The 57,671-nt window shown below is 64.8% G+C and carries 48 protein-coding genes (1 of these 48 running past the window's edge); 23 read left to right on the top strand and 25 right to left on the bottom strand.

The window, feature by feature from the left end:
• From KPL81_RS20105 to KPL81_RS20115, 3 genes are all read left to right on the top strand, one after another.
• On the top strand, positions 1-984 hold a 984-nt coding region (locus KPL81_RS20105), incomplete at its 5' end, for a hypothetical protein (RefSeq protein ID WP_219793642.1).
• Between the two features lie 127 nt (positions 985-1,111).
• Positions 1,112-1,492, top strand: a complete 381-nt coding sequence (locus KPL81_RS20110; protein ID WP_479688652.1) for a GFA family protein — start codon at positions 1,112-1,114, stop codon at positions 1,490-1,492.
• A 101-nt stretch (positions 1,493-1,593) separates the two neighbouring features.
• Positions 1,594-1,980: a tautomerase family protein gene (locus KPL81_RS20115; RefSeq protein ID WP_219793643.1), complete on the top strand. Its 387-nt coding sequence runs from the start codon at positions 1,594-1,596 to the stop codon at positions 1,978-1,980.
• Between the two features lie 470 nt (positions 1,981-2,450).
• Here KPL81_RS20115 and KPL81_RS20120 read toward each other — a convergent pair whose 3' ends face one another.
• On the bottom strand, positions 2,451-2,642 hold the full coding sequence (locus KPL81_RS20120) for a hypothetical protein (protein ID WP_219793644.1): 192 nt from the start codon (positions 2,640-2,642) through the stop codon (positions 2,451-2,453).
• Between KPL81_RS20120 and KPL81_RS20900 the strand changes: the two genes are divergently transcribed.
• Positions 2,607-3,026 carry a PIN domain-containing protein gene (locus tag KPL81_RS20900; RefSeq protein WP_479688653.1) on the top strand — a complete coding sequence of 140 codons (420 nt, stop codon included), beginning with the start codon at positions 2,607-2,609 and terminating at the stop codon, positions 3,024-3,026. The genes KPL81_RS20120 and KPL81_RS20900 overlap by 36 nt on opposite strands.
• A 145-nt stretch (positions 3,027-3,171) precedes the next feature.
• On the top strand, positions 3,172-3,657 hold the full coding sequence (locus KPL81_RS20130; protein WP_219793645.1) for a VOC family protein: 486 nt from the start codon (positions 3,172-3,174) through the stop codon (positions 3,655-3,657).
• A 53-nt stretch (positions 3,658-3,710) separates the two neighbouring features.
• Here the strand turns inward: KPL81_RS20130 and KPL81_RS20135 are convergent, their stop codons facing one another.
• The 6 genes from KPL81_RS20135 to KPL81_RS20160 form a co-directional block, all read right to left on the bottom strand.
• Positions 3,711-5,603 carry a monovalent cation:proton antiporter-2 (CPA2) family protein gene (locus KPL81_RS20135; RefSeq protein ID WP_338035648.1) on the bottom strand — a complete coding sequence of 631 codons (1,893 nt, stop codon included), beginning with the start codon at positions 5,601-5,603 and terminating at the stop codon, positions 3,711-3,713.
• Positions 5,604-5,713: 110 nt separating this feature from the next.
• Positions 5,714-6,112: a nitrite reductase small subunit NirD gene (nirD, locus tag KPL81_RS20140; RefSeq protein ID WP_219793646.1), complete on the bottom strand. Its 399-nt coding sequence runs from the start codon at positions 6,110-6,112 to the stop codon at positions 5,714-5,716.
• A gap of 75 nt (positions 6,113-6,187) precedes the next feature.
• Positions 6,188-8,701 carry a nitrite reductase large subunit NirB gene (gene nirB, locus KPL81_RS20145; protein ID WP_219793647.1) on the bottom strand — a complete coding sequence of 838 codons (2,514 nt, stop codon included), beginning with the start codon at positions 8,699-8,701 and terminating at the stop codon, positions 6,188-6,190.
• A complete protein-coding gene (locus tag KPL81_RS20150) occupies positions 8,698-10,008 on the bottom strand; it encodes an NAD(P)/FAD-dependent oxidoreductase (RefSeq protein ID WP_209477032.1) in 1,311 nt (436 codons plus the stop codon). The genes nirB and KPL81_RS20150 overlap by 4 nt, the downstream gene beginning before the upstream one ends.
• 286 nt (positions 10,009-10,294) lie before the next feature.
• Positions 10,295-11,335 carry a CmpA/NrtA family ABC transporter substrate-binding protein gene (locus KPL81_RS20155; RefSeq protein ID WP_219793648.1) on the bottom strand — a complete coding sequence of 347 codons (1,041 nt, stop codon included), beginning with the start codon at positions 11,333-11,335 and terminating at the stop codon, positions 10,295-10,297.
• Positions 11,332-11,970, bottom strand: coding sequence for an ANTAR domain-containing response regulator (locus KPL81_RS20160; RefSeq protein ID WP_219793649.1), 639 nt, complete (start codon positions 11,968-11,970; stop codon positions 11,332-11,334). The genes KPL81_RS20155 and KPL81_RS20160 overlap by 4 nt, the downstream gene beginning before the upstream one ends.
• A gap of 402 nt (positions 11,971-12,372) precedes the next feature.
• Between KPL81_RS20160 and KPL81_RS20165 the strand changes: the two genes are divergently transcribed.
• The 5 genes from KPL81_RS20165 to KPL81_RS20185 all read left to right on the top strand — a co-directional run bounded on the left by KPL81_RS20165 (position 12,373) and on the right by KPL81_RS20185 (position 20,102).
• On the top strand, positions 12,373-15,132 hold the full coding sequence (locus KPL81_RS20165; RefSeq protein WP_219793650.1) for a nitrate reductase: 2,760 nt from the start codon (positions 12,373-12,375) through the stop codon (positions 15,130-15,132).
• Complete coding sequence (gene cobA / locus KPL81_RS20170) at positions 15,092-16,045, top strand: uroporphyrinogen-III C-methyltransferase (RefSeq protein ID WP_219793651.1); 954 nt, start codon at positions 15,092-15,094, stop codon at positions 16,043-16,045. The genes KPL81_RS20165 and cobA overlap by 41 nt, the downstream gene beginning before the upstream one ends.
• Before the next feature lie 371 nt (positions 16,046-16,416).
• On the top strand, positions 16,417-17,226 hold the full coding sequence (locus tag KPL81_RS20175; protein WP_209477042.1) for a formate/nitrite transporter family protein: 810 nt from the start codon (positions 16,417-16,419) through the stop codon (positions 17,224-17,226).
• 1 nt (position 17,227) lies between these two features.
• A complete protein-coding gene (locus KPL81_RS20180; RefSeq protein ID WP_219793652.1) occupies positions 17,228-18,961 on the top strand; it encodes a bifunctional protein-serine/threonine kinase/phosphatase in 1,734 nt (577 codons plus the stop codon).
• Between the two features lie 73 nt (positions 18,962-19,034).
• Complete coding sequence (locus tag KPL81_RS20185) at positions 19,035-20,102, top strand: AI-2E family transporter (protein WP_219793653.1); 1,068 nt, start codon at positions 19,035-19,037, stop codon at positions 20,100-20,102.
• Positions 20,103-20,194: 92 nt separating this feature from the next.
• Here KPL81_RS20185 and KPL81_RS20190 read toward each other — a convergent pair whose 3' ends face one another.
• The 6 genes from KPL81_RS20190 to KPL81_RS20215 form a co-directional block, all read right to left on the bottom strand.
• A complete protein-coding gene (locus KPL81_RS20190) occupies positions 20,195-22,627 on the bottom strand; it encodes an EAL domain-containing protein (RefSeq protein WP_219793654.1) in 2,433 nt (810 codons plus the stop codon).
• Positions 22,620-23,951 (bottom strand): response regulator c-di-GMP phosphodiesterase, NosR family, encoded by a 1,332-nt coding sequence (nosR, locus tag KPL81_RS20195; RefSeq protein WP_219793655.1) that lies wholly within the window; start codon positions 23,949-23,951, stop codon positions 22,620-22,622. The genes KPL81_RS20190 and nosR overlap by 8 nt, the downstream gene beginning before the upstream one ends.
• A 96-nt stretch (positions 23,952-24,047) precedes the next feature.
• Entirely contained in the window at positions 24,048-24,533 is a 486-nt protein-coding gene (locus KPL81_RS20200) for a peroxiredoxin (RefSeq protein WP_219793656.1), read from the bottom strand.
• Positions 24,534-24,612: 79 nt separating this feature from the next.
• A complete protein-coding gene (locus KPL81_RS20205; RefSeq protein ID WP_219793657.1) occupies positions 24,613-25,035 on the bottom strand; it encodes a GFA family protein in 423 nt (140 codons plus the stop codon).
• A gap of 103 nt (positions 25,036-25,138) precedes the next feature.
• The gene (locus tag KPL81_RS20210; RefSeq protein WP_338035649.1) at positions 25,139-26,254 is read right to left on the bottom strand and encodes a histone deacetylase family protein; all 1,116 of its coding nucleotides are present in this window, start codon (positions 26,252-26,254) and stop codon (positions 25,139-25,141) included.
• 54 nt (positions 26,255-26,308) lie between these two features.
• The gene (locus KPL81_RS20215; RefSeq protein WP_219793658.1) at positions 26,309-27,208 is read right to left on the bottom strand and encodes a LysR family transcriptional regulator; all 900 of its coding nucleotides are present in this window, start codon (positions 27,206-27,208) and stop codon (positions 26,309-26,311) included.
• A 135-nt stretch (positions 27,209-27,343) separates the two neighbouring features.
• Here KPL81_RS20215 and KPL81_RS20220 point away from each other — a divergent pair, with 135 nt between their 5' ends.
• From KPL81_RS20220 to KPL81_RS20235, 4 genes are read left to right on the top strand one after another with little or no spacing between them, the layout of a single operon-like run.
• Positions 27,344-28,327: a TAXI family TRAP transporter solute-binding subunit gene (locus KPL81_RS20220; protein ID WP_240549415.1), complete on the top strand. Its 984-nt coding sequence runs from the start codon at positions 27,344-27,346 to the stop codon at positions 28,325-28,327.
• Between the two features lie 18 nt (positions 28,328-28,345).
• Entirely contained in the window at positions 28,346-30,268 is a 1,923-nt protein-coding gene (locus KPL81_RS20225) for a TRAP transporter permease (protein WP_219793659.1), read from the top strand.
• Positions 30,265-31,680, top strand: a complete 1,416-nt coding sequence (locus KPL81_RS20230) for an acyclic terpene utilization AtuA family protein (protein ID WP_219793660.1) — start codon at positions 30,265-30,267, stop codon at positions 31,678-31,680. The genes KPL81_RS20225 and KPL81_RS20230 overlap by 4 nt, the downstream gene beginning before the upstream one ends.
• Complete coding sequence (locus KPL81_RS20235; protein ID WP_240549416.1) at positions 31,670-32,029, top strand: AtuA-related protein; 360 nt, start codon at positions 31,670-31,672, stop codon at positions 32,027-32,029. Before KPL81_RS20230 ends, KPL81_RS20235 begins: the two co-directional genes overlap by 11 nt.
• Before the next feature lie 128 nt (positions 32,030-32,157).
• Here the strand turns inward: KPL81_RS20235 and KPL81_RS20240 are convergent, their stop codons facing one another.
• A complete protein-coding gene (locus tag KPL81_RS20240) occupies positions 32,158-33,510 on the bottom strand; it encodes an MFS transporter (protein WP_219793661.1) in 1,353 nt (450 codons plus the stop codon).
• 296 nt (positions 33,511-33,806) lie between these two features.
• Positions 33,807-34,529 (bottom strand): murein L,D-transpeptidase catalytic domain family protein, encoded by a 723-nt coding sequence (locus tag KPL81_RS20245; protein ID WP_219793662.1) that lies wholly within the window; start codon positions 34,527-34,529, stop codon positions 33,807-33,809.
• A gap of 171 nt (positions 34,530-34,700) precedes the next feature.
• Between KPL81_RS20245 and KPL81_RS20250 the strand changes: the two genes are divergently transcribed.
• Entirely contained in the window at positions 34,701-36,332 is a 1,632-nt protein-coding gene (locus tag KPL81_RS20250) for a L,D-transpeptidase family protein (protein WP_240549417.1), read from the top strand.
• A 49-nt stretch (positions 36,333-36,381) separates the two neighbouring features.
• Here KPL81_RS20250 and KPL81_RS20255 read toward each other — a convergent pair whose 3' ends face one another.
• The 4 genes from KPL81_RS20255 to KPL81_RS20270 all read right to left on the bottom strand — a co-directional run bounded on the left by KPL81_RS20255 (position 36,382) and on the right by KPL81_RS20270 (position 41,789).
• On the bottom strand, positions 36,382-36,648 hold the full coding sequence (locus tag KPL81_RS20255) for a hypothetical protein (protein WP_219793663.1): 267 nt from the start codon (positions 36,646-36,648) through the stop codon (positions 36,382-36,384).
• A 372-nt stretch (positions 36,649-37,020) separates the two neighbouring features.
• Positions 37,021-38,880 (bottom strand): ABC transporter ATP-binding protein, encoded by a 1,860-nt coding sequence (locus tag KPL81_RS20260; protein ID WP_219793710.1) that lies wholly within the window; start codon positions 38,878-38,880, stop codon positions 37,021-37,023.
• 93 nt (positions 38,881-38,973) lie between these two features.
• Positions 38,974-40,716: a peptidoglycan DD-metalloendopeptidase family protein gene (locus tag KPL81_RS20265; protein ID WP_219793664.1), complete on the bottom strand. Its 1,743-nt coding sequence runs from the start codon at positions 40,714-40,716 to the stop codon at positions 38,974-38,976.
• Between the two features lie 224 nt (positions 40,717-40,940).
• On the bottom strand, positions 40,941-41,789 hold the full coding sequence (locus tag KPL81_RS20270) for a pirin family protein (protein WP_219793665.1): 849 nt from the start codon (positions 41,787-41,789) through the stop codon (positions 40,941-40,943).
• Between the two features lie 112 nt (positions 41,790-41,901).
• On the opposite strand from KPL81_RS20270, the gene KPL81_RS20275 reads away from it, so the two are divergent.
• Both KPL81_RS20275 and KPL81_RS20280 read left to right on the top strand, forming a co-directional pair.
• On the top strand, positions 41,902-42,801 hold the full coding sequence (locus tag KPL81_RS20275) for a LysR family transcriptional regulator (protein ID WP_219793666.1): 900 nt from the start codon (positions 41,902-41,904) through the stop codon (positions 42,799-42,801).
• Positions 42,802-43,063: 262 nt separating this feature from the next.
• Positions 43,064-44,068 carry a glutathione S-transferase family protein gene (locus KPL81_RS20280; RefSeq protein WP_219793667.1) on the top strand — a complete coding sequence of 335 codons (1,005 nt, stop codon included), beginning with the start codon at positions 43,064-43,066 and terminating at the stop codon, positions 44,066-44,068.
• Positions 44,069-44,119: 51 nt separating this feature from the next.
• Here the strand turns inward: KPL81_RS20280 and KPL81_RS20285 are convergent, their stop codons facing one another.
• From KPL81_RS20285 to KPL81_RS20305, 5 genes are all read right to left on the bottom strand, one after another.
• Positions 44,120-45,088 carry a substrate-binding domain-containing protein gene (locus KPL81_RS20285; protein ID WP_219793668.1) on the bottom strand — a complete coding sequence of 323 codons (969 nt, stop codon included), beginning with the start codon at positions 45,086-45,088 and terminating at the stop codon, positions 44,120-44,122.
• Positions 45,089-45,182: 94 nt separating this feature from the next.
• A complete protein-coding gene (locus KPL81_RS20290; protein WP_219793669.1) occupies positions 45,183-46,178 on the bottom strand; it encodes an ABC transporter permease in 996 nt (331 codons plus the stop codon).
• 1 nt (position 46,179) lies between these two features.
• Complete coding sequence (locus KPL81_RS20295) at positions 46,180-47,694, bottom strand: sugar ABC transporter ATP-binding protein (RefSeq protein ID WP_219793670.1); 1,515 nt, start codon at positions 47,692-47,694, stop codon at positions 46,180-46,182.
• Complete coding sequence (locus KPL81_RS20300; protein ID WP_240549418.1) at positions 47,691-48,851, bottom strand: Gfo/Idh/MocA family protein; 1,161 nt, start codon at positions 48,849-48,851, stop codon at positions 47,691-47,693. The genes KPL81_RS20295 and KPL81_RS20300 overlap by 4 nt, the downstream gene beginning before the upstream one ends.
• Positions 48,852-48,868: 17 nt before the next feature.
• Positions 48,869-49,924 carry a sugar phosphate isomerase/epimerase family protein gene (locus KPL81_RS20305; RefSeq protein ID WP_219793671.1) on the bottom strand — a complete coding sequence of 352 codons (1,056 nt, stop codon included), beginning with the start codon at positions 49,922-49,924 and terminating at the stop codon, positions 48,869-48,871.
• Between the two features lie 368 nt (positions 49,925-50,292).
• Here KPL81_RS20305 and KPL81_RS20310 point away from each other — a divergent pair, with 368 nt between their 5' ends.
• Positions 50,293-51,294 carry a LacI family DNA-binding transcriptional regulator gene (locus tag KPL81_RS20310; protein WP_219793672.1) on the top strand — a complete coding sequence of 334 codons (1,002 nt, stop codon included), beginning with the start codon at positions 50,293-50,295 and terminating at the stop codon, positions 51,292-51,294.
• 9 nt (positions 51,295-51,303) lie between these two features.
• Here KPL81_RS20310 and KPL81_RS20315 read toward each other — a convergent pair whose 3' ends face one another.
• Positions 51,304-51,759: a YaiI/YqxD family protein gene (locus KPL81_RS20315; protein WP_219793673.1), complete on the bottom strand. Its 456-nt coding sequence runs from the start codon at positions 51,757-51,759 to the stop codon at positions 51,304-51,306.
• Positions 51,760-52,200: 441 nt separating this feature from the next.
• On the opposite strand from KPL81_RS20315, the gene KPL81_RS20320 reads away from it, so the two are divergent.
• The 5 genes from KPL81_RS20320 to KPL81_RS20340 form a co-directional block, all read left to right on the top strand.
• Positions 52,201-53,916 (top strand): DEAD/DEAH box helicase, encoded by a 1,716-nt coding sequence (locus KPL81_RS20320; protein ID WP_219793674.1) that lies wholly within the window; start codon positions 52,201-52,203, stop codon positions 53,914-53,916.
• Positions 53,917-54,088: 172 nt separating this feature from the next.
• Positions 54,089-54,820, top strand: coding sequence for a GntR family transcriptional regulator (locus KPL81_RS20325; RefSeq protein ID WP_209477087.1), 732 nt, complete (start codon positions 54,089-54,091; stop codon positions 54,818-54,820).
• 63 nt (positions 54,821-54,883) lie between these two features.
• Positions 54,884-55,843 (top strand): C4-dicarboxylate TRAP transporter substrate-binding protein, encoded by a 960-nt coding sequence (locus tag KPL81_RS20330; RefSeq protein ID WP_209477089.1) that lies wholly within the window; start codon positions 54,884-54,886, stop codon positions 55,841-55,843.
• A gap of 45 nt (positions 55,844-55,888) precedes the next feature.
• Positions 55,889-56,431: a TRAP transporter small permease gene (locus tag KPL81_RS20335; RefSeq protein WP_240549419.1), complete on the top strand. Its 543-nt coding sequence runs from the start codon at positions 55,889-55,891 to the stop codon at positions 56,429-56,431.
• On the top strand, positions 56,428-57,671 hold the 5' portion of the coding sequence (locus KPL81_RS20340; RefSeq protein WP_219793675.1) for a TRAP transporter large permease. It continues 46 nt past the right edge of the window; the window shows 1,244 of its 1,290 coding nt (coding positions 1-1,244); it begins with the start codon at positions 56,428-56,430; the stop codon falls past the right edge of the window. Before KPL81_RS20335 ends, KPL81_RS20340 begins: the two co-directional genes overlap by 4 nt.

Consider the following 57,671-nt stretch of genomic DNA (forward strand, 5'->3'; position numbering starts at 1 on the left):
CTCCAGGCCGCACTCCGGCCGATACAATACCCTATAGAAGCGGCATCGCAGCCTGAAGGACGGCTTAGTCCAACAGGCATTTATTCGCCATGCTGCGCACAGCGAATAAATGCTGAACAGTTAATTAGACGGCACAATATGCTCTGCTTCGATCTGCCAAACTCAATAGCCGCCCTGTGGGGGAGCATCGCTAGCTTCCTCAATTCTTCCTTCATAAGCGCATTTCTGTCCGCGCTCGCCGGCGCTGGATTTGGCGTTTGGGGAGCGCAGAAGGTTGCGGAGCGGTCTTCTCGGGCCATAGAGCTTTTGGAGGGGCTACGTCAAGCAAATGCGATCGTCGTTCTGGCAACAACTATTGCCAATCAAGCCCTTTCCGTAAAGAAACAGCATGTAAAGCCACTCTCGGATCAGTACTTCAAAGACCGTGATGCAGCCAAGGAGCTTCAGTACAAGCTGTCAAACGGCACTCCGGCTCAACCGACGACCTTTCAGTTCCAGCTTACTAAGATCACCCCCCTCACCCTTCCAATAGAAGCCCTTAAGAGTTTGACGTTCTCTGCGCAACTCATGCCAGGACGAGCACTTGCTCTGGTTTCGATGACAGAGCAATCCATTGCGGAGCTTTCCAACGCGATCAATACCAGGTCCGAGATAATTGATGCGCTCCAACGGTCCAATTTGCCATCGCACATACTTTGCTTCGACTACTATGGGCTTCAGCGACCGGACGGAAATACACATGCCATGTACCATGACGTAATGGTTGCCGTTTCCCAGTACACTGATGATGTCGCATTCTTCAGCACAGAACTTGCCGAAGAGCTTCAATCGCATGCCGCCCGCATGCGCGAAAGACTTCTCAAGATCCGTCGCGATGCACCAAAGGCCAACTCAGTAGACTTTTCAGGCCCTCGAGAGTCTGGACTTATGCCACCTCGAGAGAATTACAGTTCCTGGCTGTCTGGCTTTAGATCGCAGGAGTAAGGGGTGCGGTCTAACAATTCATTCAAGCCGACGCTGGACTTCCCCCACTCCACTGGACGCCCCTGTCGGGCTGCAGCTTATTTCAGCGTTAACTGTACCAAGGAGGTATCCGTGAAAGGGAGTTTTTTTGTGTGGATCCATTGAGTATGAGATTGCCTCACTGGACATGCCGATTATTTTTTGTCACTGCAAAAATTGCCGCAAGACACATGCTGCTCCTTTCGCACCCACAGTTGGTGTTCTGAGAGAAAGTTTCCGTTGGATTCGTGGTGAAGAAAAACTTTCTAGCTTTGAATCTAGTCAAGGAAAGTTGAGACATTTCTGTTCAGTATGCGGGACGCATTTGGTAGCTCAAAGACCTAGTCAACCTCATGTAATATTGCGTGTAGCCACTTTGAACGAAGGTCCGGGAGTTAAGCCAGATGCGCATATTTGGTCATCACATGACGTTAGTTGGTTGGAGTATGAGGGTGTTCCTATCTATCAAGAGTGGCAGCCAAATAGATGACAAGTACAGTTAACAATTCGCAGCAGTTCGCGCCTTCGCCGCCGGACACTCACTTCGTTCGTGCCGCTGAGCCCAAGCGTTGCACGTATTAAGGAAATAGCATGATTGTAGTTTATGGTATCAATGACCAGCTAAATCCAATAAAGGCCAAGATGTCGGATGTCATTCATAGCTGTATGCAGTCAGTTCTAGGTATGCCGGAAGATAAGCGTGCGCATAGATTTGTGCCCTTGGAGCGAGAGGATTTCTATTACCCAGGCGGCAGAAGCGATGCCTATACAGTCATTGAAATCAACATGATGTCTGGCCGGAAGCCGGAAACTCAAAAAGCTCTTATCAAGTCGCTGTTCCAAGAGCTCGAATCGCAGCTCTCCTTGGCGCCAGTTGACGTTGAAATTACGATCAATGAGCAGCAGCCGCATCAGTGGGGATTCCGCGGGATGACAGGGGATGAGGCAAATGACCTCAAGTATAAAGTCAACGTGTAACAAAGCCATTAAATTCGCTCCCTGCGGTCGCCGGACGCTCGTTCCTCGCGCCGTGTATGGCGGGCGTTAATTGTCGAAAACCGAGGTTCTTATGTCTGTTGTTTGGAGAAAAGAGTACATCGTAATTTCAAGGTGTTTGTCTCAGAGACCGATGATGGGGCGATTTACAGTAGTTGCTTATGGTATGAAGGTGACCGAGCACTGAAAGCTCCCAGCGAAAAAAGTGAGGGATTGAGGTTTGATTTGAAGACATTCCACGCATCCTCAGAAGATGAAGCATACGAAAAAGTGATGGCATGGGTTGTCGAGAAGTTTGGGCCTGATGTTGAGGTTACAGCCGCCAATTAACCAGTCGGTCAACAGGACGCCAAAAGCGTACCGCTTTTGGTTCCCTCCGCTGGCGCTCCGGAGCCGGTTACCTCAGCGTTAGGGACAAAACAAGGAGAGTCTGCTTGGCAACAAATTATGTCCTAATAGATTTCGAGAATGTGCAGCCGAGCAACCTGCAGCTTCTCAAGCAGCACCCATTCAAAGTGGTGGTTTTCGTAGGTGCAAACCAAACTAAAATACCATTCGATTTGGCTGCAGCTATGTAAGACCTTGGCAATGCGGCGCAGTACATAAAGATCACCGGTGCCGGGAAAAACGCTCTTGATTTCCATATTGCCTATTACATTGGTGAACTTGCAGCCAAGGACTCAGGTGCGTACTTTCATATCATCTCTCGCGATACTGGTTTTGACACGCTAATCAAGCATCTAAAGTTACGTGGCATTAAAATACAGCGCGAGCGAGACTTGGTAGAAATTCCCGTAGTAAGAATATCCACTGCTACCTCATCCGACGACATGGTGTCTGCCATCGTGAAAAACTTGGCTGGTCGGGGGCAATCTCGGCCTCGCAAAGTTAGAACGCTCACCAATACTATCAATTCGCTATTCACTGAGAAGCTATCGGAGCAGCAGCTAATTTCAATTATGAAAGACTTGGAGCAGCGAAAATACATAAAGGTGAATAACGGAAATGTCTCATACCAATTGCCATAGTAATTCTAATAAATACAATCATGAGAGACTTCTTACGACGCACCCCTGCTGAAAAGCCTGGCGTCATCGCCCCTGTCGAATTCAGCCAGCTCCATTCGACATTAGATTGCCACCCACAGCAATCACCCACAGAAGGGAGCCGATCATGAAGCCCATGGCAAAGAACACGATCTGCCTTTGGTACGATGGCGCCGCTGAGGAAGCCGCAAAATTCTATGCCGAGACCTTCCCCGATTCCTCGCTCGATGCGGTGCACCGGGCGCCTGGGGACTACCCAGCAGGGGAGGAGGGGAGCGTTCTGACGGTCGAGTTCACCGTGTTGGGCGTGGCGTGCCTCGGGCTGAACGGCGGGCCTATGTTCAAGCACAGCGAGGCGTTCTCGTTCCAGGTGGCGACCGAGGACCAGGAGGAGACGGATCGCTACTGGAACGCCATCGTCGGCAATGGTGGCGAGGAGAGCCAATGCGGCTGGTGCAGGGACAAGTGGGGCATCTCGTGGCAGATTACCCCGATCGCGCTGACGAAAGCCTTTACCAGCCCCGACCGCGCCGCCGCCAAGCGGGCGTTCGAAGCCATGATGACGATGCGGAAAATCGACATCGCTACGATCGAGGCCGCCTTTCGCGGTTGAGATGAGAAGGGGTTTACCCAACACCGCCGACGCTACCCAGCGTCGGCGGGTGATCAGCCATTGTTCCTCGGTGGTGTCCAAGCCGGTGCTTCGTCCACGGTTCGCTGTGCGTCCTCCTGCATGGCGTGCCCCAACGACTCCTCGAGCTTCATGAACAGCTCCCCGTAGCGCGGGCTGAAGTGAATGCCTTCTTCGATATTGCGCCAGGCGTCGAACAGTTGGTCTTCGTGGGCTTTTTCGCTGGCAATGAAGGAGTCGGTCATCCGGCGGGCGCGTTGAGGGTGGACGCCCATGGCGGTGAGGGCCTCGCCACCGAGTTCCAGGGCGGAGTAATAGGTCTCGCTCACCACGTCGTCGGCGCCGGCTTCACGCAACTCGTAACCATGGCCGCGGTCGAAGGCGCGGGCCAGTATCCAGACCTCTGGATAAAGCTGTTTGACGTGGCGCACCAGGCTCACGGCCCGGTCGCGGTCGTCGATGGCGACGACCAGCAGGCGCGCCTCGGCAATGCCGGCGGTTTCCAGCAGTTCGACGCGGGTGGCGTCGCCGAAGTAGCTTTTCAGTTGGATGCGGCGCAGGTTTTCGATCTGATCCAGGGCATGGTCCAGGGCGACGCTGGGAATGTTGTTGGCGCGAAGCAAGCGACAGACGATCTGACCGAAGCGGCCGACCCCTGCCACGATCACCGGGGCCTGTTCTTCTATCTCATCCGGCTCCGCTTCTTCATTGGATGCCTTCTGATAGCGCGGCAGCACCATCCGGTCATAAACAATGAACAACAGTGGGGTTAGGAACATGGAGAGGGCCACCACCAGTGAAAGCACCTGGGCGGTGTCCGCCGGAATCACCCGGTTCTGGGTGCTGTAGGTCAGTAGGACAAACCCGAACTCCCCGGCCTGGGCCAGCCCGAGCGTGAACAGCCAGCCTTCGCTGTCGCGGATGCCGAATGCGAAGGCCAGGCCAACCAGAATCAGCGCCTTGCCCACGATAACCGCCAGGGCGAGAAGAAGGACCGTATCCCAGGCATCCGCCAGCACCCCGAAGTTGATCCCCGCGCCCACGGTAATGAAGAACAGCCCCAGCAACAGCCCCTTGAACGGTTCGATATTGGCTTCCAGCTCGTGCCGGAATTCGCTGTTGGCCAGGACCACACCGGCCAGGAAAGCGCCGAGCGCCGGCGACAGGTTCACCAGGCTCATGAGCGCCGCGATGCCGATAACCAGCATCAGGGAGGTGGCGGTGAACACTTCCCGCATGCCGGACTGCACCACGTAGCGGAACAGCGGCCGGCTCAGGTAATAGCCGCAGACAATCACCAGCACGATCGCGCCGACAACCACCAGTCCATGCGCCCAGCCCGGCAGGTTCTCAACCAGGCTGAGGCTGCTGTGTCCATGCTCTGTGCCGGTGCCAGAAATTCCCGGCACGGCCAGCAGCGGGATGATGGCCAGCATGGGAATCACCGCAATGTCCTGGAAAAGCAGCACTGAGAAGGCACTACGGCCGCCTTCGGTCTTGACCAGACCCTTTTCGTTCAATGTCTGCAGGACGATCGCGGTTGAGGAGAGGGAGAAGAGAAACCCCACCGCCACGGCTGTTTGCCAGGGCAGGCCCAGGGACCAGGCAAAACAGGTGGCGGCGGCTGCGGTCAGTGTGACCTGCAGGCCGCCGAGACCGAGCAGGCGGACCCGCATGGCCCAGAGGGTTTTGGGGTCAAGCTCCATGCCCACCAGGAACAGCATCATGACCACGCCGAACTCGGCAAAATGCTGAACGGTGGCGGTCTCCTGGCCCACCAGTCCGGTCACCGGCCCTATGACCACACCGGCCACCAGGTAACCGAGTACCGACCCCAGCCCGAACCGCTTGGCCAGTGGCACCGCGATTACCGCCGCCACCAGGTAGATAAACGCCTGAACAAAGTAGTCTGTCATCGGTGTAGTCAATCATGTCCGTGGGCCGAAAATCAGATATTCGGTCCGTCACCGACATGAGTCAAAGCCGCCGACGCTTTTCCCCAGCGTCGGCGGCTTTTTCTTTTCCTATTGCGGAAACCTCAGGCCTCGATCCACACCTCGTCGCCCTTGAAGCTCACCTTCCAGGTGCGCAGCCGCACGCTGTCGTCTTCCAGGCACTGGCCGTCTTCCAGGCGGAAGTGCTGCTTGTAGATCGGCGAGGCGACGACGGGCTGACCCTTGAGGTCGCCGACGATGCCGCGGGCGATGACGTTGGCGTTGGAGAAGGGGTCATGGTGGTCGATGGCGTAGAGTTCCTGCGCCTGGCCGGTTAGCTGCGACGTGTTCGGGTCGCTTGGAATATAGAAGAGGGCCACCTGGGCGGGGCCTTCCGGGGTTTCCACCCAGGCGGCGACGCCGGAGAAGGGCACCAGGTCGGCGCGGGTACATACGGTTTGCCAGGTCTGGGTCATGGTCTTGGCCGCAATTGCTGAGCTCATTCAGGGTGTCTCCATTTTCTTATCTGTCACTGGCGAGCGAGATGAAGTGGCGGCGCGCTGGGCGCCGCCATTCCTTCAAGCCGGCCGCAACTGGCCGCGCTCGGTGGTGTAAATAATGTCCGGATCCGGGCGCGCGTCGTTGACGAAGCTGCGGAAGCGCTTGAGCTTCTCCGGATCGCTGATGGCGTTGGCCCATTCGCATTCGTAGGTGTCGACCACGGCCTGCATCTGCCGCTCGAGTTCCTCACCGATGCCGAGGCTGTCCTCGAGGATCACGTCCTTGAGGTAGTCCAGGCCGCCTTCCAGGTTCTCGCGCCATACCGAGGTGCGCTGCAGGCGGTCGGCGGTGCGGATGTAGAACATCAGGAAGCGGTCGATGTAGCGGAACAGCTCCTCGTCGCTGAGGTCGGTGGCGAACAGTTCGGCGTGGCGCGGGCGCATGCCGCCGTTGCCGCATACGTACAGGTTCCAGCCGTTCTCGGTGGCGATCACGCCGACGTCCTTGCTCTGGGCTTCGGCGCACTCGCGGGTGCAGCCGGAAACGGCGAACTTGAGCTTATGCGGCGCGCGCAGCCCCTTGTAGCGGTGCTCCAGCTGGATCGCCATGCCCACGCTGTCCTGCACGCCGTAGCGGCACCAGGTGCTGCCGACGCAGGACTTCACGGTACGGGTCGATTTACCGTAGGCGTGGCCGGTCTCGAAGCCGGCCTCGATCAGTTCGCCCCAGATCGCCGGCAGGTCCTCCAGGCGGGCGCCGAACAGGTCGATGCGCTGGCCGCCGGTTACCTTGGTGTAGAGTTCGTACTTCTGCGCCACCTGGCCCAGCACCACCAGCTTGTCGGGGGTGATCTCGCCACCCGGCACGCGGGGAACGACGGAGTAGGTGCCGTTTTTCTGCATGTTGGCCATGAAGGTGTCGTTGGTATCCTGCAGCGGGATGTGGGCCGCGTCGGTGATCGGCTCGTTGAAGCAGGAGGCGAGTATCGAGGCCACCGCCGGCTTGCAAATGTCGCAGCCGAGTTTGTGGGTCTCGGGGTTGCCGTGCTTCTCCATCAGCTCGCTGAAGGTCTTGATGCCCTCCACCCGTACGATGTCGTAGAGCTCCTGACGGGTATGGGCGAAGTGCTCGCAGATCGACTTATCGACCTCCACGCCGCGGCTCTCGAGTTCGTGATCGACCAGGTTCTTGAGCAGGGCGGCACAGCCGCCGCAGCCGGTGCTGGCACGGGTCTCGCCCTTCACCGCGCCGAGATCCACGGCGCCGGCGTCGATCGAGGCGCACACGTCGCCCTTGGTCACGTTGTGGCACGAGCAGATGGTGGCGGTTTCCGGCAGCGCGTCCGGCCCCAGCGCGGGGGCGGCTTCGCCACCGGCCGGCAGGATCAGCGCAGCCGGGTCCTCGGGCAGCTCGATGCGGTTGGCGTAGTACTGCAGCAGGGTGTCGTAGTAGCTGTTGTCGCCCACCAGCATGGCGCCCACCACGCGCTTGCCGTCGCTGGAGACCACCAGCTTGCGGTACTGCTGCTTGATGGGGTCGAGGAAGCGGTACTGCCGTGCACCGGGGGTGCGGTCGCCGTGGGCATCGCCGATGGAGCCCACGTCGACGCCCATCAGCTTGAGCTTGGTGCTCATGTCGGCGCCGCGGAAGGTCTCGCTGCCTTCGAGGAGCGTAGACGCCGCGACCTTGGCCATCTGGTAGCCGGGGGCGACCAGGCCGAAGATACTGTTGTTCCACAACGCCACTTCACCGACGGCGAGTATCGCCGGGTCGCTGGTCAGGCAGTTGTCGTCGATCACCACGCCGCCGCGCTCGCCGATCTCCAGGCCGCTGTCGCGGGCCAACTCGTCGCGGGGGCGAATGCCGGCGGAGAACACGATCAGGTCGGTCTCCAGCACCTTCTCGTCCTGGAACACCATGCGGTGGCGGCTGGCCTCGCCGTCGACGATCTCCTGGGTGGCGCGGCCGGTGAGTACCTGCACACCCAGCGCTTCGATCTTCTCGCGCAGCAGCTCGCCACCTTCACTGTCGACCTGCATCGGCATCAGGCGCGGAGCGAACTCCACCACCGCAGTGTCGAGATCGAGCCCGCGCAGGGCGTTGGCAGCTTCCAGGCCGAGCAGGCCGCCGCCCACCACCACGCCGGTGGTGGCGGTTTCGGCAGCGGCCCGGATGGCATCGAGGTCTTCCAGGGTGCGGTAGACCAGGCAGCCCTCGCGGTCGTTGCCGGGAATCGGCGGCACGAAGGGGAAGGAGCCGGTGGCCAGCACCAGGCGGTCGTAGGCGTAGCGGCCCTTCGGCGTGACGACTTCGCCCGCCTCGCGGTCGATGGCGGTCACCGCTTCGTGCAGGCGCAGTTCGATGCCGTGCTCGGCATAGTAATCGGCGGTGGAGAGCGCCAGCGAGGCGGCATCGCGGCCGCTGAAGTACTCGGAGAGGTGCACGCGGTCGTAGGCCAGGTGGCGCTCCTCGCCGAACACGGTAATGGCGTAGCGCTCGGTGGCGCCCTGTTCGACCAGTTGCTCGACCAGGTGGTGGCCGACCATGCCGTTGCCGATGACGATCAGTTGCGGTTTCACGGGCGTGTTCATGCGGCCTCCTTTGCGGGGCGTTGCGGTGATTCGTTCAGGGCGTCGTCGAGCAGGACCTGGGCGTCGGCGGCACCGAGCAGCAGCGCGGTGCGGCAGGCGGTGAGGTCGACCCCGGCCAGGGCCTGCTCGAAGTACCAGGGGCCGGAGGCGGTGTCGCCGTAGAGCACGGCGCCCTCCAGGCGGCCGCCTCTGAGCAGCAGGCGGCGGTAGTCACCCTGCTGGGGATCGCGGTAGCTGAGCACCTCGTGGTCGGGCTCGGGCTCGGTGGGCCCGAAGGCGTAGAGCGCCACACCGCTGACCTTGAGCTTGGTGGCGGTAGGCGCTTCGACGTACCCGGTGCTGGGCTTGCCACAGAGGCAATCGGCCAGCACTTCGACCTGGCGCCAGATCGGCTCGACCAGGCCGTAGAGGTTGCCGCGGTGCTCGCAGCATTCGCCGAGGGCGTGGATCGCCGGGTCGGAAGTGGTCAGCCACTCGTCGACGATCACGCCACGCTGAGTGTCGAGCTCGGCGGCGCGGGCCAGCGCGGTATTGGGCACGATGCCGATGGCCACCACCACGCAGTCGGCGGCGAGCCGGGTGCCGTCGGCGAGCCGGGCGGCGCACACGCGGCCGTCGCTGCCGGCTTCCAGGCTTTCGAGCTGGGCGTCGGTGTGAATGTCGAGCCCACGGCCGCGCAGCTCGCTTTCCAGCAGGCGGGCGGCGGTGAGATCGAGCTGACGGTTCATCAAGCGGTCGTCGCGCTGCAGCAGGCTCACCTGCATGCCGCGCTTGCCCTGTCCACGTTTACGTAAGCCTTCCGCCGCCTCCAGGCCGAGCAGGCCGCCGCCGATCACCACGGCGCTGCCGCCTTGCGCGGCGGCACGAGCCAGGGCGTCGGCGTCGTGCAGGTCGCGGAACACGTGCACGCCGGGAAGTTCGAGCCCCGGCACCGGCGGGCGAGCCGGGTTCGAACCGGTGGCCAGCACCAGGCGGTCGTAGTCGAGCGTGCGGCCGGCGTCGGTGGTAAGCGTGCGGGCGTCGCGGTCGATGGCCTCGACCCGCTCGCCGAGGATGAGCTCGATGTCCTGCTCGGCGTACCACTCGGCGCTGCGCAGGGTCAGGGCCTCGCGCTGCATCTCGCCGGCCAGCAGCGGGGAGAGCAGGATGCGGTTGTAGGCCGGCGCGGTTTCGGCGCCGATCACGGTGATCCTGGCGGGGCGCTCGGGCCGGGCGAGGAGCGCCTCGACCAGCCGATGGCCGGCCATGCCGTTGCCGACGATGACCAGGTGCTCGACGGTGGATGTCTCGGGATGTCGCCGTGGCATGCGAACACCTCCTCTCGCTGCGCTTGTCGAAATGACGGGCCTATAACGCAACGACGCCTCGGCGCTTCCCCTGTCGATTCGATGATCGAACCGGGGAGCACAGAGACGTCGTTGTCGCTTTCCTTGTGGGCGATCGCCTTTGATCGCCGCTCTGTCCTGCAAGTATCAAGATTCCGGCCAGGAGGCGCCTTGCGAGAGTTTTTCTCTTTTAGGGCAGTGTGTTGGAAGATGGCTCGCAGGTCGTGCGACAGGCCGGAGGCATCTCAGCCGCCACCGGCCGTGCACATCAGTGGTGCGTTGCGGCATCGAAATGCACAGGGCTGTAGCACGCTGCCAGCAGCGCCGGATCGAAGCGGCTGCCCTCGGCTTCCAGCTGGCGCACGATGGGTTGGGCGAAGTGCAGGGCGGCCTGCGGCGTCGGGCGCAGCATGTCCGCGCCGTAGAGATGCTGGTGGATGGGGGCCGTATTGCTGTCGAGCGTAGCGAGGTGGCGAATCGAACGGTCGAGGTAGGGCGGCAGGGCCAGCCACTCACGTGCCTGGCGGCGATGATCCGGCGAGGCGGCCAGCCAATCGCTGGCTGCTACCAGGGCACGCAGCAGGGCGGCCAGGGTGGCCGGGTAGCGCTGCGCCCAGGAGCGGGTCATGCCGAGTACCTTCTCCGGATGGTCGTGCCACAGCTGGGCGCCGGTGGCGACCAGCCGGCCCACGCCGCAGTGGCGGGCCAGGGTGCCCCAGGGTTCGCCGGCGCAGAAGCCGTCGATCTGGCCGTCGCGCAGGGCTTCCACCATGCGCGGCGGCGGCAGGGCGACCAGCTCGACGTCGCGGTCGGGGGCGATGTCGCCCAGGGTGAGCCATTCGCGCAGTTGGTAGTGCTGGCAGGAATAGGGATACACCATGGCCAGGCGCGGGCGCCTGCCGCTGCCCGCTCCGCGCAGCCAGTTGCCCAGCGCCAGGGCGCTGTCGGCCGGGTCGCTGCCGAGCGTGGCACCGCTGGCCTGGCACAGCGATGCGGAGAGCGTAACGGTGTTGCCGTTGCGCGAGAGCAGCAGCGGTGCCAGCGTCTCGCAGGGGGCGCGGCCCAGCCCCAGGCTCATGGCCAGCGGCATGGGGGCGAGCATCTGGGCGCCGTCGAGCAGGCCGGCGGCGACCTTGTCGCGCAGGGTGGCCCAGGCGTTTTCCCGCGACAGGCTGACGTCCAGCCCCTGGGCGGCGAAGCAGCCGCGTTCGCGGGCGACGATCAGCAGAGCAGCATCGAGCAGCGGTACGAAGCCGAGGGTGAGGCGCTCGAGTTCGGGGCTGGCGGCGTGGTGTTGCGGTTGACTCATGAGCGGGTTCCCCGTTTGTCGTCGGCGTGCCCTTCGGGCGATAGCGGGTTCAGGCGGGCGAGAATGTCGATGACGCTGTCGGCGACCTCGGCGATGCGCTGGCCGCGGTCCATGGCGAGCTTGCGCAGCATGCGGTAGGCCTGCTCCTCGTCGCAGCCCTGATGCTTCATCAACAGGCCCTTGGCGCGCTCGATGCACTTGCGCTCGGCCAGTTGGTTGCGGGCCTTGTCGAGTTCCTGGCGCATGCTGTGAAAGGCGTCGAAGCGGGCGATGGCGACCTCGACGATGGCCTTGACCCGCTCGGGCACCAGGCCATCGACGACATAAGCGCTGACCCCTGCCTTGAGCGCGGCCTGCAGCATGTCGGAGTCGTGCTGGTCGGCAAAGAACACCACCGGACGCGGGTTCTCCCGGTTGAGCAGCGCCATGCTCTCCAGCGTGTCGCGGTCGGGGCTCTCCATGTCGATGATTACCACGTCGGGCTGGTGGCGCCCGACCATCTCGTTGAGGCTGGCCGGGTTCGAGAGCCGGCAGATGACCCGGTGTCCCTCGGCCATCAGCGCTTCCTCGACCATGGCGGCACGTACCACCTCGTCGTCGACCAGCAGAATGTTCAGGGGGGGTGGTGATGGCATAGGGTCTCGCTCATGAACGGCGTGCCGGGGACTCTTTGCTAGTGCTAAGCAAGAAACGTTCCATGTCGCGAAACGACCCACGTGGCGCAGCGTTCGGCGCAACGTCAGCCGGCAGCGAGCGCAACTGGACGCCCGTTCGGCACCAGCCTGGTGCAAGGGCGCTTTGGGGCGGGAGAGTGATGGTGCAGAGCAGCATGCCGGTGTGCCGTGACGAGGGACCATCTGGCTGATTGACGCCCGTTCTTCGCCGGATGGCACGCTTTCTGCTTGATACATGTCAATACCTCTACCGGGGCGCCATGCGGTGCCCCACGCGGCAACGACGCCCGCCAACCGCCTCCCTCATGGGACCGGCCGTTGGCGGGCGTCGTCGTTTCGCGAGGAACCCGACAGGAGATCGACATGCGCGAGGCCCGAACCACTTGCCCCTACTGCGGCGTCGGCTGTGGCGTGCTGGCCGGCGTCGAGGACGAGCGGATCGTCGAGGTGCAGGGCGACCCCGAGCACCCGGCCAACTTCGGCCGGCTGTGCGTGAAAGGGTCGGCGCTGCACGAGACGCTGGGACACGGCGGCCGGCTGACAAGACCCAGGGTAGATGGCGTCGAGACGGACTGGGACACGGCGCTCGGCGCAGTGGCCGAACGGCTCACGGCGGTGCGCGACAGCCACGGCGCGCAGGCAGTCGCCGCCTACCTTTCCGGCCAGCTGCTCACCGAGGACTATTACGTCGCCAACAAGCTGTTCAAGGGCTTTCTCGGCACGCCGCACCTGGATACCAATTCACGGCTGTGCATGGCCTCGGCGGTGGCGGCGCACAAGCGCGCCTTCGGCGCCGATGCCGTACCGTGCAGCTACGAGGATCTCGAGGAGGCCGAGCTGGTGGTGCTGGTGGGCTCCAACCTGGCCTGGAACCACCCGGTGCTCTACCAGCGGCTGAAGGTGGCCAAACAGCGCAACCCGCTGCTGCGGGTGGTGGTGATCGACCCGCGGGTGACCGATACCTGCGAAATCGCCGATCTCTACCTGGGGCTCGAGCCGGGCAGCGATGCGCGCCTGTTCACCGGATTGCTGGCGTGGATGGCAGCGCACGACAAGCTCGACCGGGTCTACTTGGAGGCGCATGCTCAGGGCTACGAGGAGGCGCTTGCCGCGGCGCGGGAGCAGGATGCCGCTGTGGAAGCCATCGCCGCCGACTGCGATGTCGATGCCGAGCGCCTGGAGACCTTCTTCTACTGGTTCGCCAGTCACCTGCACGTGGTCACCCTGTTCTCCCAGGGGGTCAACCAATCGAGCAGCGGCACCGACAAGGGCAATGCCATCATCAACTGCCACCTGGCGGGCGGCAAGATCGGCCTGCCGGGCGCCGGACCGTTCTCGATCACCGGCCAGCCCAACGCCATGGGTGGGCGCGAGGTGGGCGGGCTGGCCAATCAGCTGGCTGCCCACATGGACTACGACACGCCCGGCGCGCGGGACCGGGTCACGCGCTTCTGGGCCACCGAGCGGCTGGTGCCGTGCCTGCCCGAGGCGCCCGGCCACAAGGCGGTGGCGCTGTTCGAGGCGATCGAGCGCGGCGAGATACAGGCGCTATGGATCATGGCCACCAATCCGGCGGTGAGCCTGCCGCGGGCCGACCGGGTGCGCGAGGCACTGGCGAAGTGCCCGCTGGTGATCGTCTCCGAGTGCATGGCCAACGCCGACCTGCTGCCCTATGCCGACATCGTGCTGCCGGCCTCGAGCTGGTCGGAGAAGGACGGCACCGTGACCAACTCGGAGCGTCGCATCTCGCGCCAGCGCGGTATCCTGCCGCCGCCGGGAGAGGCGCGGCACGACTGGTGGATCGTCTGCCAGGTGGCCAGGCGGCTGGGCTTCGGCGAGGCCTTCGCCTATACCCATCCGTGCGAGATCTTCGACGAGCATGCCCGGCTCTCCGGATTCGAGAACGGTGAGCGCTCGGGGGAGAGCCGCCGGCTGTTCGATATCTCCGGCCTGGCCGGGCTCGACCGCGCCGCCTACGACGCCTTGGCGCCGATCCAGTGGCCGGTCAATGCCGCTGCTCCCCATGGCACCGCCCGGCTGTTCACCGATGGCCGCTTCGCCACGCCGGATGGTCGCGCTCGAATGCTGCCGGTGCGTCCGCGCCCGCCGGCCCAGGCGCTCGACGCGGCCCGCCCGCTGCGGCTCAATACCGGGCGCGTGCGCGATCAGTGGCACACCATGACCCGCACCGGTCGGGCGCCGCGGCTGATGAATCACCGCGCCGAGCCGTTCATCGAGCTCACCCCGGAAGACGCCGCCGCACTTGGCGTGGAAGAGCATGGCCTGGCACGCCTGGCGGGCGCGGGCGGAGAGTATATCGGCCGGGTGCGGCTATCGCGCGGGCAGCGCCGCGGCGAGGTGTTCGTGCCGATGCACTGGAGCGGCCACTTCAGTGCCACGGCGCGCATGGGGGCGCTGCTCGAGGCGCATCTCGATCCGCTCTCCGGCCAGCCGGAATCGAAGCACGGCGCGGTGGCGCTGGCGCCGTTGCAACCCGCTTGGGAGGCCACCCTGCTGGTAGCCGACGATCTGGAAGTGGCGGAGTCGAGCTGGTGCGACGAGAGCCGCTACTGGGCGCGAATTCCGCTGCACGGCTGCCAGCGCTGGCAGCTGGCCGGCGGTGAGTCGCCCGGGGGTGAAAAGGAAGCACCGCGTGACTGGCTGACCTGGCTCGAGGCGTCGCTGCCGGTGGCGCCAACGCTGTGGTGCACCGACCCCGCCAGCGGACGGCTGCGCGCTGCCGGGGTGGATGCCGCGGGCCGCCTGCGCTGGTGGCTGATGGTGGGGGCGCCGGTGGAGCTGCCCAACCTGAGCTGGCTCGATGCCCGCTTCGAGGAGGCCGGCGCTGGCACGGGGCTATCGGCGCAGCATCGCCGCCGCCTGCTGGCCGGCTGCGACGACGGCGCCGCCAACCAGGGGCCGGTAGTGTGTAGCTGCCATCAGGTGGGTCAACGCGCTATCCTAGAGGCGATCCGTGAAGGCGACGACAGCGTCGAGGCGCTGGGCGCCAGGCTGGCCTGCGGCACCCAATGCGGAAGTTGCGTTCCCGAGCTGAAATCGTTGATCGAAGAGGAGAAGGCGCATGCGAGCGCTGAGCCAATTGAAGTCACTGCTGTCGCCTGAGCTGTTGCGTCGGGCGCAGCGGCCCCGGGCGCTGGGGCAGGCGGCGTTCTCGCGGCTGCATGGCCTGGGCCACATCGTGCGCTCGCCGTTCGGCCGCTCCACGCGGGTCAAGGCGCCCACCCTGACCCTGGACGGCGAGTGCCGCGCCGGGCGGGTCTACCTGGTAGGAGCGGGCAGCGGCGACGTCGAGCTGCTCACGCTCAAGGCCGCTCGCCTGCTGCAGCAGGCCGAGGCGGTGGTCTACGACCGCCTGGTGGGCGACGACGTGCTGGCGCTGATTCCCGCCGGCCACGAGCGCTACTACGTGGGCAAGGCGCGTGGCCACCACAGCGTGCCCCAGGCCGAGATCGGTGCCTTGCTGGTGAAACTGGCGCGGGAGGGCAAGTCGGTGGTGCGGCTCAAGGGCGGCGACCCCGGCGTGTTCGGGCGCATGGGCGAGGAACTCGCCGCGCTGGCCGAGGCCGGCGTCGAGGCCGAGATCGTGCCCGGCATTACCGCCGCCTCGGCCGCTGCGGCGGGCATGGGCATTCCGCTGACTGATCGCGCCCACGCCCAGCAGCTGCGCTTCGTCACCGCCCAGCTGTGCCGCAAGGACGGCGAGCCCGACTGGGCCGAGCTGGCGCGCCAGGATGAAACGCTGATCTTCTACATGGGCCTGACCAAGGTCGAGGCCATCTGTGCCGGGCTGCGCCGCAATGGGCTGCCCGACGACTGGCCGATCATGCTGGTGGCCAACGCCAGCCTGCCCGAGCAGGCCTCGCTGGTGGGTTCCCTGGCCGACATGCCGGAGAAGCTGGCCGCCTCGCCGCTGCCTTCGCCCTGCCTGATCGTGGTGGGCAGCGTGGTGCGCATGGTCGCCACCAGCCCGGCCGCCGCGCAATCCGCTCGTGCCGAGATTTCCCCGCCCCGCTGAGACGAACTGCACCAAGGCTGGGCGCCAGCGCCACCCCATGCACCGCCGTGGCCTCTATCCGCCGTGGGATAGAGGCCGCGCTGCCTGCTGCGGCAAGCATGGCAGCGGAAGGCATGGCGTGAAGCCCCCGCGACTCGCGCTTTTTTCCGATCTGTAATAAAGAGTTGGCACGCCACGTGCTTGTTCTTGGGCAGGGCCTGCTGCATGCGCAGGCTGGCCGGCAGGATCAACGACGATCGCCGCCGGCCTTGGCCCCATGACAACGCGACGAATACAGGCAAGGGCGCCTGAAGCTGCACGCCGGCTTCAGGCGCCTTTGCGTTCGTCACCTCAGACACGAGACGAGAGGCGCCAAGCGCGTAGAGAACACTATGTCCTATCTGCTTCCTTCGGAATTCGCGACAAAGATGGTCGACGCCGGCGAGTCCAAGCTCCACATGGCCACGCGGGACGTCCTGATTCGCGCCTTCATGGCAGGCGCCATCCTGGCACTGGCCGCGGTATTCGCGGTGACCATCACGGTGCAGACCGGTATGCCGATCCTCGGGGCTGCGCTGTTCCCGGTCGGCTTCTGCATGCTCTATCTGATGGGCTTCGACCTGCTGACCGGGGTGTTCGTGCTCACCCCGCTGGCCTGGCTCGACCGGCGCCCCGGCGTCACCATCGAGAGAATCCTTATCCACTGGGGCAAGGTCTTCTGCGGCAACCTGGGTGGCGCCCTGACCGTGGCGGTGCTGATGGCGATCGTCTTCACCTACGGCTTCGCCACGCCGCCGGACGAGGTGGGGCAGAAGATCGCTGGAATCGGCCATGCCCGCACCGTGGGTTACAAGGAGTTCGGCGCGGCGGGCATGCTGACCATCCTGATTCGCGGCATCCTGTGCAACTGGATGGTCTCGCTCGGCGTGGTCGGGGCGATGATCTCGACTACGGTGGGCGGCAAGGTGATCGCCATGTGGATGCCGATCATGGTGTTCTTCTTCATGGGCTTCGAGCACTCCATCGTCAACATGTTCCTGTTCCCGTCGGCGCTGATGATGGGCGGCGACTTCTCGATTGCGGATTACCTGATCTGGAACGAGATCCCCGTGGTGGTGGGCAATCTGATCGGCGGGCTCTCGCTGACCGGCCTGACGCTGTATGCCACCCATGTGCGCACCGCGCCGCTGCGTGACATCTGAGATGTCGGCGTTCGAACCCGGCAACTCGTTGCGGGTCTCGCTGGGCCAGTGCTCGAAGGCGGGGCGCAAGGCGGTCAACCAGGACTTCCACGGCGCCTACGTGCCGCGTGAGCCGCAGTTGTCGAGCAAGGGTGTCGTGGTGGCGCTGGCCGATGGCATCAGCACCAGCGCGGTGAGCAGGGTCGCCAGCGAAACGGCGGTCAGGAGCTTCATCGAGGACTACTACTGTACCGCCGAGAGCTGGACGGTGAAGACCGCAGCACAGCGGGTGCTGATGGCGACCAACGCCTGGCTGCATGCCCAGACCCGGCGCAGCGAGTATCGCTGGGACAAGGACCGCGGCTACGTCTGTACCTTCACCGCGCTGGTGCTGAAGTCGCGCACTGCGCATGTCTTCCATGTCGGCGATGCGCGGCTCTACCGCCTGCAGGACGACAACCTCGAGCCGCTGACCCGCGAGCACCGCGCCTGGCTGGAACCCGACAGGTGCTACCTCAGCCGGGCAATAGGCATCGGCGAGCAGCTCGAGATCGACTACCTGGCGCTGCCCGTCGAGGCGGGGGACGGCTTCCTGCTGGTGACCGACGGCGTATACGAGCACCTGAGCGAAGCGCGCATGCGTCAGCTCCTGGCCGAGCACGAGGCAGACCTGGACGCCGCCGCTCGCGCCCTGGTGCATGCGGCCTTCGAGGCGGGCAGCGACGACAACCTCACGGCGCAGGTGGTGAGGGTGGAAGAGGTGCCGCTGGGTGATGCCCGCGAAGCCTGGTCGGGGGAGGCGGAACTGCCGTTTCCGCCGCAGCTCGAACCGAGAATGTGCTTGGACGGCTATCGGGTCGTGCGCCATCTCCACGCCAGCGCCCGCAGCCACGCCTACCTGGCCGTGGACGAGGAGACCTCGCACAAGGTGGTCATCAAGACCCTGGCGACCGAGCTGCGCGAGGATCCGCGACACGTGGAGCGGTTCCTGCTCGAGGAATGGATCGCCCAGCGCATCGACAACCCCCACGTGGTCAAGGCGCACCGGCCGGGGCGCCGACGCCGCTATCTCTACAGCGTGACGGAGTACATCGAGGGCCGCACATTGGCCCAGTGGCTGCGCGACCAGCCGCGGCTGGAGCTGGAGACGGTACGCAGGCTGGTCGAGCAGATTGCCCGCGGCCTGCGCGCCTTCCATCGCCTCGAGATGGTGCATCAGGACCTTCGGCCGCACAACGTCATGGTCGACGCCACGGGCCACGTTACCCTGATCGACTTCGGCTCGGTACGCGTGGCGGGAATCACCGAAAGCCGGCCGGAGCAGGCGGAAGAGCCGCTGGGTACGGCCTCCTACACGGCGCCGGAGTGTTTCCTCGGCGAGCCGGCCACGCCACGCTCGGACCTGTACTCGCTGGCCGTGATTGCCTACCAGGCGCTCACCGGAACGCTGCCCTACGGCACCGAGGTGGCTAAGGCGCGCAACCGTGCGGCGCAGCACCGCCTCGTGTACCGCTCGGCGCTTTCGGCCAACCGCGAGCTGCCTGCCTGGGTCGACGAGGTGCTGAGGAAGGCGCTGCACCCTCAGCCCACACGGCGCTTCGAGGCTCTCTCCGAGCTGGTCCACGAACTGCGCCAGCCCAGTCCCGTATTCCTGAAAAAGTCCCGCCCACCGCTGATCGAGCGAAACCCCGTGCTGTTCTGGAAAGGCGTGGCCGCGCTACTTTCGCTGCTAGTGCTCGTGCTGCTGCTCGAGTGAGCCGCTGCCTCGGCATCTGCTAGGCTGATGCTGCAAGCACCTGGAATGGTGCCAAGCCAGGCAAGGAGCCGACATGGCCGACAGGGACAGTGCCACCAACTCGATATCGCATTTCACACGCCGTGCATTGATCGTCATCGGGCTCGTCGGGCTGGTGTCGGTGCTGCTCTATTTCGCCAACCAGTTGCTCGGCGTGCTGCTGCTGGTGTTCGCCAGCGTGCTGGTCGCGGTGGCCATCGACGGGATGGTGCGACTGTGCTGGCGCTATCTGCCGCTGTCGCGACCGTGGGCGCTGGTGCTGGTCGCCATCCTCATCGTGTTGATCCTGGTGGGGTTGGGGGCGTTGGTCGGGCCGCCGCTGATGACTCAGCTCTCGCAGCTGGCCCAGGAATTGCCTCAGGCGTTCCAGCAGCTCATCGGCATGGTTCGCGAGCTGCCCGGGAGCGAGAGGGTGCTGGGGGGGGGCGACGAGCCGGCCCGCTCGCTGGCACAGCCGGTGCTGAACCGCATAACGACGGCCTTGTCGACCACCTTCGATGCAATTACCAGCTTTCTGCTGGTACTGCTGGTGGGCTTCTATCTCGTGGTCGACCCGGCCGAATATGCCCGCAACCTGCTGATGCTGTGCCCGCCGGCACGGCGCGAGCGGCTGGGGCAAGTGCTGTGCATGCAGGGGCGAGCGCTGCGTTGGTGGCTGATCAGCCGGCTGATCTCCATGCTCTTCATCGGCGTGCTCGTGGCGCTGGGCCTCGCCATAATGGGGGTTCCGATGGCCGGCGCCCTGGGGTTGATTGCGGGGCTCTTCACCTTCATCCCCTACCTGGGGCCGATCCTGGGGGTGATTCCCACCGTGCTGATCGCCATCCTCCAGGCGCCGCAACTGGGCTTGTATGCCGTGCTGCTCTACCTGTGTATCGAGACGTTGGAGTCCAACGTCGTGACACCGCTGGCGGCCAAGGGCATGGTGCGCTTGCCGCCTGCCTACACCGTGGTGGTACAGCTCGCCGGCGGGGCCGTGGCGGGGGTCGCCGGCGTCATGCTGGCCACGCCGCTCGCGGTGGCGGTCGCGGTGGCGGTGCAGATGCTCTATGTGGAGGACCTGCTGGGCGATGAGGTAGAGGTGCTGGGGCAGCGCAAGTGAACTTCAGGCATTGCCCTCTGGGGAGCCGTCGCTCCCCTGGCGTCGACTCCTGGCATTCTGAATGGCGGCCTCGCGCACGGCCTGCTGCACGATCACGCGCAGCTCGTCGTCGTCCCAGGGCTTGGTGAGGAACTTGTAGATTCCTCCCTCGTTGACGGCCGTGGTGATGGTCTGGAGGTCGGTATAGCCCGACAGGAGGATTTGCAGGGTTTGCGGGTAGAGAGGGCCTTCACGCGCTTGAGGAATTCCGTGCCGTTCATTTCGGGCATGCGCTGGTCGCTGATCACCAGCACTACCTCTTGGGTGGCCAACAGGTCGAAGGCGTCCCGCGCGCTGCCGGCGGTCAGGATATGATAGCCGTCGCGGCGTAGGGTGCGCTTCAGCGCCTGCAGGACATTGGGTTCGTCATCGACCATCAGGATCGTCGGGGCGATGACGCCATGGTCGTCGGGGCGCAGGTCCTTCGTCGCGGCATGGTGGTCCTGGAGAAACGGGAGAAGCTCCTCGAAGGGCATGGGGCGAGCGAAGTAGAAGCCTTGGAAGAGATCGCACAGGTGCTTGCTGAGATAGGCATAGTGCGCCTGCGTCTCGACGCCCTCGGCGACCACCTTGAGCTGCAGTTGGTTGGCCATGGCGATGATGCCCTGCACGATGGCGGCATCGCGATGATCGCTGATCACCTCGCTAATGAAGGAGCGGTCGATCTTTATCTTGTCGATGGGCAGGTGCTTCAGGTAGCTCAGGCTGGAAAAGCCGGTACCGAAGTCGTCGATGGCCACGGCGATTCCATGACGGCGCAACGTCGTCAGGGTCTCGATGGCCTTGTCGGTGCCCTCCATCAGGATGTTTTCGGTCAGCTCCAATTCCAGCAGTGCCGGAGGCAGACCGACCTCTTCCAAGATTTTCAGGATGCCCTCGGCAAAGCCGCTGCGGTGGAACTGCATCGGCGAAATGTTGACCGCCATCGGATACTTGCCGATACCGTGGTCGTTGAGGCGGCGATTGTCGCGGCAGGCCGTACGAACCACCCATTCGTTGATGGCGATGATCTGTCCGGTGTCCTCGGCCAGCCCGATGAATTCGGCCGGCGGTATGAAGCCACGCTGGGGGTGGCGCCAGCGTATCAATGCCTCGCACCCTACGATGCGGCCGCTGGTACCGTGGATCTGTGGCTGATAGTGCAGCTCGAACTGCTGCTCGTCGATGGCGCGCTGCAGTGCGCTGCGCAGCTCCACGCGCTGGCTGACCCGGGTGTTGAGTTCTAGCGAAAACCAGTCATAGGTGTTGCGGCCCCGTCGCTTCGCCTGGTACATGGCGAGGTCGGCCTGCTGGATCATCCGGGCGGGCGGACCCTCGCCGTCGTACACGGCGATGCCGATGCTGGCGGTGAAGTGCACCTCATGCTCGCCTAAGTGATAGGGACTGGCAATGGTCGTCAACAGGCGCTCGGCGACGCCTGCCACGTCGTCCGGCTCGGGCAGCAGCACGACGAAGGCATCGCCGCCGAGGCGTGCCACGGTGTCGCTACGGCGCACCTGCTGAACCAACCTGGCGGCGACTTCGACGAGCACGCGATCGCCCAGCTCATGGCCGAGGCTGTCGTTGATCGACTGGAAATCGTCCAGGTCGATATAGAGCAGGGCGGTGCGGCGAGTGTGCCCCGGCGGAAGGAAGCAGCTCTGCTGCAGGCGTCTCTCCAGCAGTGAGCGGTTGGCCAGGCCGGTCAGGGCATCGTGGTCGGCATGGTAGGCGAGCCGTGACTCGTACTCCCTCTGGGTCGAGATATCGTTGAGGATGCCGATGAAATGGGTGACGTCCTGATTCTCGTCGAGTACCGGCGAAATGTGCAGGTCGTTCCAGAAGGGGGTGCCGTCCTTGCGGTAATTGCACAGGGTAACGTGGATGTCGCGCTGTGCCTCGAGCTCGTCGCGGATATGCTGACGGGCGCAGGGATCGGGTTGCTCACCCTGAAGGAAACGGCAGTTGCGTCCCAGGACCTCGTCGCGGGAGTACCCGGTGATACGCTCGAAGGCGGCATTGACGTAGACGATGGGCTGGTCGGGCGCGAGCGCATCGGCGATGACCACGCCGTTGACGCTGGACTCGATGCTGCGCTCGAGAATCCTCAGCCGGTTGTCGGCTCGCTTGCGCTGGCCGATGTCCTGGAAGTAGATCGCCAGGCCCTCGTCGGAAGGGTAGGCGTGAACTTCCAGCCACAGGTCGAGTTCGTCGTAGTACGCCTCGAAGGCGACCGACACCGACTCGGACATCGCCCGGCGGTACTCCTCTTCGAATCGGGTGCCCTGCGCCCCGGGGAAGGCGTCCCAGAGCACCTGGTCGAGGAGTTCCCCCTCGGTTTTCCCGATGATGCGCTCCGCCGCCGGATTGAGATATGTGAACCGCCACTCTCGGTCCAGCATGAGAAAGCCGTCGGTGATACTGTCGAGCAGCCCGGTCAGACGCGCCTCGAGATACGCCACTCTCTGTCGACAGCGATCCAACAGATCCTGCTGGAAGTCACTCATCGGCTTCTTCCTCCCGGTAGACCAGCAGGGTGTAGCGCGTATTCTCGGCGTCCTCGAGCCGGATCAGCTTGTCGATCAGGTGTGTATCGAGCCGCTTGCCTTCGTGCAGCAGCATGCCGCTGGTGGAGTGAATATCCTCGGCCAGGACCATGCCGGGCTCGAGCTTGCGCGTTTCCAGGGCCAGCACCGGCCGACCTTGACTTTCGAGGTCCGGCGCCTTGTCGCGGCACAGCGTGACGAAAGCCTGGCACAGGCTCGGGTCATAGACGCGTCCGGCAAACTTTTGTAGCAGCTCCAGCGCCTGGGGGCGCATGACCTGGCGCGGCAGGATCATGCCGCGCTGCAGCTCGATGAAATCGACGGCGAGCCCGAGCAGGCGGGAACCAAGGGGAATGGCCTCGCCCTTGAGACGGTCGGGAAATCCGCTGCCGTTCCAGCGTTCACGGTGGTGACGGATGATTTTTGCCGCTCCCTCCATGTGCTCCAGCGCCATCAGCAGGTTTTCGCCTGTGGCCGGATAAAGACGGTAACTCTCGCGTTGCTGAACCGAGAGCCGTTCGGCGGGCGTGGCGAGCAGGCGGTCGTTCCAGGCCAGCTTGCCCAGGTTGTAGAGGGCAGCCGCCAACTGCAGGTCATGCTGCTGTGCTTCGTCGAGACCAAGCTCCTTGGCGAAGGCCTGGACCAGGACGCCAACCTTGGCATTGGTCTGGAAGCGTGGCGGAAGGCGCTGGTTGATCAGCGACGAGAAGACTTTGGTGGCCGTCACGTAGCTCTTGCGCAGTTCGCGGAAGGCGACCTCCAGCATGTCGGCAGTCTGCTTGAGCTCTTGAGTGCGCGCCTCGACACGCTGTTCCAGCGAGGCGTTGAGCTCGGCGAGCTCCCGGTTCTGATCCTGCGTCAGCGCTTCGAGGCGCTTCTGTTCGCGTTCAGTATGTTGATACTGGAGTGCCTGGCGCAGGGTGAGGCGCAGCCCTTCGTCGTCCCAGGGTTTGGACAGGTAGCCGTAGATGCGGCCCTCATTGATGGCGCGGTCGGTGGCGGCCAGGTCGCACTGACCGGTCAGCAGCAGACGCAGACACTCCGGCCACTGCTGCTGTACGCGGGACAGCAGTTCGACCCCATCCATGCCCGGCATCATGGCGTCGCTAAGCACCAGGTCGATAGGCTCGCGTTCGAGTATCGCCAGGGCCGCATGGCCATCCCCGGCGGTATGAAGGACGTATCCCTCATGACGCAGCATGCGTGACAAGGCGGAGAGCACGTTGGGTTCGTCGTCGACCAGTAGCACACTGGCGGGTACGGCTTGTTGTGCCACGTCTTCCATGCGGCTTCCTCCCTTCTTGCCGGTGATGCGATGTACCGAAGCGCTCTTGACGGGATTATCGGCAGAGAGGAAGGAAGCTTGAGCGTAGCGGGTGCATTATTCCGCCAGATGGGCCAGCACCGTATCGACGCTGCTCTTGTCGACCACGCCGCGCTCGGTGTCGATACCCACGTAGGTCACCACGCCATCCTCGGCGATCAGCGCGAAGCGCAGGCTGCGAGTCCCCATACAGGCACCGCTGGCGTCCTTCTCCATGCCCAGGGCGCGGGTCAGTTCGGCGTTGCCGTCGGCTAGCATCCAGATCGCCTCGGCGTTCTGGTCCTTTTGCCAGGCGCGCATGACGAAGGCGTCGTTGACCGCCATGCAGGCCAGGGTATCGGCCTTCTCCAATACCTTGTCGGCCTTGATCACGAACCCGGGCATGTGGGTGTTGGAACAGCCCGGGGTGAAGGCGCCGGGAACGCCGAACAGTACCACGCGCTTGCCGGCAAAGAGCTCGCCGGTCGAGATGTCCTCTGGGCCGTCGGGGCCGTTGGTCTTGAGGGTGACGTCGGGAATCTTGTCGCCTACGGAAATGGGCATGGGCCCTCCTGATGCTGTCTTCGATGGGGACACTGTAGTGCATTTTGACGGCTGGGGACGTTGCCAATTGTCACGGCGATCAGCTGCCCTGGTAGGCGTCGAAGACTTCCTGGCCGGTCATGTCGTGGGTCTCGTTGGCGAAGCGGTAGTACTCCGGCTTCTGGTCGATGAAGATTTGGCTGTCGAAGTGCCACGCTTCGCCGCCGTCGACCAGCCCCACCGGAATGGCGTAGTGGTTTCCGGTCTTGAGGCGGTAGAAGAGGTGGGTGCCACAGCGCCGGCAGAAGCCGCGTTCGGCCCACTCCGACGAGGCATAGACCGTGATGTTGTCCTCGCCTTCGATCTCGACGTCGCTGACCGACTCCAGTGCCAGCAGCGGGCCACCGCCCCAGGTGCGACACATGTCGCAGTGGCAGGCGCCGACGTTCTGCTTGTTGACCGCCACGGCGACTTTTACCGCGCCGCACAGGCAGCTGCCGCGTGCATTCATTCCGTCTTTCATGAACTTCCCTCCGTCGAGCATGGGATTGATCTTCATGGCGAAGGATAGCCTTCGCCGGAAAGGTTCGCAGCCTCATGGCGCCCGAATATGAGCGCCGCGCCCATCAAGTCGGCGAGCCGGGGTCATCCGAGATGAAAGCTTGTTGGTGGAAAGCGGCCGCTGCCTTGGCTTCGGCAACGCCGATGAGTCCGGGGGTGGGGGCTTCTTCCCCAGCCAATACTGCCAGCACCGTTCTTACGCCGCGAGACAGTGAGAGCAAGTGATATCCGCCTTCCAGGACGAAGACCAGCCGTCCGCCGCAATGTTGATGAGCCAGCGTCTGCAGCATGCGCGTCATGACGGCAAAGCCCTCATAGGAGACGTTGAGCGCCAGGTCGAATGGATGAGGGTCGAAGCCGGCCGAGACCAGAATCAGGTCCGGCTGGAACCAGTTCGCCGCGGGGATCAGGATCTCCTCGAAGGCCTTGAGGTAGGCCTGGTCGCCGGCGCCTGCCGGCATGGGCACATTTACGGTGGTGCCTTCACCGAGGCCCACGCCGACATCCTCGAGGTTGCCGGTGCCGGGGTAGAAGGGCGAGGCGCGGTGGATGTCGAAGAGCATCACGTTGGGGTCGGCCCAGAAGATGTCCTGGGTGCCGTTGGCGTGATGGGCGTCCCAGTCCACGATCATTACGCGTTCGCAGCCGAGCTCGGCCCTGGCATGGGCCGCAGCCACCGCCACGTTGTTGTATAGGCAGAAGCCACGGGCACGGACGGGTTCGGCGTGATGGCCGGGTGGCCGCACCAGGGCAAAGGCGCTTTCCGAGCGGCCGGCCATCACCGCTTCGACGGCGGCGAGAGTGGTACCGGCGGCCACTTCGGCGGCTTCGACGCTACCGGGAGAGACGGCGGTGGTATCGACATCGAGCCAGGCGTTCTGTCCACGTAAATCATACACGTGGTCCAGGTAGGAGCTGGTATGGACGCGCCCCAACTGCTCGCGTGTGGCTGCCTTCCCGGTTTCGAAGGCAACGCCGGCAACCGGTTCGAGTTGGAGCAACTGGTGTATGGCGCTCAGTCGCCCGGCATGTTCCGGATAGACCCAGGGCACCTTGAGTGCCGATAGCAGTTCGCGCACACGGCGGTCCATGCGACCGGGCAGGAAGGGCGCTTCGGAATCGGGCTGGTGGGACAGGGTGCGCTCGTCATAGAAGGCGATCACGCTATTGGGCTCGGCCACGTGCAACTCCTGGGCAGGCTCGGGTTCACCTCCAGCATAGCTGCTGTAGAGAGCCTAGCTGCTCGAATCCAGCGTTGGTTCCCTGATCATATCGCGTAGCGCCGCGGCGGCGGCCGAGAGCGGATGACGGTGGCGCATGACGATGCCCAGCGGGCGTTCGACGTCGGGTGTCGTCAACGGCCGGTAGTCGATGCCGTCGGTGGCGATCTGGCGGAAGCTCAGCCGCGGCAGCACGCTGATACCCAGCCCGGCAGCGACCATGCGGCCCACGGTGGCGATCTGGCTGGCGTCGCACAGGATGTCGAGCGGGGCGCCCACCTCGGCCATGATGCGGTCGATGTCCTGGCGCGAGCTGGAAAGGCGGTTGATGCCGATGAAAGGGTGTCCCGCGAGCTGTGCCCAGCGCACGCTGGGCTGCTCGAGCAGCGGATGGCCGCTGGGGCAGACCGCCACGTAGCGATCCACCAGCACCGGTTCGAAGGCCAGCTCCTCGGTGTCGTGGGGAGCCACTGATAGTCCCAGGTCGGCTCGCCCCTCGCGCACCAGTTGGCTGACTTGCTCGGCCAGCACGTCGTGAAGGCTCAGGTTGATGCGCGGGTAGCGGGCATGAAAGGAGGTGATGATGCCGGGCAGCAGCCCTGCTGCCAGAGTGGGCAGGGCGGCCACCGTCACCTTGCCGCGCTGCTTGGAGAAGCGTTCCTCGAGATCCTCGAAGGCTTCGGACCAGTCGTTGAGCAGACGTACCGCCACCGGCAGGAAGGCCTCGCCCTCCGGGGTCAGGCTGAGCTGGCGCGTGACGCGCGAGAACAACGCGCCGCCCACCGTCTCCTCGAGCTTGCGCAGGGCGATGGAGATCGCCGGCTGGGAGAGATGGATGCGCTCGCTGGCCTCGGCGAGACTGGCCGACTGGGCCACGGCGACGAAGGCGCGCAGCTGCTTGATGCTTGGATTCATTTAGAAATTAAAGCACAAGTTAAAAACTATTTAATATACAAAACTTAGGGGGCGCACCATGCTGATCGAATGGGGATTTCCCATGCGTGATACGACAACAACAAGCCCGCCAAGCCGGGCCCAAAGGAGCCACTCATGAAGCCAATGCCAAAGATGAAGACCCTGTTTGCCGCCATGGCGGCCAGCGCCACCCTGTTTTCCGCCGCTACCGTACAGGCCCAGGAGCGCCTGCTGATCGGTTCGACCTCCAGCTCGTCTAGCCACTACGGCTATTTCGTCGCCGTCAACCAGATCATCAACAGCCAGGTTGAGGGCGTCAGCGCCTCGGTGGCGGAGACCGGCGCCACCGTCGACAACCTGCGCCGCCTGAGCCGCAACCAGGTCGACATGGGCCTGGTGACCACCAACACCGGCTACCACGCCTATGCGGGGCAGCAGGATTTCGAGGGCCGCCCGGTCGACAGCCGCCTGCTGTGGGTCTATACCGTGGCGCCCCAGAACGTGGTGATTCGCGAGGACGCCGATGTCTCCTCTCTCGAGGGGCTCGACGGCGTGCGCTTCAACCCGGGCATCACCGGTTCGGCCACCGAGAGCACCACCGAAGCGGTATTCGAGACCCTGGGCATTGCGCCTGACTACGTGCGCGGCTCGACTACCGACGTGGTCGACTCCATCAAGGACGGCCGCATCATGGGCTACGTCAAATCCGGGGTCGGCAACAAGCTCGACGGCTCGACCATGGACATCGCCACCTTCACGCCGGTCGAGGTGCTGTCGCTCTCCGACGAGCAGGCCGAGACCCTGCGCGCCGAGATGCCCGACCTGGCCGTGGTCGACATTCCCGAAGGCGCGGGCGAGGGCGTCCCGGCCTATACCACCTGGGCCTTCGGCGTTGCCGTGCACGCCCACCCGGACCTCGACGAGGAGACTGCCTACCAGATCGTCAAGGCGGTGATGGAGAACCCCGAGCCGCAGGCCAATGCCTTCTCGGCGGTACGTGACGAGGATCTGGCGCAGATGACCCTGGATGTCGGCACCGTGCCGCTGCATGCCGGCGCGGCGCGTTACTTCGAGGAGCAGGGCCTGGAAATTCCCGACGCCCTGCGGCCCGTCGAGTAACGCCAGGAGGCGATTGCCATGCGCGAGAACCTGACCAAGCTGCTGGCCCTCGCATTGGGCGGGCTGATTCTCTATACCTCGGCGACCGGCCCCTTCGAGAGCCTGGTCCAGCGGGCCATCTTTCTGGCGCTGGTTATCCTGCTGGGGCTGACGCTCTATCCGCTCGGGGGAGGGCGGCGCTGGCGGCCGCTGGGGCTGGCCGTCGACCTCGCGCTGGCGCTCGGCACGGTGCTGGCCTGCGGCTACGTGGCGATGAACCATGAGCGGATCCTCGTCGAGCTGCCCTGGGCCACGCCGCGAGACATGCTGTTCACCGCCGTGCTGGTGGTGACTGTGCTGGAGCTCTCTCGGCGTGCCATCGGCGCGATCTTCCCGCTGCTGGTGCTGGCGGGGCTGGCCTATGCCTGGCTCGGGGCGGCGATCCCCGGGCCGCTGGGGCATCGCGGCTTCGATATGCTCTTCATCACCGAGACGCTCTACCTGGGTGATCTTGGCGTGTGGGGCATGCTGGTCGGCGTGGCGGCCACCACCATCGCCGCCTTCGTGTTGTTCGGCTGCCTGCTGCTGCACACCGGTGGCGGCCAGACCTTCATGGATCTGGCGCTGCGCATCAGCGGCCGTTCGCCGGGCGGCGCCGCCAAGGTCGCCACCGTGGCCTCGGGACTGTTCGGCATGGTCAGTGGCAGCGCCGTGGCCAACGTGGCCACCACCGGCAACTTCACCATCCCGATGATGAAGCGGCTCAACTATCCGGCGCCCTTCGCTTCGGGAGTGGAAGCGGTGGCCTCCACCGGCGGCCAGATCGCGCCGCCGATCCTCGGCGCGGCGGCCTTCATCATGGCCGAGATCCTGGGTGAGAGTTACCTGCGCATCGCGCTGGCCGCGCTGCTGCCGGCCATCCTGTTCTACCTCGGCGTGTTCCTGACCATTCACCTGGTGGCGCGGCGGCGCAACCTGCAGGTGGTACCCGACGACGAGCTGCCGAGCTGGCCGGCGGTGCTGCGCCCAGAGCGCATCGTACCGATCCTGGCGGCGCTGGGCGGACTCTTCTACGGCGTGCTTTCGGGACGCTCGATCCAGATGTCGGCCTTCTACGGCATCCTGATGACGGTGCTGACATTCGTGCCCTTCGCCCTGCTGGCGCGTACGCCGCTGCGCGAGATCGCCGGCAAGCTGTTCGCTGGGCTGATCGATGCCGGCAAGGGCATGGTGATCATCGGCGTGCTGCTGGCCGGCGCGCAGATGCTGGTGGCGATGATTGGCATGACCGGCATTGGCGTGACGCTGGCCAGCCTGATCGTCGACGTGGGCGGGCAGTCGCTGTTCCTGGTGGCCTTCATCGTCGGCGGCGTGTGCCTGATCCTGGGCATGGGCATTCCCACCACGGCGGCCTATGTCCTGGTCGCCTCGGTGCTGGCACCGGCGCTGACCACCATCGGCGTCGAGCCGCTGATCGCCCACCTGTTCGTGTTCTACTTCGCCACGCTGTCGGTGATCACGCCGCCGGTGTGCGTGGCGGTCTTCGTCGCGGCGGGCATCGCCGGTACCAACTGGCTGCCGGCGGCGGGCGAGGCGGTACGCCTGGCGGCGGCGATCTACGTGATTCCCTTCCTGTTGCTGATCTATCCGGCCCTGGCCGGCTTCGGCAGTGCCCTTGATGTCGTGCTGGCCTGCTCCCAGGGCGTGGTGTTCGTGGTCGCCTTCGCCGCGCTGATGTCGCGGGTGGCGATGACCGGTAACCGGCTGATAGACGTGGTGGGGCTCGTACTGGTGGTGGGCCTGGCGCTGATACCCGGCTGGCTGACCACGGCCGGGGCGCTGCTGCTGTTGGTGGTGCTCTTCGCCCGGCGCCGCCAGCGCCTGGTGGCGGCCTCGCCCACGCCGGGTGAGAAGAAACCCGATGTGCACCCAGGCATCTCGGCCAAGGAGACCCACTCATGACCTTCCTGCTGGGCAGCGGGGCCGGGTTCTCCGGCGACCGCACCGATGCGGCGATACCGGTGGTGGCGGAGCTGATCCGCCGTGGTCAGCCCGCGGCGCTGATCTTCGAGACCTTGGGCGAGCGCACGTTGGCAGCCGCCCATCGCGCCATGCGCGACGATCCCGAGGCCGGCTTCGAGCCGCTACTGGAAGAGCTGCTGGCGCCGGTTCTCGACGACTGCCTGAAACACGGCATTGCCATTCTCGGCAACTTCGGCGCGGCCAACCCGGAGGGTGCCTGCCGCCTGGTAGCCGGGCTGGTCGCCGACACCGAGCGGGGTACCGCCAGCATCGGTCAGGTGCACGGCGACGACATCCGCGCACGCCTCGGTGAGCTGGAGCTGCAGCGCTGGGAAGCGGAGAGCCGCGAACTGCCCGGTGAGGAGGCGCTGATCTCGGCCAACGTCTATCTGGGCGCGGCGCCCCTGGTCGAGGCGCTCGCACTCGGCGCCGAGGTGGTGGTCAGCGGCCGGGTGGCCGACCCGGCGCTGTTCCTGGCGCCACTGGTGCACCACTTCGGCTGGGCCTGGGACGACTGGGACCGCCTGGCCGCCGGCATGATGGCGGGTCATCTGGGCGAGTGCGGTGCCCAGGTCACCGGGGGGTACTTCGCCGATCCAGGCGTCAAGGATGTTCCCGGCCTGGCCACGGTGGGCTACCCCATCATCGAAGTGGAGGAGGATGGCAGCCTGGTGGTGACCAAGCCCGCCGGCACTGGCGGCATGGTCACCGCACGCACGGTCAAGGAGCAGTTGCTCTACGAGGTGCACGACCCCGCCAACTACCTGACCCCCGACGTGGTGGTGGACCTCTCCGCAGTGACTGTTCGCGAGATCGGTCCCGATCGGGTGGCGGTGAGCGGCATTCGCGGCAAGCCGGCGCCACAGCGGCTCAAGACCACCGTCTGCTACGAGGGTGGCTGGCAGGGCGAGGCGGAGATCTCCTACGCCGGGCCCAATGCCCTGGCCCGGGCGCAACTGGCTGCCGAGGTGCTGCGCGAACGGCTGGCTTTTCGTGCGCCGTCGGAGTTGCGCTCGCGGCTCGATATCGTCGGCCATGCCAGCGTCTTCGACAGCGATGCCGGCGACCTGCAGCGCTCGGTGCAGGGCAATGCCAGCGGCGACTATCGTCTGCGCCTGGCTGCCGAGCATGCCGAGCGCCGCTGGGTGGAGCGTGCCACCCAGGAGCTGCTGGCGCTCTATTGCGCCGGTCCGGCCGGTGGCGGCGGGGTGCGCCGCCAGTATCAGCGGCGCGTGTGTACGGCGTCCTACCTGGTCAAACGTAGCGACGTGAACGCCTTCGCTACGCTGTTCGATGCCAGCCTTTTCGAGACGAAGATGGCCAACGAGAGGAGGGCCGCTCATGCCAACTGAGGCCAATCGGGTGATGCCAAGTGCCACAGCAGGGCGAGAGGTGCCGCTGCACCGCCTGGCCCATGCCCGCGCCGGCGACAAGGGGGATCGTCTCAACCTGGCGCTGTTCGCCTACGAGCCGCAGCATTACCAGGCGCTGGTGGCGCAGGTGACCGAGGAGCGGGTGCTGGCGCTATTCGCTCATCGCGGGGCCAGTCGCGTTCGACGCTACCTGATGCCGGGGCTGTGCGGCATGAATCTGGTGATCGACGACGTGCTGCAGGGCGGGGTCAACGGTGCCCTGAACCTGGACGGCCACGGCAAGACGCTGTCGTTCCTGCTTCTGGGAATGAGCGTGGTGACCGAGTAGAGGTGAGGGTCCACTGAAAGGTAAAGCGCCTGGCCGGGTTTGCGGAACCCGGCCAGGCGCCGTTTTTTGGCAATGAACTGTCAATGCAAGACTCGACCGCCGAAGGCAGACTGCCGGGCGAGCGGCGCTCAGCGCAGTGACAGTGCACCGGCATTGGTGTCTTCGCCCACCGCGTCGGTGTAGGCCTTGGCCTCCTCGGCTTCGACCTCGGTCGAGAAGCGCACGACCAGGGCGCACAGCGAGGCGATCACCACGGCGATGCCCAGATAGAACAGCCCCTGCTGGTAGGAGATCGTCTCCGAGCGGAACAGGAAGCCGGCTGCCACGGCGCCGGCGTTGCCACCGGCGCCGACGATGCCGGCTACCGCGCCCAGCGCCTTCTTGTTGATGAAGGGCACCACACCGAAGGTCGCCCCTTCAGCCATCTGCACGAACAGGCTGAACACCAGCATGATGCCGATGGCATATGACAGCACGTGCATCTGCGAGAAGAACATCAGCGCGATGCCTTCGCAGAGCATGGCGATGAACAGCCAGCGTACCCGCCCCTTGAGCCCGCCAGTGCGGGCGAACAGGTCGGAGAAGATACCCCCCAGGGTGCGCGCGAAGATGTTCATCAGCCCGAACAGGCCGGCGATCATGCCCGCGGTGGCCAGGGTCAGGTCGAAGTTGTCGAAGAAGTAGATGGCGGCGATGTTGTTGATCGTCAGTTCGACGCCGAAGCAGGCGGCATACACCACGAACAGTGCCCACACGCGGATGTCCTTGGCCGCGGCCTTGAAACTAGCGCCCATGCCGTGTTCACCGTTGGCTTCGGCAAGCTCGCCGCGGGCGCGAAGCTCGGCGAAGTTGCCGTCGGGGGCATCCTGGGTAAAGCGGTAGTAGGCGATACCGGCGAAGAACAGCACCACCCCCGGGACCATCATCGCCAGGCGCCAGCCGAGCGCCTCGTTGACGCCGAGCATCAGGATGCCGGAGAAGATCAGCGGCATCAGGATCTGCGTGGTACCTCCACCCAGGTTGCCCCAGCCGGCCGAGGTGGCGTTGGCGGTGCCGACCACGTTGGGCGCGAACATCACCGAAGTGTGGTACTGGGTGATAACGAAAGAGGCACCGATGGCGCCGATGGCCAGGCGCGCCAGGAAGAAGGTTTCGAAGCTCGAGGCCAGGCCGATGCCCATGACCGGCAGCGAACCCAGGCACAGCAGCCAGGTGTAGGCCTTGCGCGGCCCGATGCGGTCGCACAGTACGCCCATTACCAGGCGCACCAGGATGGTGATTGCCACCGAGGCAATGATGGTATTGCCGATCTGGGTCTTGGTCAGGCCCAGGTCGTCGCGCACGACGGCCATCAGCGGGGCGATGCCGAACCAGCCGAAGAAACAGAGATGGAAGGCGAGCCAGGAGAAGTGGAAGGCGCGCATCTGGGGGGTGCGCAGGTTCAGGAGGCGAATGCGGTTCGCCTTGTTGCGAATTTCCATGGGCTTTGACCTCGTACGGATTGCCGATACGTGTTTTCGCCCTTCTCCGTTGAAGGTCAGGTCTGACGCACTCGTACTTCCTCAGGAAGTCTGGTCCACGCCTACCCAGCATTGACTTATGTCAAGCAACCTGCTTGCCATATCACTATCATATTCTTTTAAAACATTGGGTTGTGGTTTGATGGGGGAGGAAGAGAGTGGCCGGGAGCGCGTGTCGACGTGATAAGAATGGTGCAGTGCCGCAGAGCGATGCCCCCTGCTGGTGCCAATAGGGGGCTCTCTCCGTTCACGCCGATTCAGTACATGGCCAGCTGCGTGGGGGATCGGTCGCAGCTAAGGAAGGCCGAGTTATCCAACCACTCGGGATCGGGGTAATAGGCAAACAGGTAGTGATCCTCCTTGATGCTGTCGATCAGGGGATAGGTCACTTCCTGGCGCACGGCGGGGCAACCGTGGCTGCGGCCCAGTCGTCCGGTTTTCTGGATGAAGGATTCACTGACGTAATCGGCGCCATGAATCACTATGGCGCGCTGGTAGGCCAGGTCGTTGACGCCAGCTTCCAGCCCCTCCAGGCGTAGCGAATAACCGTTGCTGCCGTAGTAGCTGTTCATGGTGCGAAACAGTCCCAGGCTCGACTGGTAACTCTCGGGCGTGTTGGAGAACTGCGTGGCTTCGGCATCACCCGAACCACGGCCATGGGAAACCAGCTCTTCGAACAGCAGCCGTTCTCGTGCCAGGTCGAAGACCCATAGGCGCGGCTCGCTCGAAGGGCGCGAGAAGTCGATGACCGCCAGCCGCTCGGCGTCGGGCTCGGCGCAGGCCAAGGCGCTGGCGGCAAGCTTGAGTACCTGGGGGTCGGCATCCGGCGCGAGGCGGGTCAGGGTCTGGCTCAGCAGCGGCTGGGGCGAGGAGAGCCCGGCCTGGGCGAGGAAATCGCCGGCCTGGGCGGAGGGCAGGGCAGCCAGCAGGGAGGCCGCCAGGGTCGATAGCGAAAGTGGCAGTGTGAGGTGAAAACGCATCGAGCATGCCTGTAACGTGGATTCCACATGTCGTGCATGCGGAAACGCGAAAATTTTAAATAAGGTAAGTAAGGTAGATGGGCCGGCTGGTTTGCCGACATGTACCAGGCACTATTATGCGGAGAGTGGCCAGGAAGGCCAAACCAGCCATCAACGGAGCAGGAGCCATAGATGCGGCTAATTACATGGATGGGGATCTGGGGAATGCTGCTGCTTGGGGCTGGGCCGCTGGCCTGGGCCGAGCAGGAGGCGTCAGGGCGGGGTGCCGATGCCGGTGGCATCACCGGCGAGCTGGTCCGGCAGGTCGCCGAGCAGGACCCGCGTATGCAGGATTTTTATGCGCTACGTGACTATCGTCCTGCCTGGCAGGATGCCGACGCGGTGGCTGCGTTCACTTCGGCGCTACATACCCTCGAAAGTGATGGGCTTCATCCTCAGGATTATTGCCCGGATGAGTTGAGGAATCGGCATCGAGCGGTCTATGAGGACGGTGCCGATGTCGAGGCGCAGGCGCAATATGACCTGTTTGCCACGCGACAGCTGCTGATGGCGCTCGATCATCTGCAGCGCGGCAAGGTCGACCCCGAAGCGCTCGATACCGGCTGGGAAGTGCCAGTTTCGCCTCCCGAATTCTCCCTGGCGACTGTATCCGGTGCCGTGGACCAGCAGAGATTCGAGGCGCTGATCAGCGAAGTGCGGCCGGGTTTCGTTCCCTACCAGCGGCTGCGGTCGGGGCTGGCGCGCTATCGCAATATCGAGAAACTGGGCGGCTGGCCGCGCCTGCCGGAGCGGCAGCAGGCGTTGCGTCCGGGGGACGTCGACGAAGATGTCCCGCTGTTGCGCGAGCGCCTGGCGGTCATCGGTGAACTCGAAATACTGATCGCCGATAACGATGTCTTTCCTGGTGGCGAGCTCGTGGCGCCTGACCCGCGACGCTACGATGCCAGCCTCGAGGCCGCGGTAAAGCGCTTCCAGCGTCGGCACCTGCTGGAGGCGGACGGGATCGTCGGGCGCCAGACCCTGGCTGCACTCAACGTTCCGGTGGAGCGCCGTATCGACCAGATTCGCCTCAACATGGAACGCGCCCGCTGGCTGTTGCACGGCTTGCCGGAGTCTTTCGTGCTGGTCGACATTGCCGGCTACCGGCTCAGTTATTATCGCCCTGACGGCCAGATCTGGCGTTCACGCATCGTGGTGGGGCGGCCCTATCGGCGTACGCCCTCGCTACGCTCGGAAATCACCCACTTGACGGTGAACCCCACCTGGACGATACCGCCCACCATCAAGCGCGAGGACGTATTACCCAAGGTGCGGCAGGATCTCGGCTATCTGTGGCGCGAGCGGATTCAGGTGCTGAGCCCGTCGGGTACGCCTCTCGACCCGTGGGAGATCGACTGGGACAATCCCGGCAACATCGTCCTGCGCCAGGCTCCGGGGCCACAGAATGCCCTGGGACAACTCGTCATCCGCTTTCCCAATGACCATATGGTCTATCTCCACGATACACCGGCCCAAGATCTCTTTTCTCGCGAACAGCGTGCCTTCAGCTCCGGCTGCATCCGTGTCGAGAACATTCGCGAGCTGGGCCAGCTGCTGCTAGACGATACCCACAGCGATCACGACGTAGAGGGGCGAATAGATAGCGGCGAGACGCAGAACGTACGCCTGGCCAATCGCATGCCGATCATCATCCACTACTGGACGGTGAACCCCGGCGAGGATGGTGAACTCTCGTTCCGTCCCGACATCTACGAACGCGACGACGATTTGCTACGAGCGTTGGATCGCCCGCTGGTGCTGTGAGATAACGAAAGGGGAAGGCCCCGGCCACCTCCTGTGGCCGGGGCCGAGGCTAAGCCAGGGGGGCCCCGCAGCGCGGACAGAACTCAGTGGAGCGTTCACCAGCCTCGAGGACGGTGGCGGAAGCCTCAGCGGTTTCCGGCTTGCCGAGGGCGAAACGCTCCGGGTCGAGCGGCACCAGCTTGCCGCGCTCCCAGCGCAGGCCGATATCCTTGAGCATGCGTGGGTCGCAGTCGCGCAGCAGGGCATCGCGCTGACGGTTGGCGTAGAAGCTGCGTACGGCGCGAAGCAGGCGACGGGTTGTGCGTAGTGCTGCCATGATCTCGGTCTCCTTGAGTCAGGGAGGCCGGGAACTTGAGCGCGACGGGCGAGAAATGGGAGTTCAGGCTTGGCCGCGACAAGTGCCGCGGCCAGCGTCCTTCAAGTGTCGTCGTTTCGACGGCCGGCACACGGCAGCAGCAAACGGGTACGCATCGCGCAATTGTTTACGCGATGTTGCCAGTTTGCCTTGTTGCCAATGGATAGCCAGCGCATGAGGAACGCGTCTCGATTGAGAGGGTTGAATTGTGCCGCATCGGCGATGCGACTCTTTTCTTATAGCCAAGCGCTCAACAAGCGTCAACCGATAAGTCGAGCAAGTAGATCAGGCTTTGTACGAAAAGTCGGCGAGCGCAGACAGTTTTCGTAAAGCCTAGCGGTAGCCTTCGGCCTGCAGCCGAAACAGCCGAGCATAGCGGCCGTTCTGCGTCATCAGGCTATCGTGGTCGCCGCGCTCGATGACCTCGCCGCCATCGATCACCAGGATCTGGTCGGCGGCACGCACCGTGGAGAAGCGGTGCGAGATGAGAATGGTCATCTTGTCGCGACGGTGCTCGCGGAAGTCGGCATAGACGGCGGCCTCGGCGGCGGCGTCCATGGCTGCGGTGGGTTCGTCGAGCACCAGAATGTCGGCGCTCTCGCGCATGTAGGCCCGCGCCAGGGCGATCTTCTGCCACTGGCCGCCGGAGAGCTCCTGCCCCCCCTTGAACCAGCGACCCAGCTGGGTGTGGTAGCCGCCGGGCATATCGCGGATGAATTCATCGGCCAGCCCGCGCTCGGCCGCTTCGTGCCAGCGTGCCTCGTCGGCGAAGGCCTCGACATCTCCGGCACCCAGGTTTTCCCCCACTTTGAGCTGGTAGCGCACGAAGTCCTGGAAGATCACGCCGATGCGTCGCCGCAGGGTGTGGACGTCCCACTCGCGCAGGTCGCTGCCGTCGAGCAGGATGCGGCCTTCGCTGGGCTCGTAGAGGCGGGTGAGCAACTTGATCAGGGTGGTCTTGCCGGAACCGTTGGCACCCACCAGCGCCAGGCTGTGGCCCGGTGTGAGGTGCAGTGATACGTCGTGCAGCGCCGCTGCCGCTGCACCGGGATAGGTGAAGCTCACGCCTTCGAAGCGAATGCCGTCACCGGGCCTAACGCCGCGGGTGCGGGTACCGCCTTCGGCAGCCACCGGCTGCTCCAGGTACTCGTAGAGATTCGACAGGTAGAGGTTGTCCTCGTACATGCCGCTGATCGAGGTGAGGCTGGCCGACAGCGCCGCCTGGCCCTGCTTGAACACCATCAGGTACATGGTCATCTCGCCCAGGGTCAGCGTACCCGAGATCGTTTCCACCACCACCCAGGCATAGGCGCCATAGAACGCCAGCGTGCCCAGCAGGCCGAGCAGGAAGCCCCAGCTCTCGCGGCGAATCGTCAGGCGCCGGTCCTCGCCGTAAAGCATGTCGAAGATGCGCCGGTAGCGCTCGAGCAGCAACGGCTCCAGCCCGAACAGCTTGACCTCCTTGATGCTGTCTTCCCGGGCCAGCACGGTCTCCAGGTACATCTGCATGCGGGTCTGGGGCGAGCGCCAGCGGAACAGGCGGAAGGCATCGCCGGAGAACTTGGCTTCCGAAACGAATACCGGCAGCGCGCCGAGCACCAGAATCCCGATTGCCCAGGGCGAGAACTGCACCAGCAGCACGCCGAAGCTGGCCAGCGAGATGCCGTTCTGCGCGAGCGAAAAGGTCTTGTTAACCAGCCCCAGCGGTCGGGTCGATGCCTCGCGCCGGGCGCGGGTGAGCTTGTCGTAGAACTCGCTGTCTTCGAACTGGGCAAGCGACAGCGTGCCGGCCTTCTCGAGGATCATCACGTTGACCTTCTGACCGAGCAGTGCGCGCAGCAGCGACTGCTGGGCCGAGAGGCCGCGCTGAGCCAGGGCGATGACGGCGATCACTCCGGCTTCCGCCAGCACGTAGCGCATTACCGGCCAGGTCGACTCGAAGCTCGGCGAGGTGCCGGTATCGCGGTGGTGGGCCATGGCAGCGACCACCGAGTCGACGATCAGTTGGCCGACCCAGGCGGCCACCGCCGGCAACACGCCAGCGATCAGGGTACAGGCCGCGAGCCCCAGGGTGAGCATGTGTGAGGTTTGCCACACCAGCGCCAAGGCACGGCGGCTGTAACGGAACACGCCGAAGAAGGCCGTCAGGCGTTGACCGCCGGGAGGCGGTGGGGCGGGCGAAGTGCGGCGCATGGGCGGTGTGGGGAGAGAGCTCCGGTTCAAGGAACGACGCCCTGCTCGGAAGCAGGGCGTCGCATGTCATGCTGGCGGCTGATCGAGATGCGATCAGTCGTCGTCGCTTTCGGCGTCGGCTGAGGTTTGAGCCACCACAGGGCCGGTCTGGCCGGAGCGCAGTGTGGCAAGCAGCGGCTCCGCTTCGCGCTGGAAGGCCACCAGACGCTCACCCTCGAGGCTCTGGCTCTCTGGCAGCTCGACCTTCATGGCATCGACAGCGTTGTTGTTGACGATGACCTCGTAATGCAGGTGAGGCCCGGTGCTGCGGCCGGTGTTGCCGGACAGCGCGATGCGTTCCCCCATCGAGACGCGGTCGCCGCGATTCACCATTGCGCGCGAGAGATGGAGGTAGCGAGTGCGGTAGCCGTTGTCGTGGCGAACCACGATGTAGCGACCCGCCATGGGGTGGTTGCCTACCTTCTCGACGCGACCGTCAGCTGGGGCGACGACCGGTGTGCCGATGGGCATGGCCCAGTCGGTGCCGCGATGCGGACTGACGCGCCCGGTGACCGGATGCAGGCGGCGCGGGTTGAAACTTGAGCTCAAGCGGTAGCTGCCCTCGAAGGGGTAGCGGCTGAAGGCCGGGTCGAGGCTCTGCCCGTCGGGCGTGTAGAAGTTGTTGTCTTCGCTGTTGCGTACCAGCGTGAGGTCCATGCGGGCGCCCTGGTACTCGATGGCGAGCACACGGGAGTCGAAGCTGGTGCCGTCAATGATGTCGGATTCGATCAGCACTTGGAACTCGTCGCCACGGCGTGTGTCGCGACGAAAATCGAGCTTCTTCTCCAGCAGGCGCGATATCTGGGCCACTTCGGTGCTGGAGAGGCCGGTGGCCTGGGCGGAGCGGGCAAAGCTGCCGCTGACGCTGCCTGCGAACAGCCGCTGGGTGGCCTCGCCGGCACGCTCGATGGTGGCGACATCGAAACCGTCTCCGTCGCGTTCGAGCATGTAGCCTTCGCGAGCATTCTTCATGATTCGCAGGGCCAGTAGCCGATCCTGCTCGTCGAGCTGGTACTCGAAGGTGTTGCCGACTCGCCAATGGGTCAGCAGACGCTGGTCCGGCATGTCCTCGAGCAGGAGCATGGCTTCGCTGTAGCCAAGTCCGAGTTCGTTCTGGGCCAGCACGGCGAAGGTATCGCCCTGCTGTACGGTATAGGTGCGCCATTCCGGCACGTGGGGTTCGGCGGCGGCGATCTCATCATCGAAGTGGATCGGGCCATCATCGAACAGTGCCAGCTCCTCGTCCGGGTAGTCTTCGTAGGAGGTCGCGTCGGCGGCCAGCGCCTCGTCGTCGGTATACGTGTCGTCGAGCATGCCACTGGCCAGGGTGCCGATCACCATGGCCATGTGCAGCGCACCGGAATCCAGCTCCGTTGCCAGTTCGATGCCGCTGTCAACGCCGGTCGTGGCGGGGCGGGCGGTAGCGGCATCGAACTCGGCAGCGGTCGGAGCCGGGGAGGGGGCTTGCCCCGCCTGGGCCACGGCGACCCCGGAGAGGTCGACGATCTCGCTGGGCTGCAACTGGGAGAGAGGGATGTAGTCTCGGGTGGCGTCGATGGCCTGAGTAGCGATCTCTATGGCATCGGCGACGGAGTAACGTTCGCTGTTGAGAGCGGGGAGGCCGGGATGAGCCTCGGGCGAGAGAGGGAAGAGAACGGTTTCGGGAACCTGCCCCTCTCGCTGGGTATTCTCGACGAGGGTAACGATTTTTTGAGCGCCCAGCACGGTCACCATGGTGGCGACGGGTAGCAGCAGTAACTTATGCGTGCGGGGCAGCGAATGGAGGATTCGCAACATGGGCATTGGCCATAAAAAAAGATGACAAGAATATAAAAAGCCTGGGGAACCTTAACCCATGATATATGGCCTGCCTAGACTGTACGTACGTACAGCAAAGCGCGCCTGGAGCGGCTCATGTGAGGCCCCAGGCGGTCGGAACATTGCCGAACACTGTTCAGTAAAGTCATTGAACGCGAATAAACGATAGGAAACAACCCCTGTTCGGTAAATAGGCGCCAGGGTCAGCCCGTGAAGCTGCCGTTGCGATAGTCGCGCAGGGCTTGTTCGATCTCGTGCGTGTGGTTCATCACGAAAGGCCCATAATGTGCGATCGGCTCTCGGTGAGGTGTACCGGCGAGCAGCAGGCACTGCGCACCTTCCCGGCTGGCGAGAGCCAGTGTGTCGCCACTTCCCAGCCGCGCCAGTTGGCCGGCCGCGACGCTCTCGCCGGCGATCTGCAGGTTGCCCTCGAAGACGTAAACCGCCAGCGTCTCGCTGCCTGCCTCGAGCATCAGCTCGCCGCCGGCCTCGATAAGCGCATGGGCAATGGCGCCCTCTCCAGCCAAGTGTTCCAGCGGGCCGCAAATTCGCTCGCCCGCTACGGATGACCAGCTCCCGCCCAAGGCGATCAATACCGCCTGTTGCAACTCCAAGCGTGGCATTTCGTCGCTGCGCACGTCGCGATAGCGTGGCTCGCTCATCTTGTCCCGCGCCGGAAGGTTGAGCCACAGCTGAAAGCCGTGCAGGCCCTGGCTGTCAGTCAGCGGCATTTCGGAATGCACGATGCCACGGCCGGTGTGCATCCACTGGGCATCGCCGGCCTGGATGGTGCTGCTGTGGCCCAGGTGATCCTCATGGGTGATTCCGCCATGGAGGATGTAGGTCAGCGTTTGCATACCGCGATGCGGATGCGGCGGAAAGCCGCCGATATAGTCGTCGGGTCGGTCGGAGCCGAGCTCGTCGAGCATCAGGAAGGGGTCGAGTTCGCCGTCGAAGCGGTGAATGCGCTGAATGTGTACGCCGTCGCCATCCTGGCTGGGGTGGCTCTGGATCAGGCCTTCGATGCGGCGAAAGTTGGGGCTGGCGACCATGGTCTGCGGTCTCCCACATGGTTCTGACTGGGTGGATATGTGTGGCATTCTAGACCGTATTTTTCGAAAATTAAGCGCAACGTTTTGCAGCTTTCATTCGAGGAAGTCGAATATGTCTCGTGTCACCCTGGCCCAGTGGCAGATGCTTGCGGCAGTCGTCGACCATGGGGGTTTCGCGCGTGCCGCCGAGGCAGTCCACAAGAGCCCCTCCACCCTCAACCATGCCGTTCACAAGCTGGAGCAACAGCTCGGCGTGCAGGTGCTCGAACCGGTTGGACGTCAGGTGCGCCTGACCGAGGCCGGCGAGATGCTGCTGCGCCGGGCTCGACAACTGATCGAAAGCGCCGAAGCGCTGGAGGATGTCGCCGGGCGCTTGTCCGAAGGGCTCGAGGCCGAGGTGGTGCTGTCGGTCGACCAGATCTTTCCCACCGGCGCCCTGGCGGTGGCACTGAGCCGGTTCTCCACCGCCTACCCCCATGTGCGTGTTCAACTCCACGAGACGGTACTCAATGGCGGTATCGAGATGCTTTATGACGGCCGTGCCGACCTGGCCATTTCCGGCCTGGCGGCACAGGGCTTTCTCGGCGAGCCGCTAGTGACGGTCCGCTTCATCGCGGTAGCGCATCGCGACCATGAGCTGCACGCGCTGAAGCGCGAACTCGACCTGCGCGACCTGCAGCGTCACCGCCAACTGGTGGTGCGCGACTCGGCGTTGCGCCAGTCGATGGATGCCGGGTGGCTGAAGGCAGAGCAGCGCTGGACGGTGAGCCATCTCGAGACCTCCATCGACATGATCCGTCGCGGGCTGGGCTTCGCCTGGCTGCCCGAGACGCGCATTCATGACGACCTCAAGAGCGGGGTGCTGCATCCACTGCCTCTGTCTGCCGGTGGCCTCCGCGAGGTACCCATGCAGATGATCTTCCGTGATCGTGACCGGGCGGGCCCCGCAACCCATGCCATGGCCCTGGCGCTCAAGGACGCCGTGGCGAGTGAATGTCCGAGCGATGCGTGATCTTTCGTTTTTTTCGATGTGAGGGGCGGAAAAACTGCGCTTGAGCATCAAGCAAATCGGTTTAACCTGCTACGGAAACACTGCACAAATGCCTGCGCGAGCGAATCGCTGCGTTGCGCGGTGCCGAAGCGTCGGACCGTCGGAATCCTCACCTATACCCCATAGGCTCCGGTTCCTGTGCTCCGTGCGCCTTGCGCTTCATCTCGCTCGTCGATTTGTTCAGAGCTTCCTTAGTCAGACATTTCTGAATCCGGAGGACATGATGGGCCTGCTGATCGACGGCAAGTGGCAAGACCAGTGGTACGACACCAAGAAGCACGGCGGCGAGTTCGTGCGAGAGTCCGCCAAGCTGCGCGACTGGGTCACCCGTGACGGCAGCCCGGGGCCCGAAGGGCAGCGGGCGGTACCGGCGGAGGGGGGGCGCTTCCATCTGTATGTCTCGCTGGCCTGCCCTTGGGCCCACCGCACACTGATCATGCGCAAGCTCAAGGGGCTGGAAGACCTGATCGGCGTTTCATGGGTCAGTCCACTGATGCTCGACCAGGGCTGGAGCTACCATGAGCACGAGGGGGCGAGCGGCGATCAGGTCAATGGCGTCGAGTACCACCGCGAACTCTACACCCTGACCGACCCGCACTATACCGGACGGGTCACGGTGCCGGTGCTGTGGGACAAGCGGGAGGGGCGGATCGTCAACAACGAGTCTGCCGAACTGGTACGCATCCTCAACGAGGCCTTCGACGAGGTGACTGGCAACCGGCTCGACTTCTATCCTGAGGATCTGCGAGAAAACATCGACACGGTCAACGATGACGTCTACGAGCACATCAATAACGGCGTCTATAAAGCGGGCTTCGCCACCGAGCAGGAGGTCTACGAGAAGCACGTGACGGCACTGTTCGAAGCGCTCGACCGCGTCGAGGCGCGCCTGGCCGATAACCGCTACCTGGCCGGCGAGTGGTTCACCGAGGCCGACGTGCGCCTGTTCACCACCCTGGTGCGCTTCGATGCCGTCTATTACAGCCACTTCAAGTGCAACTTCAGACGCATCGAGGACTACCCGAATCTGTCGCACTACCTGCGCGAGCTGTATCAGTGGCCGGGCGTGGCCGAGACGGTAAGCCTGGACCACATCAAGCGCCACTACTACTACAGCCATGACACCATCAATCCGACCCGCATCGTGCCCAAGGGGCCGCTGCTCGACTTCACGCGGCCGCACGACCGTGAGCGGCTGCCGGGGCAGGGGATTCGCCGGAAACGCTGACCGAGTTCGCCGCTCCTGATAGGAGCGGCGGAGCCGCACAGTGGAGCTCGCTCAGTAGGCGGCTTCGGGCTGATAGAACTCCTCGACGTTGCCGCCGGTGATCAGGTCGGCGGCGAGGATTACCCGCGACGGTACGCCGTGATACATGTCGCCCAGCCGCTCGCCCTTCACCCCGTGCACGGCCAGGGCGATGGCGGAGGCGATCATGTTGGGCGGGTAGGTCACCGTGCCGCGAACCACCGGATGGTCGTTGCGGATCATCTCGATGACCTGCTGCGAGCCGCCCCCGCCGACGATCAGCTTGACGTCGTCGCGCTCATTCTCTTCCACTGCACGCAGTGCCGAGACCAGCACGTCGTCGTCGCCGGCCCAGATCGCATCGACTTGAGGATTGCTGCCGAGCAGGTCCTCGGTGACGCTCAGGGCCTTCTGCGGATTCCAGTCGGTGGCCTGGGAATCGAGAATGTTGATGTCGGGATAGTCGGCCATCACCGCATTGAAGGCCTCGACGCGCTGAGAGTTGATCGGAATGGGCGGGCCTTCAAGCACCAGAATATTGCCTTCTCCGCCGAGCTCCTCGGCCATGTAGCGGGCCGCCACTTCACCCAGCCCCGGGTTGTCGCCGGCGAGGAAGACGTCCTGGCTCGGCTCTTCCAGCTCGCGATCGACCACCACCGTGTAGATGCCCGACTCGTAGGCTTCGGTGATCACTTGCTGCAACGTGGCGGGATTGTGGGGCAGGATCACCAGGGCGTCGAGGTCGCGGATCATCAGATCCTCGACGTTCGAGACCTGGGCGGTGCCCGAACTGGCCGAGAGTACCGTGAAGCTGACGTCATCGTGCTTCTCGGCCAGTTCCTCGGTGGCATGCTGCGCCCACCACAGCAAGCCTGCGGTCCAGCCGTGGTCGGCGGAGGGTACGGTCACGCCGATGTGATACTCCTCCGCGCTGGCCGCCAGCGGGGTGGCCACCAGGGCGGCCGTCAGCGCGGTTTGCTTGAGAACGCGTTTTATCGTCATTGTTGTCACTCCCGTTGCATCGTGGTCGAACGAATGGGCTGGCATACCCAGCGATGACGGCACGGCGCTCTCATCCGCCGGCCATCGGCTCCAGTCAGCCGGTGCGTCGGTACTGCAGCAGCACCGCCAGCAGGATCACGGCTCCCTTGACCAGGCCCTGCAGGTAGGGCGAGACCCCGGTCAGGTTGAGCATGTTGTTGATGATCCCCAGTATCAGCGCGCCGATGACCGTGCCCCACACCGAGCCGCGCCCGCCGGACAGGGCCGTGCCGCCAATCACCACCGCGGCGATGTCGTCGAGCTCGTAGAAATAGCCGGCGTCGCTGGGGCTGACCGAGTTGAGCCGCGAACTCAGCATGATGGCGGAGAGACCCACGCAGATCCCGGCGATCACGAAGGTGCTGAGCACCACCCGTTCGACGCGAATGCCGGCATAGCGGGCCACCTGCGGGTTGGCGCCCACGGCACACACATGACGCCCGAAGGGCGTGTGGAACAGCAGGACATGGGCGATGGCGGCGAGGCCGAAGAAGGTCCATACCGGAATCGGCAGGCCCAGGACATAACCGCCGCCTATCTCGGAGAAGAGCGGGTTGGGGGTCGTCACTTCGCCGGCATCGGTGAGGTAGAGCGCCAGCGAGCGAAAAATCGACATGCTGGCCAGCGTCACCACGAAGGCGGCCATTCGTCCTCGGGTGACCAGCAGGCCGTTGAACAGGCCGAACAGCGAGCCGGCCACCAGCGCGGCCAGCATGCCGAGGAGCACGCCCTGGAGGGGGTCGGCAATGGCATTGACGACATAGAGCAGCAGCACCCCCACCAGGGCCACCATGGAGCCCACCGAGAGGTCGATGCCGCCGGCAATGATCACGAATGTCATGCCGATGGCGATGATCCCGGTATAGGAGACCTGGCGCAGCACGTTGGAAATGTTGCGCGCGTCGAAGAAGTACTCGCTGGCCAGTGACGAGAGTACGAAAAGGATGATCAGCGCCAGCAGCGGCGCCAGGATGGTGGCGTTGAGCGGCAGCCGACGCAGTCGCTGCAGGCCCAGTTGCCCCATCGGCTTGGAGTTCGAAGCGTCGTTCATGTCAATGCACCTCGGCACCTGCCTGGCCGCGCTGGCGTGCACCGGCGGCATAGAGCATGATGTCCCGTTCGTTGATCTCTTCGTAGTCGAGTTCGGCAGCGATGCGCCCCTCGCGTATCACCAGCACCCTGTCGCACAGGCCGATGATCTCCTCCAGCTCCGAGGAGATGACCATCACCGCCTTGCCTTGCTCGGCCAGCGAGCGGATCAGCCGATAGATCTGCTGCTTGGTGGCGATGTCGATGCCGCGCGTGGGCTCGTCGAGGATCAGCACCTCGGGGTCGATGTCCAGCAGCTTGGCGAGGTACACCTTCTGCTGGTTGCCGCCGCTGAGTAGCTGCACCGGTTCGCTGAGCCGTGCGGCCTTGATCGCCAGGCGCTGCTGGTACGCTTCGGCACAGCGGCGCTCGGCACGGTGACGTATCAACCCGCGTACGTAGCGCGGCAGGCTCAGGGCGGTGATGTTCTCCATCACGTTGAATGGCAGCACCAGGCCCTTGCCCTGGCGGTCTTCCGAGAGGTAAGCCAGGCCATGGGCATGCGCTGCGCGCGGCGAGTCGATGGCCAGCGGCTTGCCGTCCACCTCTATCTTGCCCGTGCTCTTGCGCCGCAGACCCATGATCGTCTCGGCGATCTCGGTGCGCCCCGAACCGACCAGCCCGGCAAGCCCCAGCACCTCGCCGCGGTGCAGGGTAAAGTCGATGTCGTGAAGCAGGCCGGCGACGCCGAGGTCGCGCACCCGCAGGGCTGCCTCGCCCGGTGTGCCGCGCTTGTCGGGAAAGAGCTGCGACAGTTCGCGTCCCACCATCTTGCACGCCATCTCTTCCTCGCTGAGCTCGCCGGCCGGGCACAGCTCGATCTGCTGTCCGTCGCGCAGGATCAGCAGCCGATCGCAGAGCTGCCTGATCTCCTTGAGCTTGTGCGAGATGAACAAGACCGCGACGCCCTTGGCGACCAGCGCGCGTATCACGTCGAACAGCACCGCGACCTCGCGGTCGGTCAGCACGGTGGTGGGCTCGTCAAGGATCACGATGCGCGCATCGTGGACCAGCACCCGGGCCACTTCGACCATCTGGCGTTCGGCCACGCTGAGCCGCTCGATGGGCAGGTCGGGGTCGAGCTCCACCGCCAGCGAATGCAGCACCTCGCGGGTGCGCTGACGCATTCGGGCGCGGTCGAGCAGGGCGCCTCGGCGCAGCTCCTGGCCGAGGAACACGTTCTCGTAGACCCGCAGGGTCGAGACCAGGTTGAACTCCTGGGGGATCATCGCCACGCCGTGGCGGCGTGCCGTGATCGGGTCGAGGGCGCTGAAGGTCTGTCCATCGAGGATCACCCGGCCGGCGCTGGGTGTATACACGCCGCTGACGATCTTGAGCAGGGTCGACTTGCCTGCGCCGTTCTCGCCGAGGATGCCCACTACTTCGCCCGGGGCGAGATCGAAGGCGATATTCTCGAGCACCGTGACCGGGCCGAAGGCCTTGCCGATGCCTTCCAGGCGCAGGACGGGATGGCTCATGGCTGGTTTCCCTTGTCCTGCAGCGGAGTCCAGGTACCCGCGGCGCGACTCGAGGCGAGTGTGGCAGCGATGAAACGCATGCCGTCGACCCCATCGTCCACGCCCGGCAGCCACGTCATCTCGGTGCCTTCGAGATCATCGGCGAGCGCCTGATAGAGGTTGGCAAACGCCTCGAGGAAGCCCTCAGGATGGCCGCCGGGGATACGAATGCCGCGGGCGACGTCGGCGCCGAGGCGGTCGTCACGGCGCGTCAGGCGTTGGGCCGGGCCGTCGAGCGGGGCGAAGTGGAGTTCGTTGGGCGTTTCCTGGGCCCAGCGCAGGCTGGCCTTCTCGCCCACCACGCGGATGCTGAGTCCATTCTCGAACCCGGGAGAGGTTTGGCTGGCCCACAGCATGCCTCGGGCACCGCCGGCGAAGCGCAGCAGGGCGTGCACGTTGTCGTCCAGCTCGCGCCCCGCCACGGCGGTGAACAGCTCGGCGCTGACCTCGCTGACGCGCTGGCCGCTAATGAACTGGGCCAGGTGAAAGGCGTGTACGCCGATATCGCCCAGGCAACCCGCCGACCCGGCCCTGGCCGGGTCCAGGCGCCAGGCGGCCTGGCGGTTGTCCGCCCCGGGGGCTTCGCTGAGCCACTCCTGCACATACTCCACGTGCACGCTGCGAAGGCGGCCCAGCTCGCCGCGCGCCACCAGCTCGCGGGCATGTTGTACCAGCGGGTAGCCGACGTAGTTGTGCATCAGCACGAAGCGCCTGCCGCTGCGCTTCACCGCCTGGGCCAGTTGCTGGGCCTCGTCAACGCCGAGCGTCATCGGCTTCTCGCAGATCACATGCTTGCCCGCTTCCAGGCAGGCCAGCGCCATCGGGAAGTGCAGGTGGTTGGGCGTGACGATGGCGACGACTTCAGCGCCGTCCTCATGCTCGGCTTCGCCGGCGAGCAGGGCCTGATAGTCGGCATAGCAGCGAGCATCGTTCACCCCCAACTCGCGGGCCGTGGCGCGGTTGCGTTCGGGCTGCGACGAAAAACTGCCGGCGACCAGCTCGAAGCGATCGTCCATGCGCGCGGCGATGCGGTGCACGCCGCCGATCAGCGCGCCCTGGCCGCCGCCGACCATGGCCAGCCGCAGGCGCCGTGGCGTTTCCCGGTGTATGGAATTCATATCCGCTCTCCTCGAGGTCAGTCGAGCCCCAGCAGGGCACGATTGGCTTGACGATCGGTGCCGGCATCGGCGAAGTCGTCGAAGGCGCGATCGGTCACCCGGATGATGTGTTCGGCGACGAAGCGGGCGCCCTCGGCGGCACCCTGCTCGGGGTGCTTGAGGGCACACTCCCACTCGATCACCGCCCAGCCTGCGAAGTCGTACTGCGCCAGGCGCGAGAAGATGCCCTTGAAATCCACCTGGCCGTCGCCCAGCGAGCGGAAGCGTCCGGCGCGTTCGACCCAGGAGCTGTAGCCGCCGTAGACGCCCTGCTGGGCGGTGGGATTAAACTCGGCATCCTTGACGTGGAACATGCGGATGCGGCGGTGATAGCGGTCGAGGAATGCCAGGTAGTCGAGCTGCTGCAGCACCAGGTGCGACGGGTCGTAGAGGATGCAGCAGCGTGGATGCTCGTCGACTTCGGCGAGAAAGCGCTCGAAGGTGCTGCCGTCGTGCAGGTCTTCGCCTGGGTGGATCTCGAAGCACAGGTCGACGCCTTCGCTGTCGCAAACGTCGAGAATCGGCCGCCAGCGCCTGGCCAGTTCGGCAAATCCCTCTTCCACCAGACCGGCGGGACGCTGGGGGAAGGGATAGAGGAAGGGCCACAGCAGCGCGCCGGAGAAGGTGCCCAGCGCGCTCAGCCCCAGGTTGGCGCTGGCCCGGGCGGCGAGCTTGAGCTGCTCCACGGCCCAGGCCTGGCGAGCAACGGGATCGCCGTGCAGCTCGGCCGGCGCGAAGCCATCGAACAGGCTGTCGTAGACCGGATGCACTGCCACCAATTGCCCCTGCAGGTGGGCGGAGAGCTCGGTGATGGCCAGGCCGTACTCGGCCAGCACGGCCTGGATTTCTTGGCAGTATTCCGGGCTCTCGGCGGCGCGTTCCAGATCGAACAGGCGCTTTTCCCAGGTGGGGATCTGGACCCCCTCGAAACCGAACCTGGAGGCCCAGCGGGCAATGTCACGCAGGTTGTCGAAGGGCGGCTCGTCGCCGGCATACTGGGCCAGGAACAGCGCCGGCCCCTTGATGGTCTTCATCGAGCACCTCGTTTGTCGGTCTTGTCGGGTGCGGGCGGGAGCCCGCCTGAAGAGGCCTGAAAATGTAATGGATTACATTGCAGCAGCAAGGACACCAAGGGTCAAGGCGCGGTCAAGGGGCATCGAAGCGCTGGGCAGTGGCCGGGTAATGAGTGGGAATGCGCTGGCAGCGGGCTTCGTTGTCAGGTTTTGCTTGGCGAAAGCGAGACTTTTCTTAGACTAAAGGGTGATGGGCGAGCGGTTCCTGCTGGCCCAAGCATTACCGCACCGTGTGAGTTCGACCAGTGAGAGATGGTGTAACGCTTTACATGTCAAGGAGAGGAAACTCACAATAAGGCGAACGAATCCTCTCCAGGCGAACGCTTTCCATGCCCACCATCAAGGATGTCGCCAAGGCCGCGGGCTGTTCCACGGCCACCGTGTCGCGGGCGCTGGCCAGCCCCGAGAAGGTCACGGAGGCCACGCGGCAGCGCGTGGCGCGGGCCATTGCCGAGGTTGGCTACGCTCCCAACGTGGCGGCACGCAACCTGCGCCGCGCCGAGTCGCGAACGATCGTCACCCTGCTGCCTGATATCTCAAACCCTTTCTTCTCCGAGATCATCAACGGCATGGAGGAGGTGGCCCATCAGGCCGGCTATCAGCTGCTGGTCGGCGACTGCGAGCGCGATCCAGCCAGGGCGGAGGCCTACTTCAGCCTGCTGCCGACCAACCAGGCCGACGGCATCATCCTGCTGACCTCCGACATTCCCCATGCGCTGGTCAGGCGTGCCGTCAGCCGGGCGAATGCCCCGCTGGTCATGGCCTGTGAGTTCTTTGCGGATATCGACCTGCCGACGGTTGCCATTGACAATTACCAGGCTGCGGCCCACGCCATCGATTACCTGGCCTCGCTGGGCCACGAGCGTATCGCCTCGGTCTCAGGTCCCGTCGGCAACCCTATCTGTCGCGAGCGCACCCGCGGCTATCGCGATACGCTGGCCGCCCGGGGGCTTTCGGGTTCGGCGCGGGTGGTGGAGGGCGATTTCGGCTTTCGTTCCGGCTATCAGCAGGGGTTGGCATTGCTCGAAGGTACCGACCGGCCCAGCGCGATCTTCTGTCATAGCGACGAGATGGCCATCGGCGTGCTCAAGGCGGCACGCCAGCTCGGTATTGGCGTGCCCGAGGCCCTCTCGGTGGTGGGCTTCGATAACATCGGCTTCAGCGAGTACTGCGAGCCGGAGCTGACCACCGTCAGCCAGCCCCGCCACGAGATCGGCCAGCAGGCGATGCGCATGCTGTTGAGCCTCCTGGCGGGGGAGAGTGTGGTGCGCCGGCAGACGCTGAGCACGCAGCTCATCGTGCGCAAGAGCACCGGACGGTCAGCCACCTGAACGGAGAGACTACTTGCCGTGCTGCTTCGCCAGCCAGCGGTCCAGGGCATTGGCGAATTCGCGCCGGTCGGTGTCGCTGTAGCCTTTGGGCCCGCCGGTGTGTTCGCCGCTGGAGCGCATCGTCTCCATGAAGTCGCGTAGCTGAACCTTGGTGCGGATGTTGTTCTTGTCGAGCATCTCGCCGCGAGTGGTCATCACCGCGGCGCCCTTGTCGATGGCCTCCATGGCCAGCGGCAGGTCGGAGCTGATCAGCAGATCGCCCTTCTCGAGGCGTTCCACTATCTCGTTGTCGGCGGCATCGAAGCCATGGCTCACCGACAGCGACTTGACCCATTTAGAGGGCGGCAGGGGAATCGCATGATTGGCGACGAACCAGGCCGGGGTGGTGGTGCGCTCGGCGGCGCGGACGATGATCTCGCGGGCGACCTTGGGGCAGGCGTCGGCATCGACCCATAAGGTGGGCATTCGGGAGGGCTCCTCGCGGAAGTATCGGCATTATGTGATCGTAGCGTTGAAAGTACTGGTCATGGAACCAGTATCGATGGTAGCATGCGCGCTCCTCGCATGTGTTGACCCCGCCATCATGACGATTCGCTCCGTATGCCGCGCATACGAGAGGCAATCACCGAGACCGACAGCGAACGCTGCAACGTCCGAGATGTGAAGATGGAGCGCCACAGGATGCCGCCAACCGGGCGACATCGGCGCAAAAAGGTCGCCACAGCGGTTCCCGCCCGATGGCGTGAACCGGATGCCAGGTGCGACCGGCATCCCACGATAACGTGATCCGTCCTGTCCAGGCCGTGTTGGGCCAGCGATGACAGGGCCACCGACCAGCCATGGGCTTGCGTCGGGGATGCCTCAATGTGATTTGCCGGCGAGTGCCGGCCTACCAAGGTGTGATTGATGACCTCGACTTCTGTCGCCTCGCCGAGCTTCGGCGATCTTGCTCTGCTGCCTGCCGTTCTCGCTGCCGTTGAAACACTGGGTTACGAAACTCCTTCACCGATTCAGGCGCAGACCATTCCGGCACTGCTGGAAGGGCGTGACATGCTGGGCCAGGCCCAGACCGGTACCGGCAAGACCGCAGCCTTTGCCTTGCCGCTGCTGTCGCGTCTCGAAATGACCCGGCGTGAGCCCCAGGTGCTGGTGTTGGCGCCGACCCGTGAGCTGGCCCAGCAGGTGGCCGTCTCCTTTACCAAGTACGGCCAGAACCTGCAGGGCCTGGAAGTGGCGACCCTGTGCGGTGGCCAGGAATATCGTGAACAGCTGGGCGCACTCAAGCGTGGCGCCCAGGTGGTGGTCGGCACGCCGGGCCGGGTGATCGATCACCTCGACCGCGGCAGCCTCAAGCTCGACGGCCTCTCCGCACTGGTACTTGACGAAGCCGACGAGATGCTGCGCATGGGCTTCATCGACGACGTCAAGCGCGTGGTCGCCGATACGCCCAAGGAAGCCCAGCGGGTATTCTTCTCCGCCACGTTGCCGACCGAAATCGAGCGCATCGTCAACCGCTACCTGGTCGATCCGGTCAAGGTCGCCATCGAGTCGCGCACCACCACCGGCGAGAACATCGAGCAGCGCCTGGTGCGCGTCGACGGCGGCGCCAAGCTGGAGGCGCTGGCACGCATCCTCGAGGTCGAGCCGGTGGATGCCGCCATCGTCTTCGTGCGTACCCGTGCCGCCTGCACCACCTTGATGGAGCAGCTCTCCGCCCGTGGCGTGAACGTGGCCAGTCTCTCCGGCGACCTGGACCAGAGCCTGCGCGAGCGCACCATCCAGCGCCTCAAGCGCGGCAAGGTCGACGTGCTGATCGCTACCGACGTGGCCGCCCGTGGCCTCGACGTGCCGCGTATCACCCACGTCTTCAACTACGACCTGCCCCAGGACAGCGAAGCCTATACCCATCGCATCGGGCGTACCGGCCGGGCTGGGCGTACCGGCATTTCGATCACCTTCGTCGGCTTCCGTGAAGGCCGCAAGGTGGGCTGGATCGAGCAGGCCACCGGTCAGCGTATGACCGAAATGGCGGTGCCCGACGAGGCCGCCATCCGTGCTCACCGTGACGAGGTTTTCCACCAGCGCATTATCGGTACCCTGACCGCCGGCGCCGACGAGCAGCGCGCCCTGGTCGAGCGACTGGTGGCGGAAGGTCACGACCCGGTCGAGCTGGCCTGTGCCTTTGCCGCCCTGGCGCGTGCCGACGAGGCGCCCATCGGCCGCCTGCAGGCGCCGCGCAAGGAGCGTGCCGACCGTGGTGAGCGGTCTGCCTCGCGTGACGGCAAGCCGCCGCGTCGTGACCGCGGCCCCAGCGAGGGCATGACCCGCTACCGCGTTGCCGTGGGCCACAAGGACGGCGTCAAGCCGGGCCAGCTGGTCGGCGCCTTGGCCAACGAGGGCGGCATCGAAGGTTCGCGGATCGGCCGCATCGACATCCGCAACGCCTTCTCGGTGGTGGAGCTGCCCAGCTCGCTGCCGCCCAGCATCCTGGCCAAGATGGCTCGCGCCCGCGTCGCCGGTCGTCCGCTGGAGATCAGCGAGGATGGCGGTGCTCCCGAGCGTGCCCCGCGCCGTCGCCGCGAGGATGGCGACGCGCCGGTGCGTCGTCGCACCAGCGCCTAAGCGCTGCGTTCGTCGCTAGCGGCGAACGCTGAAATCGCTGAAGAAGACAAGGCCCAGGCCGGGAAACCGGTCTGGGCTTTTTTCATGGCGGCTTGCCAATTGCCATACTACCATACTAGTCTGTTCAGGGCGGCAACGCTCAGCGAACAAGAGACAACGGAGAACGGTGCTCATGACAACTCCCCTGCAGGCCATGTGGCTGGAAGCGCGAGACGAAGGCTCGGTTCGCGAGCGGCTCTACCGGGTGCTGCGCCAGTCCATCATCCGCATGGTGCTGGCCCCGGGGCAGGCGCTATCGGAAAAGGAGTTGGCCGATGCCTTCGACGTGAGTCGCCAGCCGGTGCGCGAGGCCTTCATCCGGCTGTCCGAGGCGGGGCTGGTCGAGGTGCGTCCGCAGCGTGGCACCTACGTGGTGAGAATCTCGCAGCAGGCCGTACTCGAAGCCCGCTTCGTGCGTGAGGCGATCGAGGTGGCGGTGGCGCGTGAGGCCGCCACGCTGGGCGTGGCCGAGCGCACCCTGGAGGAGCTGCGCGAGCTGATCGAACGCCAGCGGCGCTGCAGCGTTTCCAGCGATTACGACCGCTTCTTCCAGCTCGACGAGGCCTTTCATCGCGCGCTGTCGCTGGGGGTGGGGCATACCGCCGCCTGGCGCGTCACCGAGGAGGTCAAGGCACAGCTCGACCGGGTGCGCTACCTGAGCATTCCCGATTCGACTCCCATCGCCAAGCTGACCGACCAGCACTCGATGATCGTGGAGGCCATTGGCCGCCGCGACCCCGAGGCGGCGAGTCAGGCCATGAGCGTGCATCAGCGCGAAATCCTGCAATCGCTGCCGGAGCTGATGCGCCGCTTCCCTGAAATGTTCGACGGTGCTCCCAGCGCGGTCGCCGTCGGAAGCAAGTAGCAGTCACGCAGCAACACGCCAAGCACGAGACGCAATAACCACAACACACGTCAGGAGGCTCATATGAAAAGCACCGCCATCGCAGCGGCCGTCACTCTGGCCGCCACCGCCAACCTGGCCCATGCGGCCTACCAGTTGAATCTCTCTTCGGCGCTCAGCGCCCAGGACCCCATCGTCCAGGCCATGGAGGAGGCCAGCCAGACCATCGCTGAACGCTCCGATGGCGAGCTCACCGTGCGTGTCTTTCCCAACAGTCAGCTCGGCTCCGATGAGGACGTGGTCGAGCAGATCCGCAGCGGGGCGAATGTCGCAGTGCTGATCGACGCCGGCCGCCTATCCGAGTACCAGCCGGAGCTGGGCATCCTCAGCGCGCCCTATCTGGTCGAGGATCACAGCGATTACGACCGCATCACCTCGTCGGAGCTGTATCAGGGCTGGGTCGATAGCCTGGCCGAGAGCAGCGGCTTGCGCCTGCTCAACTACAACTGGTTCCAGGGCTCGCGCCACATGCTCACGCAAGAGCTGGTCGAGACTCCCGAGGACCTGAACGGCATACGCGTGCGCACCATCAATTCACCGGTATGGCTGCGCACCATCGAGTCGATGGGGGCCACCCCGACGCCGCTGCCCTGGTCGGAGGTTTATTCCGCGCTGCAACTTGGCGCCATCGACGGCGCCGAGGCGCAGCTCACCGCCGCCGAGGGCCAGAACCTGCACGAGGTCATTACCCACATCGCCCTGACCGGCCATATCCACCTGATGACCGGCCTCGCCACGTCCGAGCAGTGGTATCAGGAACTGCCGGACGAGCTGCGCACCATCCTCGACGAGGAGTTGCGCAACGCCGGCGAGGCGGCCAGCCAGGCCACCGTCGACGCCCAGAGCGCCGTGCGTGAGCGCATGGAGGCGGAAGGCGTGACCTTCACCGAGGTGGACGTCGAGCTGTTCCGCGAGCGGGTCGCCGGTGTCTACGAAGAGCTCGGCTACGACCAGTACCGCGATCAGCTGACCGCGGAAGAGTGAGCCTGATCGCCCTTGTCGCCCCGGCGACAAGGGCGGTCGTCTCGCATGCTGTTCCATGGAATCGGCCGGGTGCGTTCCGGCTCCGAGGATCTCGACATGTGGTACTGGTACGACCGATTCGAGGCGTGGCTCGCCGTGGCGCTGCTGGGGGGCACTTCCTTGACCCTGCTGGTGAGCTCGACGGCACGCGCCATTGGCCAGCCCTTCGCCGGTGGGGCCGAGCTGGCCCAGCTGCTGTTCATCTGGACCGCCGTGCTGGGCGCCGACATTACCCTGCGGCATGGCGGTCAGGTACGCATCGACGCCCTGACGGTACGCCTGCCGCTGCCGCTGCAGCGCCTGACAAGCGGGCTGTGCCTGGTACTGATGCTGGGTTTCCTGGCCCTGCTGGTGTGGCATGGCTTGCCGTTGGCCCTGTCCAACTGGCAACGCCCGATGGGCGTGGCCGGACTGAGCTACGGCTATATCACCCTGGCGCTGCCGGTGGGGGCGGCACTGATGATCGTCTCGCTCATGCGGCGCATCCTGGCCAAGGGCATCGTGCCGAGCCTGATAGCGGATGAAGCCATCGTGGAGGAGGCATCATGACGGCCGCGCTCCTGCTGGGCCTGGGGCTGGTGCTGATGGCGATCGGCATGCCCGTGGCCTTCGCCATCGGTATCGCCGGCTTCACCTACTTCTTCCTGCCTGAGACCTTCCTGCCGATCAACATCGGGCCGCAGCGCATCGTTTCGGCGACCCAGTCGTTTCCGCTGCTGGCGGTACCGCTGTTCATCTTCATAGGACACCTGATGAACGCTAGCGGTATCACCCCGCGACTGATGCGCCTCTCCACGCTGCTGGCCGGCTGGATGAGCGGCGGGCTGGCCCAGGCGAGCATCGTGCTCAGTACGCTGATGGGCGGTGTGTCGGGCTCGGCGGTGGCCGATGCCGCCATGCAGTCGCGGGTGCTGGGGCAGGGCATGATCAAGGGCGGATACAGCCCCGGGTTCACCGGTGCGGTGCTCTCCATCGGCGGGCTGATTACCGCCACCATTCCTCCCAGCATCGGCCTGATCCTCTACGGCTACCTGGGCGAGGTATCGATCGGGCGGTTGTTCATCGCCGGTGTGGTGCCGGGCTTCCTGCTGATGGTGGCGCTGATGGTGACCACCTACTTCGTGGCCAGGCGGCGCGGCTATACGCCGGTACGCGAGGGGCTGCCTGCCGGCCGTGAGGTACTCGCGGCTGCGCGCAGCAGTATCTGGGCGTTGCTGTTTCCGGTGTGGCTGTTGGTGGGCATTCGCTACGGCCTGTTTACGCCCACCGAGGCGGGGGCCTTCGCCGTGGCCTATGCGCTGGTGGTGGGCTGCGCGATCCACCGCGAGATGGGGTTGCGCGAGATCGTCGCGGCGATGCATGCCAGCGTGCGCGACATCGGCATGATCATGCTGATCATCATGTTCTCGGGGATCATCGGCTACGTGGTCTCCTTCGAGCGGGTGCCGCAGACTATCGCCGAGATGACGCTGGGCGTATTTTCCAGCCAGGCGGCGCTGCTGCTGACACTGGCCGTGCTGCTGGTACTGCTCGGCATGCTGCTCGAGGCCACCGTGGTGGTGATGCTGCTCACGCCGATCCTGGTGCCGGTGGTCAAGGCTGCCGGCATCGATCCCGTGCACTTCGGACTGCTGATGATGACCCTGGTGACCTTCGGCGGCATGACTCCGCCGGTGGGCATCTCGATGTACACCGTGTGCGGCATCCTGCGCTGCTCCTTCTTCGATTACAGCCGCGAGCTGGTGCCCTTCGCCCTGGCGGTCTTCGTGGTGGTGCTGGGCATCATCTT

It is taken from the genome of Billgrantia antri (assembly GCF_019430905.1).
Taxonomy (GTDB): Bacteria; Pseudomonadota; Gammaproteobacteria; order Pseudomonadales; family Halomonadaceae; genus Halomonas; species Halomonas antri.

Coding starts and splice junctions, on each gene's coding strand:
- KPL81_RS20115 (WP_219793643.1), top strand. CDS start 1,594: ATGATTGTAGTTTATGGTATCAATGACCAGCTAAATCCAATAAAGGCC.
- KPL81_RS20120 (WP_219793644.1), bottom strand. CDS start 2,642: ATGGAAATCAAGAGCGTTTTTCCCGGCACCGGTGATCTTTATGTACTG.
- KPL81_RS20130 (WP_219793645.1), top strand. CDS start 3,172: ATGAAGCCCATGGCAAAGAACACGATCTGCCTTTGGTACGATGGCGCC.
- nirD (WP_219793646.1), bottom strand. CDS start 6,112: ATGAGCTCAGCAATTGCGGCCAAGACCATGACCCAGACCTGGCAAACC.
- nirB (WP_219793647.1), bottom strand. CDS start 8,701: ATGAACACGCCCGTGAAACCGCAACTGATCGTCATCGGCAACGGCATG.
- KPL81_RS20150 (WP_209477032.1), bottom strand. CDS start 10,008: ATGCCACGGCGACATCCCGAGACATCCACCGTCGAGCACCTGGTCATC.
- KPL81_RS20155 (WP_219793648.1), bottom strand. CDS start 11,335: ATGAGTCAACCGCAACACCACGCCGCCAGCCCCGAACTCGAGCGCCTC.
- KPL81_RS20160 (WP_219793649.1), bottom strand. CDS start 11,970: ATGCCATCACCACCCCCCCTGAACATTCTGCTGGTCGACGACGAGGTG.
- KPL81_RS20165 (WP_219793650.1), top strand. CDS start 12,373: ATGCGCGAGGCCCGAACCACTTGCCCCTACTGCGGCGTCGGCTGTGGC.
- cobA (WP_219793651.1), top strand. CDS start 15,092: ATGCGAGCGCTGAGCCAATTGAAGTCACTGCTGTCGCCTGAGCTGTTG.
- KPL81_RS20175 (WP_209477042.1), top strand. CDS start 16,417: ATGTCCTATCTGCTTCCTTCGGAATTCGCGACAAAGATGGTCGACGCC.
- KPL81_RS20180 (WP_219793652.1), top strand. CDS start 17,228: ATGTCGGCGTTCGAACCCGGCAACTCGTTGCGGGTCTCGCTGGGCCAG.
- KPL81_RS20185 (WP_219793653.1), top strand. CDS start 19,035: ATGGCCGACAGGGACAGTGCCACCAACTCGATATCGCATTTCACACGC.
- KPL81_RS20190 (WP_219793654.1), bottom strand. CDS start 22,627: ATGAGTGACTTCCAGCAGGATCTGTTGGATCGCTGTCGACAGAGAGTG.
- nosR (WP_219793655.1), bottom strand. CDS start 23,951: ATGGAAGACGTGGCACAACAAGCCGTACCCGCCAGTGTGCTACTGGTC.
- KPL81_RS20200 (WP_219793656.1), bottom strand. CDS start 24,533: ATGCCCATTTCCGTAGGCGACAAGATTCCCGACGTCACCCTCAAGACC.
- KPL81_RS20205 (WP_219793657.1), bottom strand. CDS start 25,035: ATGAAAGACGGAATGAATGCACGCGGCAGCTGCCTGTGCGGCGCGGTA.
- KPL81_RS20215 (WP_219793658.1), bottom strand. CDS start 27,208: ATGAATCCAAGCATCAAGCAGCTGCGCGCCTTCGTCGCCGTGGCCCAG.
- KPL81_RS20220 (WP_240549415.1), top strand. CDS start 27,344: ATGAAGCCAATGCCAAAGATGAAGACCCTGTTTGCCGCCATGGCGGCC.
- KPL81_RS20225 (WP_219793659.1), top strand. CDS start 28,346: ATGCGCGAGAACCTGACCAAGCTGCTGGCCCTCGCATTGGGCGGGCTG.
- KPL81_RS20230 (WP_219793660.1), top strand. CDS start 30,265: ATGACCTTCCTGCTGGGCAGCGGGGCCGGGTTCTCCGGCGACCGCACC.
- KPL81_RS20235 (WP_240549416.1), top strand. CDS start 31,670: ATGCCAACTGAGGCCAATCGGGTGATGCCAAGTGCCACAGCAGGGCGA.
- KPL81_RS20240 (WP_219793661.1), bottom strand. CDS start 33,510: ATGGAAATTCGCAACAAGGCGAACCGCATTCGCCTCCTGAACCTGCGC.
- KPL81_RS20245 (WP_219793662.1), bottom strand. CDS start 34,529: ATGCGTTTTCACCTCACACTGCCACTTTCGCTATCGACCCTGGCGGCC.
- KPL81_RS20250 (WP_240549417.1), top strand. CDS start 34,701: ATGCGGCTAATTACATGGATGGGGATCTGGGGAATGCTGCTGCTTGGG.
- KPL81_RS20255 (WP_219793663.1), bottom strand. CDS start 36,648: ATGGCAGCACTACGCACAACCCGTCGCCTGCTTCGCGCCGTACGCAGC.
- KPL81_RS20260 (WP_219793710.1), bottom strand. CDS start 38,880: ATGCGCCGCACTTCGCCCGCCCCACCGCCTCCCGGCGGTCAACGCCTG.
- KPL81_RS20265 (WP_219793664.1), bottom strand. CDS start 40,716: ATGTTGCGAATCCTCCATTCGCTGCCCCGCACGCATAAGTTACTGCTG.
- KPL81_RS20270 (WP_219793665.1), bottom strand. CDS start 41,789: ATGGTCGCCAGCCCCAACTTTCGCCGCATCGAAGGCCTGATCCAGAGC.
- KPL81_RS20275 (WP_219793666.1), top strand. CDS start 41,902: ATGTCTCGTGTCACCCTGGCCCAGTGGCAGATGCTTGCGGCAGTCGTC.
- KPL81_RS20280 (WP_219793667.1), top strand. CDS start 43,064: ATGGGCCTGCTGATCGACGGCAAGTGGCAAGACCAGTGGTACGACACC.
- KPL81_RS20285 (WP_219793668.1), bottom strand. CDS start 45,088: ATGACGATAAAACGCGTTCTCAAGCAAACCGCGCTGACGGCCGCCCTG.
- KPL81_RS20290 (WP_219793669.1), bottom strand. CDS start 46,178: ATGAACGACGCTTCGAACTCCAAGCCGATGGGGCAACTGGGCCTGCAG.
- KPL81_RS20295 (WP_219793670.1), bottom strand. CDS start 47,694: ATGAGCCATCCCGTCCTGCGCCTGGAAGGCATCGGCAAGGCCTTCGGC.
- KPL81_RS20300 (WP_240549418.1), bottom strand. CDS start 48,851: ATGAATTCCATACACCGGGAAACGCCACGGCGCCTGCGGCTGGCCATG.
- KPL81_RS20305 (WP_219793671.1), bottom strand. CDS start 49,924: ATGAAGACCATCAAGGGGCCGGCGCTGTTCCTGGCCCAGTATGCCGGC.
- KPL81_RS20310 (WP_219793672.1), top strand. CDS start 50,293: ATGCCCACCATCAAGGATGTCGCCAAGGCCGCGGGCTGTTCCACGGCC.
- KPL81_RS20315 (WP_219793673.1), bottom strand. CDS start 51,759: ATGCCCACCTTATGGGTCGATGCCGACGCCTGCCCCAAGGTCGCCCGC.
- KPL81_RS20320 (WP_219793674.1), top strand. CDS start 52,201: ATGACCTCGACTTCTGTCGCCTCGCCGAGCTTCGGCGATCTTGCTCTG.
- KPL81_RS20325 (WP_209477087.1), top strand. CDS start 54,089: ATGACAACTCCCCTGCAGGCCATGTGGCTGGAAGCGCGAGACGAAGGC.
- KPL81_RS20330 (WP_209477089.1), top strand. CDS start 54,884: ATGAAAAGCACCGCCATCGCAGCGGCCGTCACTCTGGCCGCCACCGCC.
- KPL81_RS20335 (WP_240549419.1), top strand. CDS start 55,889: ATGCTGTTCCATGGAATCGGCCGGGTGCGTTCCGGCTCCGAGGATCTC.